Annotated in this window: 47 protein-coding genes (2 of these 47 running past the window's edge); 13 read left to right on the forward strand and 34 right to left on the reverse strand. The window is 53.4% G+C overall.

Translation table 11 applies throughout. The features are described 5' to 3' along the window. Window positions 1–410: the final stretch of a glycosyltransferase family 4 protein gene (locus Pla144_RS02555; RefSeq protein ID WP_146447745.1), read on the forward strand. Its footprint begins 1,918 nt before the window's first position; only the last 410 of its 2,328 coding nucleotides appear in the window; its start codon lies beyond the left edge, outside the window; it ends in the stop codon at window positions 408–410. Beyond that, entirely contained in the window at window positions 400–1,851 is a 1,452-nt protein-coding gene (locus tag Pla144_RS02560; RefSeq protein ID WP_146447746.1) for a glycoside hydrolase family 130 protein, read from the forward strand. Before Pla144_RS02555 ends, Pla144_RS02560 begins: the two co-directional genes overlap by 11 nt. 211 nt (window positions 1,852–2,062) lie before the next feature. On the opposite strand, the gene Pla144_RS02565 is transcribed toward Pla144_RS02560, so the two are convergent. The 8 genes from Pla144_RS02565 to Pla144_RS02600 form a co-directional block, all read right to left on the reverse strand. After that, window positions 2,063–3,211 (reverse strand): sodium ion-translocating decarboxylase subunit beta, encoded by a 1,149-nt coding sequence (locus tag Pla144_RS02565; RefSeq protein WP_197530337.1) that lies wholly within the window; start codon window positions 3,209–3,211, stop codon window positions 2,063–2,065. 44 nt (window positions 3,212–3,255) lie between these two features. Then, window positions 3,256–3,651, reverse strand: a complete 396-nt coding sequence (locus Pla144_RS02570) for an OadG family protein (protein ID WP_146447747.1) — start codon at window positions 3,649–3,651, stop codon at window positions 3,256–3,258. Between the two features lie 54 nt (window positions 3,652–3,705). Next, the gene (locus tag Pla144_RS02575) at window positions 3,706–4,101 is read right to left on the reverse strand and encodes a biotin/lipoyl-containing protein (RefSeq protein WP_146447748.1); all 396 of its coding nucleotides are present in this window, start codon (window positions 4,099–4,101) and stop codon (window positions 3,706–3,708) included. Between the two features lie 36 nt (window positions 4,102–4,137). Further along, a complete protein-coding gene (locus tag Pla144_RS02580) occupies window positions 4,138–5,691 on the reverse strand; it encodes an acyl-CoA carboxylase subunit beta (protein ID WP_146447749.1) in 1,554 nt (517 codons plus the stop codon). Between the two features lie 37 nt (window positions 5,692–5,728). Beyond that, window positions 5,729–5,935 carry a dodecin family protein gene (locus tag Pla144_RS02585; RefSeq protein ID WP_146447750.1) on the reverse strand — a complete coding sequence of 69 codons (207 nt, stop codon included), beginning with the start codon at window positions 5,933–5,935 and terminating at the stop codon, window positions 5,729–5,731. A gap of 98 nt (window positions 5,936–6,033) precedes the next feature. After that, complete coding sequence (locus Pla144_RS02590) at window positions 6,034–6,537, reverse strand: polyhydroxyalkanoate synthesis regulator DNA-binding domain-containing protein (RefSeq protein WP_146447751.1); 504 nt, start codon at window positions 6,535–6,537, stop codon at window positions 6,034–6,036. Between the two features lie 40 nt (window positions 6,538–6,577). Next, entirely contained in the window at window positions 6,578–7,393 is an 816-nt protein-coding gene (locus Pla144_RS02595) for an SDR family NAD(P)-dependent oxidoreductase (RefSeq protein WP_197530338.1), read from the reverse strand. A gap of 106 nt (window positions 7,394–7,499) precedes the next feature. After that, window positions 7,500–7,934, reverse strand: a complete 435-nt coding sequence (locus Pla144_RS02600) for a hypothetical protein (protein ID WP_146447753.1) — start codon at window positions 7,932–7,934, stop codon at window positions 7,500–7,502. A 317-nt stretch (window positions 7,935–8,251) separates the two neighbouring features. On the opposite strand from Pla144_RS02600, the gene Pla144_RS02605 reads away from it, so the two are divergent. Both Pla144_RS02605 and accC read left to right on the forward strand, forming a co-directional pair. Then, complete coding sequence (locus Pla144_RS02605) at window positions 8,252–9,784, forward strand: acyl-CoA carboxylase subunit beta (RefSeq protein ID WP_146447754.1); 1,533 nt, start codon at window positions 8,252–8,254, stop codon at window positions 9,782–9,784. 21 nt (window positions 9,785–9,805) lie between these two features. Then, the gene (gene accC / locus Pla144_RS02610; protein ID WP_146447755.1) at window positions 9,806–11,791 is read left to right on the forward strand and encodes an acetyl-CoA carboxylase biotin carboxylase subunit; all 1,986 of its coding nucleotides are present in this window, start codon (window positions 9,806–9,808) and stop codon (window positions 11,789–11,791) included. Window positions 11,792–13,039: 1,248 nt separating this feature from the next. On the opposite strand, the gene meaB is transcribed toward accC, so the two are convergent. From meaB to Pla144_RS02675, 13 genes are all read right to left on the reverse strand, one after another. Continuing rightward, on the reverse strand, window positions 13,040–14,044 hold the full coding sequence (gene meaB / locus Pla144_RS02615) for a methylmalonyl Co-A mutase-associated GTPase MeaB (protein ID WP_231936129.1): 1,005 nt from the start codon (window positions 14,042–14,044) through the stop codon (window positions 13,040–13,042). A 276-nt stretch (window positions 14,045–14,320) separates the two neighbouring features. Continuing rightward, window positions 14,321–16,507 (reverse strand): methylmalonyl-CoA mutase, encoded by a 2,187-nt coding sequence (scpA, locus tag Pla144_RS02620; protein ID WP_146447757.1) that lies wholly within the window; start codon window positions 16,505–16,507, stop codon window positions 14,321–14,323. Beyond that, window positions 16,507–18,615 carry a methylmalonyl-CoA mutase subunit beta gene (locus Pla144_RS02625; RefSeq protein WP_146447758.1) on the reverse strand — a complete coding sequence of 703 codons (2,109 nt, stop codon included), beginning with the start codon at window positions 18,613–18,615 and terminating at the stop codon, window positions 16,507–16,509. Before Pla144_RS02625 ends, scpA begins: the two co-directional genes overlap by 1 nt. A 69-nt stretch (window positions 18,616–18,684) precedes the next feature. Continuing rightward, window positions 18,685–20,184: a succinate CoA transferase gene (locus Pla144_RS02630; RefSeq protein ID WP_231936130.1), complete on the reverse strand. Its 1,500-nt coding sequence runs from the start codon at window positions 20,182–20,184 to the stop codon at window positions 18,685–18,687. 62 nt (window positions 20,185–20,246) lie between these two features. Then, a complete protein-coding gene (gene mce, locus Pla144_RS02635) occupies window positions 20,247–20,657 on the reverse strand; it encodes a methylmalonyl-CoA epimerase (RefSeq protein ID WP_146447759.1) in 411 nt (136 codons plus the stop codon). A gap of 38 nt (window positions 20,658–20,695) precedes the next feature. Beyond that, window positions 20,696–22,189 (reverse strand): AarF/UbiB family protein, encoded by a 1,494-nt coding sequence (locus Pla144_RS02640; RefSeq protein ID WP_146447760.1) that lies wholly within the window; start codon window positions 22,187–22,189, stop codon window positions 20,696–20,698. A 36-nt stretch (window positions 22,190–22,225) separates the two neighbouring features. Continuing rightward, window positions 22,226–23,329 (reverse strand): alpha/beta fold hydrolase, encoded by a 1,104-nt coding sequence (locus Pla144_RS02645; RefSeq protein ID WP_146447761.1) that lies wholly within the window; start codon window positions 23,327–23,329, stop codon window positions 22,226–22,228. A 30-nt stretch (window positions 23,330–23,359) separates the two neighbouring features. Then, a complete protein-coding gene (locus Pla144_RS02650; RefSeq protein ID WP_146447762.1) occupies window positions 23,360–23,695 on the reverse strand; it encodes a hypothetical protein in 336 nt (111 codons plus the stop codon). Window positions 23,696–23,795: 100 nt separating this feature from the next. Continuing rightward, the gene (locus Pla144_RS02655) at window positions 23,796–24,539 is read right to left on the reverse strand and encodes a 3-oxoacyl-ACP reductase family protein (protein WP_146447763.1); all 744 of its coding nucleotides are present in this window, start codon (window positions 24,537–24,539) and stop codon (window positions 23,796–23,798) included. A gap of 46 nt (window positions 24,540–24,585) precedes the next feature. Next, window positions 24,586–25,767 carry an acetyl-CoA C-acyltransferase family protein gene (locus tag Pla144_RS02660; protein WP_146447764.1) on the reverse strand — a complete coding sequence of 394 codons (1,182 nt, stop codon included), beginning with the start codon at window positions 25,765–25,767 and terminating at the stop codon, window positions 24,586–24,588. Between the two features lie 409 nt (window positions 25,768–26,176). Then, complete coding sequence (glpX, locus tag Pla144_RS02665; protein ID WP_146447765.1) at window positions 26,177–27,232, reverse strand: class II fructose-bisphosphatase; 1,056 nt, start codon at window positions 27,230–27,232, stop codon at window positions 26,177–26,179. A 682-nt stretch (window positions 27,233–27,914) separates the two neighbouring features. Next, window positions 27,915–33,302 carry a right-handed parallel beta-helix repeat-containing protein gene (locus Pla144_RS02670; RefSeq protein ID WP_146447766.1) on the reverse strand — a complete coding sequence of 1,796 codons (5,388 nt, stop codon included), beginning with the start codon at window positions 33,300–33,302 and terminating at the stop codon, window positions 27,915–27,917. Between the two features lie 482 nt (window positions 33,303–33,784). After that, entirely contained in the window at window positions 33,785–35,350 is a 1,566-nt protein-coding gene (locus Pla144_RS02675) for a glycoside hydrolase family 16 protein (RefSeq protein ID WP_197530339.1), read from the reverse strand. A gap of 614 nt (window positions 35,351–35,964) precedes the next feature. Between Pla144_RS02675 and Pla144_RS02680 the strand changes: the two genes are divergently transcribed. From Pla144_RS02680 to Pla144_RS02715, 8 genes are all read left to right on the forward strand, one after another. Beyond that, a complete protein-coding gene (locus Pla144_RS02680; protein ID WP_146447768.1) occupies window positions 35,965–37,080 on the forward strand; it encodes a c-type cytochrome in 1,116 nt (371 codons plus the stop codon). Window positions 37,081–37,321: 241 nt separating this feature from the next. Beyond that, window positions 37,322–37,948 (forward strand): hypothetical protein, encoded by a 627-nt coding sequence (locus Pla144_RS02685; protein WP_146447769.1) that lies wholly within the window; start codon window positions 37,322–37,324, stop codon window positions 37,946–37,948. 2 nt (window positions 37,949–37,950) lie between these two features. Continuing rightward, window positions 37,951–39,366, forward strand: a complete 1,416-nt coding sequence (locus tag Pla144_RS02690) for a cbb3-type cytochrome c oxidase subunit I (protein WP_197530340.1) — start codon at window positions 37,951–37,953, stop codon at window positions 39,364–39,366. A gap of 17 nt (window positions 39,367–39,383) precedes the next feature. Further along, entirely contained in the window at window positions 39,384–40,046 is a 663-nt protein-coding gene (locus Pla144_RS02695; protein WP_146447770.1) for a cbb3-type cytochrome c oxidase subunit II, read from the forward strand. 6 nt (window positions 40,047–40,052) lie between these two features. After that, the gene (locus Pla144_RS02700; RefSeq protein ID WP_146447771.1) at window positions 40,053–40,394 is read left to right on the forward strand and encodes a hypothetical protein; all 342 of its coding nucleotides are present in this window, start codon (window positions 40,053–40,055) and stop codon (window positions 40,392–40,394) included. 15 nt (window positions 40,395–40,409) lie between these two features. Beyond that, entirely contained in the window at window positions 40,410–40,616 is a 207-nt protein-coding gene (locus Pla144_RS02705) for a hypothetical protein (RefSeq protein WP_197530341.1), read from the forward strand. Continuing rightward, the gene (locus tag Pla144_RS02710) at window positions 40,613–42,817 is read left to right on the forward strand and encodes a heavy metal translocating P-type ATPase (RefSeq protein ID WP_146447772.1); all 2,205 of its coding nucleotides are present in this window, start codon (window positions 40,613–40,615) and stop codon (window positions 42,815–42,817) included. The genes Pla144_RS02705 and Pla144_RS02710 overlap by 4 nt, the downstream gene beginning before the upstream one ends. Further along, a complete protein-coding gene (locus Pla144_RS02715) occupies window positions 42,814–43,545 on the forward strand; it encodes a sulfite exporter TauE/SafE family protein (RefSeq protein ID WP_146447773.1) in 732 nt (243 codons plus the stop codon). The genes Pla144_RS02710 and Pla144_RS02715 overlap by 4 nt, the downstream gene beginning before the upstream one ends. Here the strand turns inward: Pla144_RS02715 and Pla144_RS02720 are convergent. From Pla144_RS02720 to Pla144_RS02775, 12 genes are all read right to left on the reverse strand, one after another. After that, complete coding sequence (locus tag Pla144_RS02720; protein WP_146447774.1) at window positions 43,520–43,933, reverse strand: DUF4405 domain-containing protein; 414 nt, start codon at window positions 43,931–43,933, stop codon at window positions 43,520–43,522. The genes Pla144_RS02715 and Pla144_RS02720 overlap by 26 nt on opposite strands. Before the next feature lie 135 nt (window positions 43,934–44,068). Then, window positions 44,069–45,721 carry an FAD-dependent oxidoreductase gene (locus tag Pla144_RS02725; protein WP_146447775.1) on the reverse strand — a complete coding sequence of 551 codons (1,653 nt, stop codon included), beginning with the start codon at window positions 45,719–45,721 and terminating at the stop codon, window positions 44,069–44,071. A gap of 60 nt (window positions 45,722–45,781) precedes the next feature. After that, a complete protein-coding gene (locus Pla144_RS02730; RefSeq protein WP_146447776.1) occupies window positions 45,782–46,489 on the reverse strand; it encodes an ABC transporter ATP-binding protein in 708 nt (235 codons plus the stop codon). Window positions 46,490–46,500: 11 nt separating this feature from the next. Then, window positions 46,501–47,712: an ABC transporter permease gene (locus Pla144_RS02735; RefSeq protein WP_146447777.1), complete on the reverse strand. Its 1,212-nt coding sequence runs from the start codon at window positions 47,710–47,712 to the stop codon at window positions 46,501–46,503. After that, window positions 47,709–48,881, reverse strand: a complete 1,173-nt coding sequence (locus tag Pla144_RS02740; RefSeq protein WP_231936132.1) for an efflux RND transporter periplasmic adaptor subunit — start codon at window positions 48,879–48,881, stop codon at window positions 47,709–47,711. The genes Pla144_RS02735 and Pla144_RS02740 overlap by 4 nt, the downstream gene beginning before the upstream one ends. 83 nt (window positions 48,882–48,964) lie before the next feature. Then, window positions 48,965–49,654 (reverse strand): DUF2202 domain-containing protein, encoded by a 690-nt coding sequence (locus Pla144_RS02745; RefSeq protein WP_146447778.1) that lies wholly within the window; start codon window positions 49,652–49,654, stop codon window positions 48,965–48,967. A 95-nt stretch (window positions 49,655–49,749) separates the two neighbouring features. After that, window positions 49,750–50,451 (reverse strand): peroxiredoxin, encoded by a 702-nt coding sequence (locus tag Pla144_RS02750; protein ID WP_146447779.1) that lies wholly within the window; start codon window positions 50,449–50,451, stop codon window positions 49,750–49,752. 42 nt (window positions 50,452–50,493) lie between these two features. Further along, complete coding sequence (locus Pla144_RS02755) at window positions 50,494–51,948, reverse strand: MBL fold metallo-hydrolase (protein ID WP_146447780.1); 1,455 nt, start codon at window positions 51,946–51,948, stop codon at window positions 50,494–50,496. Between the two features lie 13 nt (window positions 51,949–51,961). After that, on the reverse strand, window positions 51,962–52,774 hold the full coding sequence (locus Pla144_RS02760) for a sulfite exporter TauE/SafE family protein (protein ID WP_231936134.1): 813 nt from the start codon (window positions 52,772–52,774) through the stop codon (window positions 51,962–51,964). Beyond that, on the reverse strand, window positions 52,759–53,313 hold the full coding sequence (locus Pla144_RS02765) for a rhodanese-like domain-containing protein (protein WP_146448995.1): 555 nt from the start codon (window positions 53,311–53,313) through the stop codon (window positions 52,759–52,761). Before Pla144_RS02765 ends, Pla144_RS02760 begins: the two co-directional genes overlap by 16 nt. A gap of 83 nt (window positions 53,314–53,396) precedes the next feature. After that, on the reverse strand, window positions 53,397–53,726 hold the full coding sequence (locus tag Pla144_RS02770) for an ArsR/SmtB family transcription factor (protein ID WP_146447781.1): 330 nt from the start codon (window positions 53,724–53,726) through the stop codon (window positions 53,397–53,399). A gap of 139 nt (window positions 53,727–53,865) precedes the next feature. Next, window positions 53,866–55,482, reverse strand: coding sequence for a glycoside hydrolase family 30 protein (locus Pla144_RS02775; RefSeq protein ID WP_146447782.1), 1,617 nt, complete (start codon window positions 55,480–55,482; stop codon window positions 53,866–53,868). A 187-nt stretch (window positions 55,483–55,669) separates the two neighbouring features. Between Pla144_RS02775 and Pla144_RS02780 the strand changes: the two genes are divergently transcribed. Next, entirely contained in the window at window positions 55,670–57,466 is a 1,797-nt protein-coding gene (locus Pla144_RS02780; protein WP_146447783.1) for a coagulation factor 5/8 type domain-containing protein, read from the forward strand. A 59-nt stretch (window positions 57,467–57,525) separates the two neighbouring features. Here Pla144_RS02780 and Pla144_RS02785 read toward each other — a convergent pair whose 3' ends face one another. Next, window positions 57,526–57,671, reverse strand: the end of a protein-coding gene (locus Pla144_RS02785; RefSeq protein ID WP_146447784.1) for a hypothetical protein. Its footprint extends 652 nt past the window's final position; the window shows 146 of its 798 coding nt (coding positions 653–798); its start codon lies beyond the right edge, outside the window — the gene reads right to left on this strand; its stop codon occupies window positions 57,526–57,528.

The following is a 57,671-nucleotide window of genomic DNA, read 5'->3' on the forward strand; positions in this document are numbered from 1 at the left end:
TCCGCCCAATTGGCAGCAATGGATTCTCACCACGAGGCAAACCAGCGGCGGAGTTCGACCAGCAACCGATCGAAGCTCATGCGATGGTTTCGGCTGCGATCGAAGCTCGAAATGCGGACGACGACCACTTTTGGAGTGACCAAGCTCACCTCGCTTTCGACTGGTTCCTGGGTCGGAATGATCTAGGGCAACCTCTCTACGACACAGGAACTGGAGGCTGCCACGACGGTCTACAAGAGAATCGACTCAATGAAAACCAGGGTGCCGAGTCGACTTTAGCTTTCCTGCTTTCACTCTCTGAGATGGAACTCCTGGAAAGCTCGGTAGCAGTTTTCCAACCGTCGTTGTCGACGGTATTGAAATCGACTACAGAAAAAGTAACCCGATTGGGCTTAGTACATGCAACTTGAACGAACTGGGATTGTACTTGCACCGAACAGTCGGCGCGTAGTCCTCCGCAACTTTACCCCCCCCGGGGATCAGCGCAAGCTGAAAATTATTGCCCGCATCGCCATGCTCTCGGAAGCGGAAGTAGATCGGCTCCTAGAAAACGTTTTCGAAGAATTCAATGGCCGCCATCAAAAACCACGAGAGTTCTTCCTCAGGCGATATGAGGCGGTACGAAGCTACGTACTCACCGACACAACATTGAGTGAAAATCGTCGTATCTTGATTGGTGCCTACTTCACTCAAGAATACGCACTCGAATCGGCCGCACTATTTAATCCGTCGATCGTTTGGCATCCTGATCAGACTAATCTACCAGAGGGATCTAAACGATTTGCACTAAGTCTCCGAGCGACTGGTGAAGGCCACATTTCTTCCATTACTTTTCGCTCCGGCGTGGTGGACAATTCAAATGCGATCAGAATTGATGACGCAACTCGTTTTGTGACAACTCCTGATGCGGTTCCAGATTCTTTATACGAGAAAGCTCTTTTCCAACGGAAGCTAATCGAACTTGGACTGGCAAACAGCTTTGCCGAACATGTGCTCTCACGCCTTGAGGAGAATTTTACCCTAAAGCAATTGGAAGCCACGATCCAAATCACTATCCGCGAAAATCGTGATCAAAAAGAGTCGCTAACGTTATTCTTCAAATCAATCATCATGCTGGCGAAGTCCAACTATGAGCTCACTTACAGTCCAGAGCACGGCCTCTCGGAGCGATTGATATTCCCCTTTGGGCCCACGGAATCCAACGGAATCGAAGATGCCCGCTTTGTGGAGTTTCAAGAAGAAGACGGCTCAACGCACTACTACGCAACCTACAGCGCCTACGACGGCAAAATGGTACTCCCGCAGTTGCTGGAGACGGACGACTTCCTCCACTTCAAGATGCATACCCTCAATGGACCAGAAATTGCCGACAAGGGTCTCGCGCTCTTTCCCCGGAAGTTAAACGGACATTATGCCATGCTCTCTCGGCAGGATGGTGAAAACCTGTTCCTGATGTATTCGGACATGCTCCACTTCTGGTACTCCAAAGAGATCCTCTTGAAACCTACCTTTCCTTGGGAGTTTGTGCAGGTGGGAAATTGCGGCTCGCCCATCGAAACCGATGTTGGGTGGCTGGTGCTCAGCCATGGGGTAGGCCCCATGCGAAAATACTCGATTGGAGCTTTTTTGGTAGACCTCGACGACCCGTCTCGCTTAATCGGACGACTGAAACAACCCCTCGTGACACCGAATGAAAATGAACGTGAAGGGTATGTCCCCAACGTTGTCTATAGTTGCGGGGCCGTGGTACACAATGGCCAATTGATCGTTCCATATGCGATGTCCGACTATGCCACCACTTTTGGAACCGTCCCACTTGATGAATTGCTAGCAGCTATGGAACCAGTGTAAGGATATTTTTTGAATTGGGAATTTTCGCTTCGTCCAACTTTTCTTGCAAAAATTGGGCCGCCACTTGTGCTATTACTGATCTTGCCAACCCAGACCTTGGCGACGTTGTTCCAAGACATGCTTTCAAAACATTACCCTCAGCACTGACTCAATCCTCGATCAGCACGGCCTCTGGCCGTATAGTCCACTGCGGATGATGCGTAGTAATCAACTACATTGCCAGTTGCGACCACAACACACCTGCTGCGATGGCCGAGCCGATTACTCCAGCCACGTTCGGTGCCATGGCATGCATGAGCAGATGGTTTTGAGGGTCCTCGTTCAATCCGATTACATGCACGACCCGGGCGGAATCAGGTACGGCAGAAACTCCCGCAGCTCCCAGAAGTGGGTTGATCGGTTCGTGGAGAAACAGGTTCATGAACTTGGCAAATAGAATGCCACCCCCGGTTGCCACGGCGAAGGAGACTGCTCCGAGTACAAAGATTAATATCGAGGTGGGCTGCAGAAAATGATCAGCACTCGTACTGCAACCGACGCAGAAACCCAGCAGGATCGTCACAATGTCGATGAACACTGTGCGAGCCGTGTTGGCCAAGCGTTCGGTAACGGTGCATTCCTTGAGTAAGTTGCCAAAGAAGAGCATGCCAATCAGCACCAAGGCTCCGGGAGCCAGCAATGTGCAGATTAAGAAAGCAGCAATCGGAAAAATAATCCGCTCGCGCCGAGAGACATGGCGAGGACGCTTCATTTTGATGAGTCGTTCTTCCCGAGATGTCAGAAGGTACATGATCGGCGGTTGGATCACTGGTACGAGGGCCATGTAGGAGTAGGCCGCGATTGCGATCGCGCCCAAGAGCGAGGGGGCCAGTTTCGAGGATAGAAAAATCGCTGTGGGTCCGTCGGCACCGCCAATGATTCCTACGGCACCTGCTTCCTGAGGAGTGAACCCAAGGCAGAGTGCACCCAAGAACGTCAGAAATACCCCGACTTGAGCCGCAGCTCCCAGCAGCACAAGCTTGGGGTTGGAGAGCATAGTTGAGAAATCGGTCATCGCCCCGATCCCCAGAAATATGAGCGGTGGATAGACACCTTTCTCAACACCGAAGTAGAGATACCGCAGCACACTCCCCTCGTCGTAGACCCCCAGACTCATGCCCTCGACAACAGGAATATTACCTACCACGATTCCAAAACCAATGGGAATGAGCAATAGCGGCTCGTAGTGTTTGGCAATGGCCAGATACACAAACAAGAGGCCAATCACGATCATCGCAACGTTACCAACATGCATGCCTGGGAAAGCAGTCGTTTGGTAGAGCTGTGCTGCTTTGGAGCTCAAGTATTCAACAAACTCCATGGATGATGGCTCCGATCAATGCCAGAAACTCTCTGTTCTAAAACTTATTTTTGTGGAATGTGGGAAGTTTGGATTTGCCAGCGCCCTTGCTGTGGCCAAGCCATGTCGCGGCTCGTGAGCTCGCGAGTATGGATGATGCGATGGGGCTTTCCCAAGGCCTCGGAGACTGCCGCGGCAATGACGGCAATTACTTCATCAGATATCTCCCCTTCACGTGGTTTCGGTGGATTTAGGAGTTGTTCTGCTTGGGGTAAGTATTTGTCCAAAACTGCCATGATATGAGGTAGTCTTGAAATAAACATGCTGATAAAAATCAGCGCGAAGAAAACAATAAACATTCCCATCAGCGCCAGTGGGATGCCCGTATCATGCCAGAGCGGCTCAAGGCTGAAGTTGAGCGAGATGCCGAGTGTCAGGGGATGTAAAAACGAGCTTATCATGCGTATCTTCTGCGAACTGTCGGCTAAGAGTCGGTGAATCAGGGATTCAGAATGCTATTCCATAGCGAGCAATTCTTGCCCTTCCTGAACATTGTCGCCTTCTTGAACACTGATCGAGGCGACCGTTCCCGACGAAGAGGCGGTTATTTTGTTGTCCATCTTCATTGCTTCCAAGACGATCAATACCGTTCCGGCGGTTACTTCGTCTCCTTGCTTGACGAGAATCCCTTTGATCAGGCCAGCCATAGGGCTCACCACGGCTCCCGCCGAATGACTGGCGGCGGGTTGCGGGGCGGCAGATGCCGCGGCAGGTTCGTGAGAGGCCTGGGGGGATCTGGTTGCTGCTTGAGAATGCGGGCCAGGAAGAGGGTTGGCAGAAACTTCTTCCCCCAGCACCTCAACTGTTACATCGTAGGTCTTCTTGCCTACCGTGATTCTGAGTTTTTTCATGCTAGATTTTTTCGACTCGCGGTTCAATTGGGTGCTTTAGAGGGGTATCAAGCCATGTTTCTTTGGTGGCCGGATAGCGCGTTTTGTGATTGTATTACGTAAAGCCAGCGACACTAGAGAGCGGGTTTGCGAAGGTTCAATCACGTCGGTAATCATGCCGTGAGCTGCGGCCATATACGGAGATGCAAATTTCTCTTGATACTCATCGATGAGCTGCTTGCGCAGGGCCGGTTTGTCTTCAGCCGCTTCAAGCTCCTTGCGATACAAAACGTTGACGGCCCCTTCTGCACCCATCACTGCGATTTCAGCAGTTGGCCAAGCGAGCACAATATCGGCACGCAGATCTCGGCTACACATGGCAAGGTAAGATCCTCCATAAGCCTTACGGATGATAACCGTGATCTTGGGGACGGTTGCAGAGGCGTAAGCGAAGAGCATCTTTGCACCGTGACGGATAATGCCTCCTCGTTCTTGTCCCACGCCTGGCAAGAAACCAGGGATATCAACCAAGGTAAGCAGAGGGACATTGAATGCGTTGCAAAAGCGAATAAAGCGAGCGCCCTTGTCCGATGCATCTATATCCAGTGAGCCTGCTTTGACATTCGGCTGATTGGCAATCACGCCAACTACCATGCCATCGATGCGGCCAAATCCAACTATCAAATTACTGGCAAAATCCCGATGGACTTCCAGGAACTGACTCCCATCCACCAGTCGATCAATGATGGCCTGCATATCGAGCGGGGCTTTGGCGTCTTCGGGAACCAGATCGTTTAAAACCCCATCGGGTTCGAGTGAGATATCTGCTGTCGGTCGATGTGGAGGGTCCTGCATGTTGTTGGGAGGCAAATACGAAAGCAAATCTTTAGCGATTTGGATCGCATGCTCATCATTGTCGGCAACAAAATGCACATTCCCGCTGATGCTCGCGTTGGCTACCGCACCGCCGATCTCCTCCATCGTGGCATCGACCCCCGTAACCGCTTTGATTACTTGGGGACCGCAGATGAACATGTTGGCGTTCTCGCGCGTCATGATTAAGAAATCCATGAGGGCGGGGGAGTAGGCCGCCCCACCCGCGCAGTTGCCCGCAATAATTGCGATCTGGGGAACGGAACCTGAAAGCATCACGTTGCGATAAAAGACTTGCCCGTAACCAGAGAGCGATTCCACGGCCTCTTGGATCCGGGCTCCACCCGAATCGTTAATCGCGACGAAGGGCATGCCACATTCGAGGGCATAATCCATGACATCGCTAATCTTTTTGGCATGCCGTTGACCCAGAGCACCGCCACCGACGGTGAAATCTTGGCTGAACGAGGCAACGGGCTGACCGTCTACATGTCCAACGCCAGTGATTACCCCATCACAAGGAAGTTTCGTCTTCTCCATGCCAAAATCATGACATGCATGTTCGACGTGCATCCCCCATTCCTGGAATGTTTCACCATCAAATAGGCAGTCTAGACGCTCGCGCGCAGAGAGTTGCCCTCGGGCGTGCTGTTTATCGCGCCTGCCCTGCCCCCCACCTTGCAAGGCAGCTTCTCGGTGCTCGGTAAGGGAGTCCAATAATTCCTTACGGATACTCATAGGGTATTTTCACGCTTGATGTGGTCTGAATGCCGCATCATCCTTCATCAATGTACTTGAAAGACAAACTGAGCCTGGTGCGATACTGGATTTTTCCATCTTCGAGCTTGAGATCCATCTTGGTCACCTCAGCGATGCGTAAATCACGCAGCGTTCGACGTGCGATCTCGATTCCATTCTTCGCGGCATCATCCCAGGAGACCTCGCTGGTTCCGACAATTTCGATTACCTTGTAAAGACTCATAAAGACTGTACTCCATAGCTGATTGAGAGTTCATGAAAGCGACTGAACAGCAGTACTCTAGCACCTCACTGGAACCTCATTCAAGGGACGCACATCCTTCAGACATCCAAATTCTCTTTGGATTCCAATTGCTTGATACGATCTTCGAGTTCTTCAATGCGCTCAGCCAGTTGTGCTTTCTCATCCCGAGGCTTCTGGGGGGACCCGTTTGCAGGCTTAAACCCATCCATCCAGGCCTTAGCCCAATGCATTGGGTTCACCAAATCTTTCGCACTTGCACTATGACGCTGGAGATAGTCGAGGTAAGTCAACGAATGTTGGAAATAATCTCTCAGGAATTCGGTAACCATTTCGTTCGAGCGGACGATGCTGTGTAACATATCCACCGGAAATAAGGCGATATTTTCAGGCTGGCGGTCGAGAATAATCTGCGCGAGCACGCTACGTGTGAGAGATTCTCCAGATTGACTATCGCTTATTTCAATGGTATTACCCTCCCTAATGAGCTTTTCGATGTCTTGCAAAGAGACATACTTGCTGTCATTGCGAGAATAGAAACGTCGATTCGGATAGCGCTTGATTTGAATGACTTCGTCGGGCATTACGCACTTTTCTCATGAAAACTTAAATGGCAGTTAGTGACTAAGCCTGGGGATGCCAACCGGCATCTGCCCAGAGTTGCCCGCTGACTGCCGAATTGGAAATCATGAAGCAAATTGCATCGGCGATTTCGTCAGGACGTATCAGGCGACGCAATTGGGTATAGGGTAACACATATTTTGCGATGTATTCTTCACCCAGGCTTCGGAGCATAGGCGTATCGGTAAAGCCAGGATGGATTATCCCACAGCGGACGCCATAGTACATGGCCTCTTTGGTCAAGGTAGCAGCTGCACCTTCTAGGCCTGCCTTTGTCGCAGCATATGAGATCTGGCCCTTGTTCCCCTGGGAGGAGACCGAGCCGATGAACATGATGGTCCCTTGGACCTCTTCTTCAGGTTGCCACTGTTTGAGCCCTTTTTGCCAACGATTCTCGGCGAGTTTCGCTACCATTTCGATAGCCCAATAAATTGGGGCAATCAAATTGACTTCCGTGACTTCCCGGAAGGACTTGACGGAATAAGGCTCAGCCCGGCCCGTCTGCTTATCTAGCTTCACCGCCAGGGCATCACGGGTGATGCCTGCCGCCGGCACGCATATCGAAACGACTCCATGCCGCTCCATCACATCTTCATATACTTGCGTTCGAAAGGTGTCGTTGGTGGTGTCGCCTACTTTAACCTCAGCGACTTGTCTCCCCACTTCCGAGTTGATGGAATCAGCTAACTCATAGACTTGATCTCGTCTATCGACCAACACCACCGTGCGCGCTCCGCGCTTGGCCAACTCCAACGAGACCGCAGCTCCTATTCCACTGCCTGCTCCCGTTACTAACGCCACTCGATCGTTGATTTTCATGATAGCACTCGCCAGGAAAAAATTAGACTGAACACCACTCATGGGGGTCCTGTCTTCGGATCCCCATGAGTCACAAAAGCAACATCACTTGGGTTGCAAAGCCCACTCAAGTTCCGGCTTTGGCAAACAGGTCGGTCCACTTGGTAATCGCCTCTTGGAATTCGCGAATCTGCGATTCGGTCATCTCTTTCATGCAATCGAGAGTCTTGCGGCAAAGTTGCTCAGACCGCCGACGGAACTCCTCTGGCGTACTGGCATCCGTGATGCTCAGCGCTGCGTCCAGGGATTCAATCGCTGCCTGGTATTGTCGCTCGACCACATCACGATGCTTGCGCGCCAGAGTCGAAATCGTATCAACCCATTGCTTGCGAAATCCTTGCATCTGATTGAGCACTGCTGTTTGGGGCGTTGGAGCGCCAGGCCACATGCTGGCCCATTGGCTGTAGACTTCCTGCTGCATCTTGAGATTCGCCTCGGCAGCCTTGCGGATGTTCTGAAAGACCTCCTCAAATACGGGGCTTCCTGTCATAGTTTCTGTCATGACTTGGGTCTCCTTATGTTCAGGTGTGTTGGGGGAAGGTTTACGCCCTTCCTGGACACCTGGTGAATGTGCGTCTCTATCGTTATTGTTCGTCAACATGGAGAGGAAGTCAATAGAAAATAACGCAAATGCAGCAATTTATGTAAGTACTTGATGTAATGCACTTTAAGGCGAATTCTTGTTCGTGATATGAAAAAAGTGCCGCTAATACAGCAAGCGGTCTCGCATATGCAACATTAGTCGAATACAATACAAGGGTGGCAGGTCTGAATTCAGTCGCTAATAGACGGGATCGAATAAACGAAGGATAAAGTGCCATGCAAGAAATTGTCCGTAAATTAGCAGAAAAGCGAGCTGCCGCCGAATTGGGAGGGGGCCTACGCCGCATCGAGGCCCAGCACGCGAAGGGAAAACTGACTGCCCGCGAACGGATTGAGCTCTTGATGGACTCCGGGTCCTTTGAAGAGTGGGACATGTTCGTCGAACACCGTTGCTCAGATTTTGGCATGAAAGACCAGAGCATACCGGGGGATGGAGTAGTGACGGGTTACGGCACAATCAACGGCCGGATGGTATTCGTCTTTAGCCAAGACTTCACGGTATTTGGCGGCTCACTCTCCGAGGCACATGCTGAAAAGATCTGCAAGGTAATGGATCATGCCATGAAAGTGGGTGCCCCGGTGATCGGGATCAACGATTCCGGTGGTGCCAGAATTCAAGAAGGCGTTGCATCGCTAGGGGGCTACGCAGATGTTTTTCAACGCAACGTGTTGGCTTCAGGGGTCATCCCCCAGATTTCGCTCATCATGGGACCGTGTGCAGGGGGTGCCGTTTATTCACCGGCGATGACTGATTTTATTTTTATGGTCAAAGACAGTTCGTACATGTACGTCACAGGTCCTGAGGTCGTGAAGACGGTCACGCATGAAACAGTTACCCACGAAGAATTGGGTGGAGCAGTCACACACTCAACGAAATCGGGCGTTGCAGATCGAGCGTTTGAAGATGATATCGATGCCTTGCTGATGATCCGGCGATTGATCAATTATCTGCCGGCGAACAACCGAGTTGCTCCGCCCTATCGCCCCACGCCAGACAATGCGGATCGCACCGAACCTTCGCTCGATACGCTCGTACCTGATAGTCCCACGAAATCCTACGACATGAAGGAATTGATTCTCAAGATCGTCGATGATACAGACTTCTTTGAGATTCAGCCAGAATATGCCAAGAACATGGTCATTGGTTTTGCGCGGATGGAAGGCTACCCTGTCGGGATTGTTGCCAATCAACCGATGGTTTTGGCAGGGTGTTTGGATATAAAGTCGTCTATCAAAGCCGCTCGCTTCGTGAGGTTTTGCGACTGTTTTAGTATACCCATCATCACCCTGGTAGATGTCCCCGGCTTCATGCCCGGCACTTCCCAAGAGTTCGGTGGCATTATTAAGCACGGTGCAAAATTACTGTATGCATTCGCCGAGGCGACGGTCCCCAAGATTACGTTGATCACACGCAAAGCGTACGGAGGTGCCTACGACGTGATGGCATCGAAGCACTTGCGGGGAGACGTCAATCTAGCCTGGCCCAGCGCAGAAATAGCCGTGATGGGACCCAAGGGAGCCGTGGAGATCATCTTTCGTAAAGAACGAGGTGATGAAGCGCGGATAGAAGAACTGACCAACGAATATCGAGAACGCTTTGCCAACCCGTTCGTTGCCGGACGACGTGGATTTATCGACGACGTGATAATGCCCAGCCAGACACGCAAACGAATCTGCCGGTCACTTGCGCTACTGCGCAATAAGAAGTTGGAGAACCCGTGGCGGAAGCATGGAAACATCCCGCTGTAAGGCAAGTCAAAGGAATTTCGAATGTTCAAGAAGATATTGATTGCCAACCGAGGTGAGATTGCCTGTCGGGTGATTAAATCCGCTCGGAAAATGGGCATTGCCACCGTTGCCGTCTACTCGGAAGCAGACAAGGACGCGCTGCATGTTGCGCTTGCTGACGAGGCGGTCTGTATTGGTCCGGCACCTTCCTCACAAAGTTATCTGGTCATCGATCGAATCTTGGAGGCATGCAGAACAACAGGTGCGGACGCCGTTCACCCGGGCTACGGGTTCCTCTCTGAGAATGCCGAGTTTGCCAAGCAGCTTGATCTCGCCGGTATTGCTTTTATTGGGCCCGGAATTCATGCCATTACGTCGATGGGTGACAAGATTACCTCGAAGCGACTGGCCCAGGAGGCGGGGGTCAATACGGTTCCCGGTTCCACGGAAGTCATCCGCGACGGAGCCATGGCGGTAAAGATCGCGAAGGAAATTGGCTATCCAGTCATGCTCAAGGCGAGTGCCGGTGGTGGCGGCAAAGGGATGCGGGTTGCCTTCAATGATGAAGAGTGCCGGGAAGGCTTTGAGCGCGCTAGCAATGAATCCCGCTCCAGCTTTGGTGATGATCGCATCTTCATCGAGAAATTCATCGAACAACCTCGCCACATCGAGATCCAGGTCTTGGGGGACACCCACGGCAACATCGTTTTTCTGGGTGAACGTGAGTGCTCTTTGCAACGGCGGCACCAAAAGATTATCGAAGAAGCCCCCTCGCCGTTCATTGACAAGAAAACCCGCGCCCTCATGGGAGAGCAGGCCGTGGCATTGGCCCGTGCAGTACAATACCACTCGGCAGGGACCGTAGAATTCATTGTCGATGCGGAACGCAATTTCTATTTCCTGGAAATGAACACGCGACTCCAGGTCGAGCACCCCGTGACGGAGTTTGTGACCGGCCTGGACTTGGTCGAGTTGATGATCCGCATTGCGGCAGGTGAGTCGCTGCAGTTCTCTCAAACTGACGTAAAACTCTCAGGTTGGGCCATTGAGGCCCGCATTTATGCTGAAGATCCCTTCCGCAACTTCTTGCCCTCTGTCGGACGCTTGGTGCGCTATGCACCTCCCGCGGAATCGGATAATGTGCGTGTTGATACCGGAGTCTACGAGGGGGGAGAAGTCTCGATCCATTACGATCCGATGATCGCCAAGTTGATTACCTATGGTGCGGATCGTGAGGAAAGTATCCAGCGCATGCGCAGGGCACTCAATGAGTTCACGATCCGAGGGGTCGCACATAATATCAGTTTCCTGGGAGCCCTTGTAAATCATCCGAGATTTGCCAAGGGGCAGTTGAGCACCAACCTGATTGCCGAGGAATACCCGGACGGCTTCGACGCCACGAATGTAGTGCATGATGATCCCGCTCTGCTGATCACCGTATGCGGAGTGATCCATCGGCGCTATCGCGAGCGGGCTGCTCAAATTAGTGGCCAATTGCCTGGCTATGAACCCCAGGTGGATCAACGATGGGTGATCGTGTTTGGTAACGAACATCATCCAGTCACGGTTTGCCCGGCCGAGCGGGGATACGATGTGACTTATGCCGACCTGACGTACCATGTCGAAAGCAACTGGGAGTTTGGCCAGCCCTTGTTCCGTGGTAGCATCGATGGAGAAGAGGTCTGTGTTCAAGTGGAACGACGACATCTCCTCTATCGTCTCTTCCACTGGGGTACTCAAGTAGACATGCTGGCCCTTTCTGCCCGGGCCGCCGAGTTGCTCTCCCTGATGCCCGTCAAAGAACCGCCGGACCTGAGCAAGCTCCTGTTGTCGCCGATGCCTGGCATGCTCGCGAGTATGAGAGTGGAAGTCGGTGAAGAAGTGAAAGCAGGCCAAGACCTGGCAGTGGTCGAGGCAATGAAAATGGAAAACGTACTCCGCGCCGAACGCGACGGAAAGGTAGCAAACATCGTGGCAACGGTTGGTGAAACGTTGGCGGTCGATCAAGTAATTCTCGAGTTTGAGTAGAGTAGCTATTATTCGTCTCGTAACTGGGTGCTCTTCCTCCATAGGTTCAGATCATCTCTGATATCCGCGAACGCGAGTTACCGGACGGACGAAGGCAACCCTCCCCATGGTTGACTGTCATTTTTTTATCGGATCTTTTTTTTATTAAATAACCCCCCCACTTTTCGTCGGCGCGGATCGCTTCAACTCGTTGGCGAGCCCAGGCTTACGTAAAATGCGACACCGTCGGCGGACCGGAGTTTTTGAAACAAAACCCCTCGCTCGTCTCCTATGCCGCACGGCCTGGGTGTTCTCGCCTCTCTTCTCCTTCCATAACAGATAGCCCCGGCCTGCCTGATGACAGGGGGGAATAACAAAGCCACCGAGAACACGGAGTTCACAGAGGAAGGTTGAAGTTCGTAACCTGCTCTCAGTGTTCTCTGAGTGCTCGGTGGCTAAATCGATTTCAATAAGAATTAAAGAGAGGGGGAAATTAGACGCGGACAAACGCGGATTCAGCAGATTTTCGCTGATTCGTACCGAGACAATCAATCTGATCCGCGCAAATCCGCCCAATCAGCGTCTATCCGCGTTCTACTTCTTCCATAAACATCTGACACGTCACCCATCTTCCTGTTCCCTGTTTAGGTTGCGGCTAGGGGCAGCGCTGGGATCTCTGTGGCGAAATCTATTTTTGGAATTGCTCTCGATGGAAAATGGGGCGCCCCAAGCGCAGACATCGAACAAACTTCGCGCAGCACCGGTCGTCCTCTGGCCAACTGATGGAACTGTCGATTGGTCCGCTGCATCTGAACCGGTGCGAACTTCTCAGTTCATTGGCTGGAGTGAAAACCTGTGCTTTGCGATTGTCATTATAAGGAATCAGGGGGCAGAGTTTAGAGACTATTTTTGACCACCTGGGAAGTAGGCGCGAGGCGCTGGTTGCTAGGCGCTAGTCAGAGAAGAAGGGGCTGGGATGCGGGGGCTGGGGACTGGGGGGTTTCTTACCGTGGAATCGCAGAGGGTAGGATGGGTGGTTCTGCTGGCTAAGGGATTCTCAGCGCTTCGCAAATATGTCGACCCGCAGGTTCACCCATCTGCATTGGCTTACGCATCGAAACGTTACCCAAGGTGTTACATTCCACAGCCCTGGGTCGCGTAGCGCACCCTGGGAGATGATTGGTGGTGACGAGGGGGGAGGTGTGAGTGGCGGGGTGGAGAGGAATATCGCGCTCCGCTGCGAGTCGCAGTTAGCGTGCAGAGATGAGATTAAAGCTCGCAGCCCAAGTCGTAGGCATCGAGGATTCTCCGCGCGGCGGATTCTACGGAGATGGCTCCTGTGAGAACTTCTTGTTCTAGTTGAGGGCGGATCGCTTTGACAGCAGGGTGAGTGTAGATGGACTGGCGCAAGCGCTCTTCGACGATGGCCCAGAGCCAATGGCGGTTTTGGTTTTGGCGGCGAGTTGTCAACGTGCCGTTGGCCTGCATGCGATTGTAGTGTTGTTCTACTGCAGTCCAGACTTTGTCGACTCCTTCGTTTTCCAGTGCGCTGGCTGTGTAGACTTTGGATTCGTGCTGGGCGTGGCTACCGGTGATTGTTTCCAGGGCGTTGCGGTATTGGCGGGCGGCGACCTCGCACGCTGTGCGCAGTTCGCCGTCGGCTTTGTTGACTACGAGCAGGTCGACCACTTCGAGCAGGCCGCGCTTGATGCCTTGCAGTTCATCTCCGGCAGCGGGGGAGACGAGGGCTACCAGGCAGTCGGTCATGTGGGAGACGTAGGATTCCGATTGGCCCACGCCGACGGTTTCGATCAGGACGATGTCGTAGCCGGCGGCTTCGCAGACGAGCATGCTCTCGCGGGTGCAACGGGCGGCACCTCCCAGAGTTCCAGAAGAAGCGGTGGGACGGATGTAGGCGCTTGGCTCAGCTGCTAGGTTGGGCATGCGGGTCTTGTCGCCGAGGATGCTGCCACCGGTAATGCCACTCGAGGGATCGATGGCAAGCACAGCCACTCGATGACCTGCGCGGACCAGTTGCAGTCCTAACGCTTCGATAAAGGTGCTTTTGCCTGCGCCAGGTGTGCCGGTGATGCCGACGCGAATGGCTTTGCCGGTGAACGGCATGAGTTGAGTGAGTAGTTCCTCGGCTTCTAGCTGATGCTGGGGGTTACTCGATTCAACGAGCGTGAGTGCGCGAGCCAAGACGGCAGTATCACCAGAACGCACTCCAGTGAAGTACTCGTCGATCGAAAGTGTTTTCCGAGGCGAAGACAAATCGAGAGGTTTTCCTTCTGTGCTGAGCAAGAAATCCAAATTAGCTACAAAAAAAACAAAAAGTCCCGAGAATGAATTCTTGAGTTGCCGACGGGATCTCGTAGTTAGGCAAGCGGCAAGTGTGATAATAACTATAGAACGGCCACTCCTGGCCGTTGGATCGGACACAGGCAGGAGTGCCCATGCTACGTTAGGTACACTTTCACCTGCCGCTCGCCTTATTGTGCATTTTTGTGATTCTTGTGGCAGTCTTGATACACTCTGCCTTGAATCCATTCAGTCTTTCAAGTTTATTTCCAGTCGCTCTGCCAAAACCTTGACTAGCTCAGTGGCGGCTTTGCCGATGACGGTTCCTGGGCCGAAGACGGCAGTGGCCCCGGCATTGTAGAGGGCCTCGTAATCCTCGGGAGGAATCACCCCACCGGCCACAATCAGGATATCGTCGCGACCCAATTTTGCCAATTCATCGCGGAGTTCAGGAATCAGAGTCAGATGCCCCGCTGCCAGGGAACTCACGCCCACGATGTGTACGTCGTTCTCCACAGCCTGGCGAGCTGTCTCGGCGGGGGTGCGGAACAATGGGCCGATGTCGACGTCGAATCCCAGGTCGGCAAATGCCGAGGCGATCACTTTTTGACCACGATCGTGGCCGTCTTGTCCCATCTTGGCCACCAAAATGCGTGGTCGGCGACCTTCTTGTTTTTCAAAGCGTTCTAACAGTTGCTGAATTTCTTGCACGGTTTCATGGCCTCCGATTTCAGCGGCGTAGACTCCGCGGACAGCACGCGTGGGGGCTTCGTAGCGTCCGTAGAACTTTTCCAAAGCCTCGCTCATTTCACCGACAGTTGCCTTGGCACGAGCCGCGATGACGGCCAATTCTAACAAGTTGCCTGACTTATCGTGAGCGGCATTCGTGAGTGCCTCGAGAGACTGCTCGACTTCGGCTTGATCTCGCTCGCCGCGCAGTTTCTTGAGGTTGGCGATCTGCGACTGACGGACGGTTGTATTATCGACGTGCAGGACTTTTACGTCTTCTGGTTCTGTTGGGCGATATTTATTGACGCCGATGACGGTCTGTTGGCCGGAGTCGATATGTGCTTGAGTGCGGGCGGCGGCTTCTTCGATGCGCATCTTGGGGATACCAGCCTGGATGGCTTTGGTCATGCCGCCAAGTTCTTCGACCTCCAGAATATGTTGCCAAGCTCGGCAGGCCAGATCGTGGGTAAGTCGCTCAACATAATAGCTGCCTCCCCAGGGGTCCACGACATCGCAGGTATCGGTCTCTTGTTGCAAGAAGAGTTGCGTATTGCGGGCAATCCTGGCGGAGAAATCGGAAGGGAGTGCAAGTGCTTCGTCTAGCGCATTGGTATGCAACGATTGCGTATGTCCGTGGGCGGCGGCCATCGCTTCGAGGCAAGTACGCACGACATTGTTGTAGACATCCTGAGCCGTGAGGCTCCACCCGCTGGTTTGGCTGTGCGTTCTGAGCGACAGGCTCTTGGGATTCTGTGGCTCAAATTGCTTGATGAGCTTGGCCCAGATCATCCGCGCCGCGCGGAGCTTGGCGACCTCCATGAAGTAGTTCATGCCAATCGCCCAGAAGAAAGAGAGCCGCGGACAGAAGGCGTCGACTTTTAAGCCGGCTTGCATGCCGGTGCGGACGTAGTCGAGGCCGTCGGCCAAGGTGTAGGCCAACTCCAGATCGGCCGTGGCGCCCGCTTCCTGCATGTGGTAGCCACTGATGCTGATACTGTTGAATTTGGGCATTCGCTGACTGGTGAACTCAAAGATGTCCGCAATGATTCGCATGCTGGGTTCGGGCGGATAGATGTAGGTGTTACGGACCATGAACTCTTTGAGGATGTCGTTTTGAATAGTGCCCGCGAGTTGCTCGGGCTGCACGCCTTGTTCCTCAGCTGCGACGATGTAGAGTGCCATGATCGGCAGCACGGCACCGTTCATGGTCATCGACACGCTCATGCGGTCTAGGGGAATACCATCGAAAAGCATTCGCATGTCGTAGATGCTGTCGATGGCTACGCCTGCCATGCCGACGTCCCCGCTGACGCGCGGGTGATCGGAATCATAGCCTCGATGGGTAGCCAAATCGAAGGCGATGCTGAGGCCCATTTGACCTGCGGTCAGATTGCGTCGATAGAAGGCATTCGACTCTTTGGCAGTTGAGAAGCCGGCGTATTGCCGGACGGTCCAAGGTCGCAGGACATACATTGAGGCATAAGGTCCCCGCACATAGGGGGGGAAGCCGGGCATGGTTGCCAGGTGGTCTACGCCTTTGAGATCGTCGGATGTGTAGAGTGGGGAGACGGCGATTTGCTCGGGGGTTGTCCATGGGGGGAGAGTTCGCGCTCCGCTCCGCTGACGCTCCGCGTCGCGGCTAACGAGACTTGGCATCGTATCACTTCCGTTCACCAACGGAATATCGGCAAAGTTGGGGATGGCCATTATTCCAAGACTCCTTCCTCGCGGAGCAGGTCGCGCAGGGTTTCGAGGACATTACACTTGATGTAAATAAAGCGGTCGACTCCGGCACTGCGCCACTCTGTTTCATTGGTTCCGGGATTCCCTGCCAAGACGACCGATTTGGCCCCGGCCTGTTTGAGCTTGGCGGCAACTTCAGGAACCATTTCCTGATACAGTTTGTCGGACGAACAAATAACGGCAGTTGCTGCGCCCGATTCAGCCAGGGCCTTGGCGGCCGAGTCGGCGTTCGGATAGCCTTCGTTGGAGAAGACTTTAAAACCTCCGGCCTCGAAGAAATTCTTAGCATAACTGGCTCGCGCTGTGTGGTGGGCGACAGGTCCCATGTTAGCGAGGAAGACTGCCGGCCGTTGCCCGTGACGGGTTTCCCAGGCGTCAACGGCATCACGTAGTTCTTCGAAGGGCTGGGCAAAACTGCGGGCTTCGATGGCTTTGAATTCGATGGATGCCGTATGAAATCCTGTCATACGTGCCAGTTGGCCAATCGTAGCCCCATTTGCCGCGGCTTCGACTGCTGCCGCCATCCGTGACCCTCCCGTAGACATATCTTTTGCGAGATCGATCCCCTTACGAGTGTTCTTGGTGCGCTGAACGGCTGCCTGGCGGACTGCCGATAGATCGGGCAGCACGGTTTCGAGTGGGGATTCGGCAATGTCGGGGAATTCGCTGACGCCGGTGATTCCTTCTTTCCGCTTAGCGATGTCGGTAGCACGAGGGGCATGGGCAGTGGCGATCTGCTCGGCCACCCACCCCGAAAGCAGAGCAGATGCCATTCCTTCTCGTCGCTCGATCTCCTGAAAGATTTCCCATGCCTCTTTGGCAAGTTGGTCGGTGATTGAATCCAGGAACCAACTGCCGCCCCCCGGATCGATCACGCGATGCAAGTGGGCTTCTTCTTGAATAATGAGTAGGGTATTGCGGGCTACTCGTCGGCTGAACGCATTGGGAAGCCGAAGGAGGCTGTCAAAGGGGACCGAAGTAACGACGTTTGCGCCACCGATGCTGGCGGCGAACATGGCGACCGTGTTGCGGAGAATGTTGACGTATGGATCGCGGTGGGTCAATACGCGATTGCTGGTCCGCGCGTGAATCTTCATAGCCCCCGCTTCTGAGGATCCGCCGCTGGCTTCTACCACGCGTGACCACAGCCGTCGGGCTGCTCTTAGTTTGGCGATCGCCAGAAAATGATGTGTCCCTAATTCCACTCGGAAGAGAATCTGCTTGGCGGCATGGTCGATACTCATTCCCGCCGAAGTCATTGCGCGTAAATAAGTTACCCCGGTTGCCATTTGAATAGCGAGGTCCTGTGCAGCCGTGGCTCCAGCACAATGGTAGGGTGACGTGTTCACTCCGACGGCTATTACTTGAGGACAATTCTGAGCCGTCCAATGGGCCAGGTCACCCAATGATTTGAGAGATGTTTCCAGCGACAGCGGAAGATGTCCATCACGAGCCAGCGAGGCCAGCGGATCACTATTGAAAGCACCATGGACCTCAGCCAGATCAATGCTACGCTGTTGCCAGAGTGCTACCAAGAGTGAAGCTGCGGGCAAGAAGGCCGCTCCAGCTTCGAGGGATACCCCAACCTTGTCCAGCTGCACTTCTTTGAGCGCTGTCTCTAGGTCATCGCATGAATAGGCCATCACGCCATTGGCAGCGAGCAATTCGTCGAATTCTTTTTCATCTGGATCGAAACCATTACTGCCAGCTTGATCAAAGTGGAGTTGGATCGAGCTTACCCCACCGGCAAGATCGGCGAGAATCTGCTTGTTGGTTTCGGTCACATCGGGATGGGCGTACTCCTGGCGAAGATCGGCACCGCGGATTGCAACCTCAGGTGCCTGAGAACCGCGTACGAACGGTTTGTTGCCCGGCAAGCCATTGGGATCTTGGCCATTCGAGGCATCGGGCCGAGAGTAGACGGGCTGAATGTCGATGCCTTCATAGGTGTGCGTGACTAGCTTCTTCTCAAAGGGGGCACCCTTGAGGTCTTCCTCGACCAGGGAGCGCCACTGTTGGTAGGAGATAGCAGGAAAGTCATCCGCAATCGTGAATTCTGAGGGTAGTACCATTTCTTCCTCGGTCTCTTACTACGTTTGCTTGCTGAGGGAATTTGAATGAACGGAGCGACGCTCTTCTGTTCAGATTGCCGGTAAATCAGGGAGCATCACCCCGTCTCGCAACAGGTTCTGATGAAGCTCAAAACAAGTCGCTAAGTTGTGTCGAATATGTCCGGGACCTGCCTTTTCTATGTACTCGTGCAAATAGTCTCGGTAGTGGGGATGCGCACAATTGTCGATAATCAGTTTGGCGCGTTTGTCTGGGGACAATCCCCGCAAGTCGGCGATGCCCTGTTCCGTGACGACGACGTTCACGGAATGCTCAGTGTGGTCTATGTGGGAACACAATGGCACAATCGTGCTAATCGCACCATCCTTGGCTGTCGAAGGACACATAAAGATTGACAGGTAGGCATTGCGAGCAAAATCGCCACTGCCGCCAATCCCGTTTAATAACCGTTGGCCTAAAACATGTGATGAATTCACATCACCTTCGAGATCCATTTCCACAGCCGTATTGAGTGCGATGACCCCCATCTGCCGTACTAACGCAGGGTTATTAGAGATCTCTTGCGGACGAAGTACAAGTCGCGAAGCATAGAACTTGATCTCGCCGACCAAGTCGAGCATCTGGGGAGGGGTGAGCGTCAGGGCGCAGGTACTTGCTCCCTGAATCAACTCGCGCTTCATAAGTTCAAAGCCCGATGATTGAAACACTTCGGTGTACATCGTGAACTTGGGAATATCGGGATGCTCCCCCAAGCTAGCAAGTACTGCATTCGCCACGTTCCCAACCCCAACCTGGAGAGGCAGCATCTCTTTAGGGATCCGTTTGGCAGCGATTTCCTCCAAGAGAAAGTTGACGACGTGTCGGGCGATGGTACCACTGTAGTAGTTTGGTGAGGAATATCGAATCTCTTCGTCCGGCTTGCATGTTTCAACGACTCCAATAATCTTCTCCGGATCAACACGAGCATAGGTCTTGCCAATGCGTTGCAACGGGAAATCAAGGTCCAAAGCCGGACGATGGGGAGGAGTCTTAGGAATCACGATGTCCGCCATCTCGCTGATTTCGGGGGGGACATATTGATTCAGTTCGATGATGACTTTTTCAGCGGCTCGCAAGAAGGAGGGCGAGGCACCGATCGACGAAGTAAGATAGACTCGGCCATCTGAGCTAATGTGGTGTGCTTCTACGACCGCAACATCGATTTTCCCGAAGAAACCGTACATTACCGACTGAGGGACAAGTGAAAGATGCATATCGACGAAGGACACGCGCCCATCATTGATCCGCTCTCGGAGTGGTCGAGAGGATTGGTAGGGTGCGCGCCAACTGATGGCGTCGGCCTCGGCTAGGGCATCGTCTATGCTGGGTCCCGTCGAAGCGCCGGTAAGGACACGAATCTGAAAGGGCTTTCCTTCCTCGTGCAGCGCACGGGCTCTCTTCGCCAGAGCCAGAGGAACTACCTTTGCTGCCCCAGCAGGGGTAAACCCGCTGAAAGCTACCAGTGCACCGTCCTCAATTAATTCGGCTGCCTCTTCTGCCGTCATTCTGGGGAAAGATTCTTTCTCATCCATCAATCAAGTTGCTTTCTGAAATTTCGGTGAGCCTGTCCGCGATTCAGTCTTTGAATCCATCACTATTGGGGAGGTTGGCATAATTCGGTTAATACACTATGAGTACTCTTAGGGTGGACGAAAGCAATCTGCATCTGATGTGCACCCTGTCTGGGTGTCTCGTCGATCATCCTTAGCCCCTCTTGTTTTAGTTCAGCGATCCGATCTTGAATATTTTCCACGGTGAAAGCCAGATGATGCAAGCCTTCGCCACGGTTTTCCAGAAATTTCGCCACTGCACTAGCAGGATCGGTAGGTTCCAACAATTCTAGACGAATGTCATTGATTCTGAAGAAGGCCACCCGTACCTTCTGGCTGGCAACATCTTCATACCCTTCGAACTTTGCGCCGAGCGTCGTTTCATAGAAAGGGCGTTGCTCTTCAATACTTTTTACGGCGATACCTATATGATTGAGTGCTTTGACGGGAGTCATCTTCATGGTTCCTAATTAAGCAAGTTTCTGGAGAATATTTAGCGAGAGTTTGCACACACAGCATATCGTTCGATACTGTCTTGCCACATGGCTTGCCAGTAGCGTCCAGCAATTAAGGGCGAACTCAGGACCGTTTCTGCGATATCCAAGTTCGACAGCCTCGTGGCAAATGACCGAGAATTTGGCGACGACAGCCACCGGCCAGGCCATTCCATCACAGTGATGCGGAGAAACTCACACATTACAATCTGGTCGAGATCAAAACCGTTGGCACCGATTTCGCTAAGCACCCCTAACAATGTCAAAAGTGACTTGCGAAACATGAGCAAATCGGACGACAGACTAAGGCGGGCGGTTTTTACGGCCTCGTCCAAGAGTCCTGTCAGCCACGAGAGTCCCGGCATGTGCCCCTCTCGCATTCGACGGAGCCAAATAGCGACGCATTCTTTCAACAGAGCCTGATCACACTGCCCTCGAATGTCGAGCGATAATAAGGTGGTCGCAATTTTTTCTGGTCGCAGGCAGATTGCAGCGAGCATGACCTGCACCAAAGCTTCTCGTTCTCGCGCTCCCAGAAAACCAGCGAGACTCCAATCGAGAATGCCTAAACGGCCATCGTTTGTGCTGAATAGATTTCCTGCATGGGGGTCACAATGAAACAAGGCCTGTTCGTCTTTGCACAAGATTGGCTGAACAATCATGGCCCTGGCAACGAGCTCTGCTAGATTTTGCTTCTCAGTAGTCAAAGTGAAATTATGATCCGTCACCTTCTCACCGAAGAGACGCTCCATCGCCGTGACGCGTGGCGTGCAGTGTTCGAAGAGTTCCGGGATCGCGATATCGATTTGGTCTGCGAAGAACCTGGCTGCTCTCGCCAAGTGGAGCTGTTCTTCGTCGAGCCTAAGTTCGCAGCGGAGTTTGTCTCGTACCTGGTTGAATGTGTCTTGATAATCGAGGGGGGGTATCCCTAGGTCGTGAAGTCGGCTATCGAGGTGAGAGCCGACCTCCGTAAGGATATCCAATTCCAGCTGGAGACGCTGCACTATGCCCGGTTTCAGGATCTTGAAGACTCCTTCTGGTTGTTGAGGTTTGTTCTTTTCACGGAAAGGAATAATGACAGCAACACTCGCCTCTGCGATCGCCGGGGGAAGAAGCTCAATTGATTTCGACTCGAGCGGACCTAGCTCCTGCATGAGAATCGATTCGATCGAATGCAATGGCACCGTCGAAGGCATAGATTCGAGTTTAGCGAGTTCGCTGCGCAGTTCTTGCGCGATGCGCTGGTCACGAGCCAAGATTTGGCCAAGTTTCTGTAAGACAGGACAACTATGGGCCAATCGACCTAGACGCTCTGAGAGAGTTGCATCTACGGGGAGGGCAAGCTGTTCTTCCACTAACCGATCTTGAACGCTTTGCGGCAAACGGCTGAGAAATACGGCCAGACTTTCCTTGATGGGTAGCGCAAAATGGGAGTACTCTGCTGGCAGCAAGAGGGCCAGTGATTCTTCATCAATGAGTGTTTCCCAGTTCACGGTTATCAATCCAGTGCGGCTGATTTAATTGCCGCCTCAATCAGAACGCGCTCCGAGCCAAGCGTCCATTTGTGGCCAAGTCGATTTTTCCGCCCCACGTCCGGCCATGATGCCAATATGCCCACCACGAACGCGGAATAGTTCTTTGTCTTGACTCCCTACCAAATCCATGACCCCTTCTGACTGGCAAGGAGGGGTGATGTGGTCGGACTCGGCAATAACGTTAAAGAGGTTCGCTCGAAGTCGGCCGAGATCTACCCGCTCGCCTCGTAGTTCGAGCGTTCCTTCGATCAAACGATTCTCTTTGTAGAACTCAGTGATCAGCTGCCGATAGCCAGCCCCTGCCATAGGGATAATATCGCGCACCCAGGTATTCATGGCATGCCATGCCTCGACGCGGCTGGTGTCTTCGATATTTTCCCAGAGATTTATGTAGTTGCTTACGTAATTCTCGACCGGTTTGAGCATCTTGGCACCCGCATCGATCATTTCGCCCGGCACGTTGCCAAAGGCTTCCACGACCCGATCGGGATCAAACGAGGGATGATTCACCCACTTGGTAAATCCTCCCGCCTCTTTGTCAGAGAAATCGAGTGGTGCAGTCAACAGGATCAGATTCTTAAGCCCATCATCGGGCCGCAGGCTGGCGTACATGGTGCTAATCAGTGCTCCAAGGCACCAGCCCAACATGCTGAACTCGTTCGAGCGGGTATAGGACTTCAACTTGCGAACAACACGTGGCAGGTACTCAAGCACATAGTCGTCGTATTTCAAGTCGCGATCTTCCGGTCCTGGAATTCCCCAATCCAGCAAATAGACGTCATAGCCCTTATTGACCATGTACTCCACAAAACTGTGTCCGGGGCGCAGGTCTAATACATAGGGTCGATTCATGATGGCAAAGACCAAGAGCAGTGGGATGCGATGCCTCTGATCTTCATGAACCTGAGGCGTGTAGCGATAAAGCTTGGCCTTGTTCAAGGTCCAGATAACCTGTTTGGGAGTTTGCGCTATTTTTGCATCTCTGGTAAGCAATTCATTGAAAACTTCCAGGTTCTTGGCGGATTGATGCCATTGGCGGCAAACATCCTCGAACGGTGAGGTGAGCGTCTTGGAGTTAGAATTCATGGTTTCGGTCATGGGTATTCAATCGCCTCATTCGTTGCGTGCCTAGTGTTGCGACTCCAGGCACTGGTCCAGCTTGGCATCCATATCATCCAACCGCATTTCAATGTTGGTCAGACGTTCGGCCAAACGAACAAAGTCATCCGTGGTGGGGAGCTTCAAGGCCTGCATCGACTTGCTTAGCGTTTCTTCGAGTAACTTGCGAAAGGGTGTCGAAGTGGCCAACATGGCGTTGAGCGATTCCGCTTGAGCAGCGGCAAACGAGTCGCTATTAACGAATTCGGTCATCGCCTTGGCCCAGTTTTCCATGTTCGAATCGCGCATGTTCTTCATCATCCCGAAGGGATCAAAAACATTGGGTGTTTCAGGTTTCTCGCTCATTGTATTTCTTCGCTCCCTGGTCTCTATATCACACTCTCGGAAGGAGAATTCAGAGCTGTTTACCTCTGAGTCCCTCCCGCCGGACTCGTACTCAATCGTACTACATGAAAGCACCGCCATTGACATTTATTTGTTGGCCAGTGATGTAGTCTCCATCGGCAGCCAGGAACAGAACCGCTTTGGCAATTTCTTCAGGCTTGCCAAAACGACCGATTGGAATCCGGCCCTTGATCTGTTCTTGGATTTTTTCTGGTACCTCGGCGAACATATCGGTGTCGGTAAATCCAGGAGAAACTGTATTGACGGTGATCCCGCTTCTGGCAAGTTCCAGGGCAGCCGTCTTGGTGAGGGCAATAATGCCTCCTTTGCTCGCGCTGTAATTTGCCTGACCGAAGGCAGCCACCTGTCCGTTCATCGAGCTGATGTTGATGATTCGCCCTGACTTCTGCTCGGACATAATGGGAATCGCAGCCGACATGCAATAGAAGTAGCCATTGAGATTGGTCTGAATGACTTCTTCCCACTGTTGGTCGGTCATTTTCTTCAGAGAGCTGTCCCTGGTGATTCCCGCATTGTTTACCAGAATATCTAGGCTGCCGAACTCGTCTGCTACTTTCTTGACCATTGCACGGGCTTCGGCGGATACGCCGACATTGGCTTTCACGAGCAAGGCGGTTCCTGGCAAAGCTGCAATCTCATCGGCTACGGCTTGAGCCTTTGCTTCGCTGTTTTGGTAAACAATGGCTACCTTGGCCCCTGCGCGGGCTAACTCGATAGCGATGCTGCGGCCAATCCCGCGTGAGGCACCAGTGACGAGTGCCGTTTTCCCCTTCAACTGAGACATGAGTATTTCCTTTTTAATGTTTTAATGTTTATGAGGTGTTTGATTTCTATTCACGGTCGAACAGGGCAGCAATTCCTTGACCACCGCCTATGCACATGGTCACGAGGGCTTTGTGTCCGCCGGTCCGTTTCAATTCATACAGGGCTTTGAGGACAAGGATGCATCCCGTGGCACCGATGGGGTGTCCTAGTGAGATACCACTTCCATTGGGATTTGTACGGTCCTCAGGCAGCTTCAATTCTCGAGTGACGGCCAGCGCCTGTGCGGCAAACGCTTCGTTGACTTCGAACACGTCGATCTCATCCAGGGAGACCCCAGTCTTTTCGAGAAGCGACCGCACGGCAGGCACAGGGCCAATGCCCATGTATTTAGGGTCAACGCCTGCATAGCTGTAGGCCACAAGGCGACCCAGTGGCCTCAAACCGCGTTGCTGAGCCATGTCTCGTTCCATCAACACGACCGCAGCTGCGGCGTCGTTAATGCTCGATGCATTCCCTGCTGTGACCGAACCTTCCTTGTCGAAGATTGGCTTGAGACCTGCCAGTTTCTCAGCCGTTGTGTCAGGCCGCACGGTTTCATCTTTGTCAAAGAGTACCGTGTCGCGTTTCACTCGGATCTCAACAGGGAGAATTTGCTCTTTGAAGAATCCTTTTTCGATCGCATGGGCAGCCCGCTTGTGACTTTCGGCAGCCAGTTTGTCCTGGTCTTCGCGTGAGACGTTCCATTTCTTCGCAACATTCTCTGCGGTGACCCCCATGTGGCAATCGTCGAACGGATCGGAGAGCGCTCCCACCATCACATCCACCAGCGTTGTGTCGTTCATGCGGGCACCCCATCGCATCGCTTGCGAGAGATAGGGGCTGCGACTCATATTTTCAGCACCACCAGCCACGGCAACGTCGGCATCCCCGAGCATGATTGCTTGTGCTGCTGTGATGATTGCCTGCAGGCCACTGCCGCAGAGACGATTCAATGTGAGTGCAGGGGTCTCAACGGGGAGTCCCCCGTTGATCGCTGCCACGCGTGCCAGATAGTGATCGTGGACATCAGTATGGATAATGTTGCCAAAAACAACATGGCCAACTGATTTCGGTTCGACGGCAGCTCGTGCTACTGCTTCTCTCACGCACTTCGCGGCCAGTTCGCTTGGAGGGATATCCTTCAGGCTACCGCCATATCCGCCGATCGGTGTTCTCGCACCACTTACTACGACTACTTCCCTTGTCATCTCATTCTCCCGTTAAAAACATGAATTAGGTGATTTGTTTCGTGCAATGTCCAGTTGCATTGTTTGTGCCGGAAACGGAGATTGATGATAGATGGGCCCGTAAGGACACTATTGAGTAGGTTTCGGTAGTCCAGATGCTAGAGCCGCAATCAGAGAAGGCAGAGATTATTTAGGCATCATAACCATCGCTTAAGGACACAGTCATCAGCCGAAGTGCGAAAAATATTTCGCAGACGCAGCATGGAAGCGGCTGGTTTGGAGGGGGGAAGTGTATCCAATTGCCATAGATGTGGGCGAATCCGCACATCTGGGAGAAATGAGCAAAGAACAATTTCCAATGACCAATGACTTTTTGACGGGTTGGCCCTTAGACCCCTTTGGTCATTGCTCCTGGTGTATTGAAAATGTCCTACAAAGACATTTCCTCACCTGTCGAGTGCAACCGAACGGTTTTGAGCTTGAGATCGTGGTATGCCTCGATATGTCGAACGGTTCGGTTGCGGGCACGCATTAAGATCGAGTGGGTAACACAATGGTTGTCCTTGTAATGAATTCCAGTCAGCATCGGGGAATCGCTGATCCCTGTGGCTGCAAAGATGAGGTTATCTCCAGGCGCCATGATATCGACCGTCCACACCTTGTTTAGATCGCCCTCCGAACAGTTTTCTTCAGCTATGAGTCTGCTGCGCTCCTGCTCGTTTTTGGGCCACATGCGGCAGAATTGTTGTCCCCCCAGGCATTTAATAGCCGCCGCTGCGATCACTGCTTCTGGACTGCCTCCGATGCCGACATAGGCATCGACACCCGAATCCGGCAGGCTTGGAGCGATTGCGGCAGCCACGTCCCCATCAGAGATGAGCCTTACCCGGCAGCCAATTTCACGTAGATTGTTTATGATTTCGTCATGCCGAGGTCGATCCAAGACCACGACGACCAAGTCACGGACTCGCTTGTGAAGCTGTCCTGCAACGATGCTCAGATTGGTTTCCAACGGGGCATCCAATTGGACTCGAACGTCGCTCTCATTGACTGCCTGCCCGACGGCGAATTTCTCCATATAGTGCGACGGTATCGAGGGAAATAACTCGCGCGGGTCATCTTCGGGGGACTTGCAAGTGGCGACAGCCAGCACCGAGATCGCGCCTGGCAATCCCTTGGCAGTAAGTGTCGTACCATCAACGGGATCCAAAGCGATGGCTGCCGGAACCGAACCTTCTTGCCAAGTCCCCAGCTTTTCATCCGTGAAAATCCCCGGCGCATCGTCTTTGCGTCCTTCTCCAATCCGTACCAGGCCTTGGCAATCAATCAAAGAGAACATCCCTCGGATCGCGTCGGAGGCGGCATAATCGGCTTGGTTCTTATCACCCTTGCCGAAATACTTCCATGCGGCTAGTGCGGCATTCTCGGTGCAACGAACCAAGTCCAAGTCAAATATGCGCTCTGGATCGTGTCGACGTTTTTTCATGATTCATTCTCCGCAATTTTTAAGGTGTGATATGACCCAGCGCGGCACTTAGCGCAAATAAATTGCATCTTTTGGCCACCGATGCACCCAGCGCGGCCTAAGGCCGCAACCAAAAATATGGAACAGGAGGAAACGAAGCTAACAGAGAAAAGGGGGAACATATTGAGTGGAACACTAATCTTCGCTGATCATCACTAATCTGATTAACGCAGATTAGTGTTCCACTCTACTTTTTTAAAAACCTCCGTTCTCTCGGTTACCTCCTGTTCCACGATTTTTGGTTACGGCTAGGTGCCTCGGTGGCTTGAATAATATGCGCAGCCTGCAAAAACTCGAATCGTTGGTAGCAAAGGTTGTGCATATTCCGTGCCTGAACTCAAGGATAGCCCGATATCTACGCGATAGCTTTTCGTGAACGCTAATTCAAACTGTGCACATTTTCGGCAGGAATATTTGTAACCAGGGATTGAGAGCTTTTCTGGCTGCGGAGTTATTCGCCAAGGAGAGTTTGATAGACATCTGATATCTTGCGGCGGGTGGTATAGCCGCTTTACTTGGCGAAGTGCCGCTTCTAACAGAGGATGTGCACTCAGCCGCGAGTTAGAAAGTTTGCGAGTGTGGATTCCACAACGGTCGATTCTCGGAAGTCTCGAAAAACGGTTGAGTTTCTGATTGGCGATAGTTATCCAAAGACCTGCTCCAGCAGTTCTTCGGTAAGCCATGCTTCGGGCAGTTTTTCGGCATCGTTCGAGTCAATGAATCCAAAGTCAACTGCCTCCGTGTCCCCTCCCCGCGGGAGAAAAGTGTCATCCGCAAACATGGAATCGTAGCTAATTTCCTGTTCCCATGAGGACTCGGTGAGGGGAACCGATTCGGCCTCGCCACCATCCTCGAACAGATTCAGCGCCATGGCGGCATCGATGGCAGCCCGGTAGCTCGTTAAGGGGTCTTCCGTAGTACTCACAAGTAGTGATACCGATTCGACAGGTTCGCCAACAGCTAACGTCGCGAGCATTGGCGGGACAGTTGCGTATTGCAGCTGCCATACGTCGAGGTCGTCGCCATCGACGTCCAGGTCGTTGTCGGCATCGCCATCGGTTTTGACGGCATTGGGCATGACGATGCCGAAGCCGCGCTGCCAGGTGAGGAAGTCTCGCCCATCAACGTCGCCGTCGCCATCAAAATCGGCGGAATCGGGAACAGCTACAGCTACTTGGACTTCGTACGCGCCAATGTCAACACGAAGCCCACCGCCTGAGTCGACAACGCGTAGGAATCCAACGCCTCGCTGGTCGTACTCCATGGCGTCAAACATGACAGTCGGGTCGCCCATGTCGATGGCCGGGCTGCCTGCGAGCAGGGCATGAGTCAGCGTCGATCCGCCGTTGTCGGCCAGCGGGCCGAGAATCGAGGCCAGCGCCGTGGGATTCGTGCCATTGCTCGTGGCGGTGATGTCAGTCGCGCCGACCGTGATCCCACTCAGGGCCTGGGCTGTGGTCTGGCTGCTATCGCCGATTAGGTTGTAGCCGTTGAGGATGAACGTGTAGCTAAAGTTTCTGATCTCATTCGCAATGCTGTCCGTGTTGCCAGTGATCAGGCTGCCGGTGATGGTTCCCGCACCGTCGTAGTTGAAGATTCCGCCGCCGGAATTGCCCGTGATGGTGCTGCTGGTGACGGTCGCCGAGCCGAAGAAGTTCGAGATGCCGCCGCCGGAGCTAGCCGAATTGCCCGAGATGGTGCTCCTGGTGATGGTCGCCATTCCATCGTTGAAGATTCCGCCGCCTCCGCCCGAGGCGATATTGCCCGCAACGGTGCTGCGCACGAGAGTCAGATTACCAGCGTTCCACAGTCCCCCACCCGCGTCGAAACTAACCTGAGTGGCTGTATTGCCGCTGATGACCATGTCGGTAAGCGTGGTCGTCGCACCGGCGTCGTTACGTAGGCCCGCACCACGACCGGTCCTGCCGCCGGAGAACGTGAGGCCGCTGATGTTGGCAGTCGTTGCACCACTGACGCGCATCACGCCAGAATTGCCCCCCGCATCGATCGTAAGTAGGTCGGCGCCCGGACCCGTCACGGTGAGGTCGTCGCTGATAGTAAGCATGCCCAGAGTGAGTGGGATCGTATCGCTGGCCAGCGCGGCATCGAACGTGATCGTATCGGCGCCCGGAAACGCGTTCGCCAGCTCGATCGCTTCGCGGAGGCTCAAGTCGCCTGGGGAGTAGTCGCCGTCGCTTTCGTCGACGTTGGTGTCGACCAGTAATAGCGCCGGTATCGACTGCAGTTCGAACGCGCCGACATCAACACGAAAGCCCGCTACTCGCGAAAAACCGCTGCCGCGCTGATCGAAGTTGGGCGGCGCCGTGAAAGCCGGATTGCCGGCCTCGAAGGCCGGACTGCGGGCCACGAGGGCGTGGGTCTGGGTCGGCCCGCCGTTGTCGGCTAGCGTGGTGTCGAGAATCGAGGCCAGGGCTGTCGGTACCGTCCCATCACTGGTGGCAACGATGTCGGAAGCGCCGACCGAGACGCCACTCAGGGCCTGGGCTGTGGTCTGGCTGATGTCACCGATGACGTTATAGCCGTTGAGGTTGACCGGGCCGCCGAAGTTGCGAATCTCGTTGCCAACGCCGGCTGTATTGCCACTGATCAGGCTACCGGTGAGGGTGGCCGTGCCGCTGCTGTTGACGATACCGCCTCCGTCAAAGCTAGCCGAATTCCCGGAAAGGGTGCTGCTAGTGATGATGGCCGTGCCGCCAGAGTTCAAGATGCCGCCACCGCGAGAGTTGGCCGAATTCCCTGAGAGGGTGCTACTGGTGATGGTCGCCGTGCCGCCTAAATTTAAGATGCCGCCGCCGCGGGAGCTAGCCGAATTACTCGAGAGGGTGCTAGTGGTGACGGTCGCCGTGCCGTAGTTAGAGATGGCGCCGCCGTTGCTGGCCGAGTTGCCCGAGAGGGTGCTGCTTGTGATGGTCGCCATGCCGAAGTTCAAGATGCCGCCACCGAAGCTCGCTGAATTACCCAAGAGGTTGCCGTTGGTGACGGCGACCGTGCCGAAGTTCCATATGCCACCACCAGAACTTGCCGAATTCCGGCTGATCACGGATTCGCTGAGCGTGAGATTCTCACGATTAGAGATCGCGCCGCCATCTCCCGCAATATCGCCGCCGGTGAGCGTCAGGCCACGGAACTGCACGTCGATCTGGCTCGCCGTGCCGTCGTCGATGTTAAAGATCCGGTAGCCGTCGCCCGTATTGAAGATGTTGTCGGTGCCATTGCCGGCATCGATCGTGAGGCCGCTGGCCAGCGCGGTGGCGTCGATGGTGACCGCGCCGGTGATGGTCATTTCCCCCAAGAGGTCGTCGAGCAAGATCGTGCCGCCGGAGAGCGCGGCAGCGAAACTGATCGTATCGGCGCCCGGAAACACGTTGGTCAGCTCGATCGCTTCGCGCAGACTCAAGTCGCCGACGGAGTAGTCGCCGTCGCTTTCGTCGACGTCGGTGTCAACCAAGAGCGCCGGCAGCGGTTGCAGTTCGAACGCGCCGATGTCAACACGCAGACCATACACGCGCGGAAAGCCACTGCCGCGTTGATCGAAGGTGGGCGGTGTCGTGAAAGCCGGATCGCCCGCATCGAATGCCGGGCTGGCGATCGAGATAGCGTGCGTCTGGGTCGGGCCGCCGTTGTCGGAGAGCGCGGTGTCGAGAATCGAGGCGCGGGCCGTCGGTACGGTGCCGTCGCTGGTAGCCGTGATGTCGGTCGCGCCGACCGAGACACCACTTAGGGCTTGGGCCGTGGTCTGACTGCTGTCGCCGATGAGATTGTAGCCGTTGAGGTTGACCGTACCTTGGTATTCGCTGATCTCATTACCAGCGCTGGCCGTATTGCCGCTGATCAGGCTGCTGGTGACTGTGAGGGTGCCGCTGCTGTTAACGATGCCGCCGCCGTCGATGCTGGCCGAATTACCTGTGAGGGTGCTGCTGCTGATGGTGACAGTACCAAAGTTCCGGATGCCGCCGCCGCGAACGCTGGCCGAATTGCCTGAGAGAGTGCTGGTGGTGACAGTGGCCGTGCCGCCGGTGCTGTTGACGATACCGCCGCCGTCGTTGCCGGCCATATTATCCGAGAGGGTGCTGCTGATGATGGTGGCCGCGGCAAAGTTGTAGATGCCGCCGCCGCTGTTGGCCGAATTACCGGAGAGGGTGCTGCTGGTGATGGTGGCCATGCCACCGACGGAGTTCAAGATGCCGCCGCCACGAACGCCTGCCGAATTACCCGAGAGGGTACTGCCGGTGACGGTAGCCGTGTCGTAGTTAGAGATGCCACCGCCGAAGCTGGCCGAATTACCTGAGAGTGTGCTGCCGGTGACGGTCGACGTACCGTAGTTCAGGATGCCGCCTCCGTTGCTGGCCGAATTGCCCGAGAGGGTGCTGCTGGTGAGGGTGAGATTCTCACGACTAAAGATCGCGCCGCCAAATCCCGTAACATCGCCGCCGGTGAGCGTCAGGCCACGGATCTGCACGTCGATCTGGCTCGCCGTGCCGTCTTCGATGTTAAAGATCCGGTAGCCGTCGCCCGTATTGAAGATGTTGTCGGTGCCATTGCCGGCATCGATCGTGAGGCCGCTGGCCAGCGCGGTGGCGTCGATGGTGACCGCGCCGGTGATGGTCATTTCCCCCAAGAGGTCGTCGAGCAAGATCGTGCCGCCGGAGAGCGCGGCAGCGAAGTTGATCGTATCGGCGCCGGGAAACGCGTTCGCCAGCTCGATCGCTTCGCGCAGACTCAAGTCGCCTAGGAAGTAGTCGCCATCGCTTTCATCGACGAGGGTATCCACCACTAAAGACAAGGTTTGCACTTCGTAGGCACCGATGTCGATGGTGCCTCCACCAACCCTTGCAAACGGTGCGCCACGTTGATCGAAGGTGGGCGGCGTCGTGAATGCCGGATCGCCCGCATTGATGGCCGGGCTGCCGACCACGAGCGCGTGGGTCCATGTCGGCCCACCGTTGTCAGCCAGCGGGCCGAGAATCGAGGCAAGGGCAGTTGGTACAGTCCCGTCGCTAGTGGCCAGGACATCCGTCACGCCGACCGAGACGCGGTTCAGCGCCTCAGCCGTGGTCTGGCTGCTGTCGCCGATGAGGTTGTAGCCGGTGAGGGTGAACGTGCCGGAGAGTTCATTCCCATAATCCGCCGAATTGCCACTGATCAGGCTGCTGGTGACGGTCATAGAGCCGTCGCTGTTCGATATGCCGCCGCCGACTTCTGCCGAATTACCCGAGATGGTGCTACTGGTGACGGTCACAGAGCCGTAGCGGTTCCACATGCCGCCGCCATTCCCAAGAGCCGTATTACCCGAGATGGTGCTGCTGGTGATGGTCGCCGTCCCGCCGGCGTTCGTTATGCCGCCGCCGCTTTGGAAAGACTTATTCCCAGAGATGGTGCTGCTGGTGACGGTCACAGAGCCGTCAAGGTTGTATATGCCGCCGTGTATGACTGCCACATTATCCGAGACGGTGCTGTTGGTGACGGTGGCCGTTCCGTAGTTCGAGATCCCTCCGCCCCTGGTGGCCATATTCCCCGAGAGGGTGCTACTGGAAAGAGTGAGATTCTCACGATTAGAGATCGCGCCACCGTCTCTTCCCTCAATACTGCTGGTGTTAACCTTGCCACCGGTGAGCGTCAGGCCGCTGAGCTGCACGTCAATCTGGCTCGGCGTGCCGTCATCGATTTCGAAAATCCGCGAGACGTTGTTCGCGTTGATTGTGAGCTGGTCGGCCCCCGGGCCGGTGATCGTGACCGCCTGGGTGATGGTGGGAAGCCGTGAAGCCATTTCGATCGTGCCGGTCACCGAAAAGTCGATGGTGTCGGCAATCGCATCGGCGTTGGCCAGTGTGATCGCTGCGCGCAAACTCCCCGACCCCGCGTCGTTCAGATTACTCACCGTGAATACGGCCAGCAGTCGGCGGTCTTCTAGATGCTCCACACGAAGCTGGCGGTTGTGGCGTGCCGCGGTTTGAGAAGAACGACGGCGGGATTGGCTTTTGAGCCAATGGGAGCGGGTCATACGTGACATGAGGCTCAAACTCTGAGTGGAAATCTCTCGAGGGTTACACCAGACCCCGTGGCGAGGAAAAGCTGAACTCGATTGCCGATGCTGGCCATTTATTAAAAGGAGATGCTAGTTTAGTTGAGCAGGTCGAAAATAGCAATTATTTTGCGTATTTCAGCCACTCCTGAATGAATTGATGCGGGTATTAAGTGAACGCGAGCGAGATTGCTTCCGCCCATCTATGGTCGGAAATCGCACCTTGCTTCGCAGCGGCGGTGAATCAAATAGATGCTTGAGCGTTTGTGAAAACAGCTCCCCAGAAAGAGTCTGCGATAAATCGCTAAACTAAAAATTGTAAAATCCGGTTGGCAAAGATTCATTTATAGATGCCTTCCGTTGTGCACACCTCCGCCGATAGTTCGGTGCTCCCAGAGGCGTCGGTTTGTCCAAATTCACGCAATTGGCCAATTGCCGTTCGTGCCAATCGTCAATGTGCCCGACGTACGTTATCTATGACGACTGCCCAAGGCTAGACAAATTATAGCAAGGGCAAGCATATAACTAGCAGGCTCGGGCACCGCAGACAACGTTGCTGACGTGCTATAGTTTGCTTGCCAATCTGCCAGAGAGCCGACGCTATTATCACGCTGCCAAGCGAGAAAATCTGCTCCATCCACATCGTTGTCGAGATCGAAGTCACCGTCGATGAATGTCTCGAGGAAGAGTCCGGTGGAATCGATCCAGATCGCGCCATTGTCGGTGCCGGGTTGTCGGAAGACAAACGAGAGGCGGGCCTCGACAGCATCTTGCGGAGCGATTGCTTCGAGGGTGTGATCGAGCCAGATGTCCTCCGCGGAAGACCCGTCGTGGATGAGTTGCGAAACCTCGCCCAGAAAACCACTCGACCCAGCCGCAGCTCCGAAGATGCTGTAGAATTCGATCTTCATCGTCACGTCGTTGCTCTTGCCAAAGAGTGAGTCCCACGATGGGCTACGTGTGCTTGCCAGGGCGCGCAGCGAATCGCCCTCGGAGATGGCTACACCCTGTGAAGCACCCGAGAGGTTATTTGGACCGTTGAACTGCCCGAAGATCTTCAGGGCACGCGTCCCGTTATTGACCAGTTGGTCGTTCGCCAAGACGTTGGGGATGGTGTTTCCAAAAACGCTCCACCCATTCAGCGATCCGCCAGAGTCGTCGAACCCCGGGTTGCTAAGCAAGTTGTTGCCTGGCTCGGGGGGAGCATCCTCCCGCTGCCAATAGCGAACATAATCTACTAGCATCGTCTGTGGAAATACCGTGGAACCGTTGGGATCGCCACCAAAATTCCCGCCGACTGCCACGTTCACAATGATATTCTTTGCCGTCTCAAAGATTGGACGATCTGGGGCCTCAGTAATCGTTTGATAAAGATTGCCATCGACGTAATAACGAATGATTGTTTCATCCCATTCGGCAGTGTACGTGTGAAAGCTATTGTGGAAATTGACCGGCTGGCCGCCTTCGATAGCGGTGTACTCGTCAGAGAAGTATTGATGTTGGCTGCAGCATGGTCCTGGATTGGTTTGCCAATGGTAAGCGCTGGAGACCAAGTTTGGCTGGCTACCTCGATTTTCCATAATATCGATCTCGCCTCCTTGCGGCCAAGGGATATGATTGGCATTCAACCAAAAAGCGGGCCACATTCCCTGCGTAGTTGGTAAGTCGATACGCGCTTCGAAACGCCCGGGACCAAACAGAGATTGGGAAGTAATAAGCCCTGATTGAAAATCTTTGCCGTCACGTGGCAGATTGATAGCCGTGAGTTGCAAATTGCCGCCAGAAACGGTGACTTGATTGGGATGGTAGTACTGTTTCTCGTTGTTCGGGCTGTCGCGTCGATCGAGCGCTACCCAATTTTCTGTGTTGAGTGAGGTGCCGCTGAACTCATCGTTCCAAACTAAGTCCCAGCCAGGAAGATCAGGAATCTGGCCTGAAACCAGATTCGCGCAACACGCCACACCCAGAAGTGCCTGCAGAAAACTGATCAAGTTGAGACGACCACCAATGTGGCAATTCGAATAAGGTGTGGACATGACCCCTCTGTTGCACCAAGATTTCCCACTCGGAAGTGCCTGAAACAATTCAATGCACTGACTCTTTACCATTGTAACCGCATGTTCCGCCCCGACCAATTTTACCGGAGTTTTTCACGAATTCTCGACTACGGATCAGTTTCTCGGATTTTACCATTGGATTCCTAGCTGTTTCAGAACCCGATTTGATGCGAAGCATTTCGCGCGGCGCGCATTTCAACCGCCATTGGAAGCAAACGCAAGTTTGGCAAGCAGCGTGACATTCGTTTCGGCCTGATACTGGGAGAATTGCTGGGACTGCGCACTTATAAAAGCAATTCGGCGAGAATGATTCCACTTTTTATGGTCGTCATCGCACACCTAGATGGTCGATATCGCACACCTAGTCAATCGCGAGATTGCTGTCTAAGTGACATCGGGGTACATGAACTAGGAAAATTAATCTTGTGCGACGCACGATGCTTGACATCTCGTTAGCGGCACTTAAAGTTAGCTCTCATCGGCATGTGCTTTGCTTCCCGAATCGGCTTTCCCATCGGCCGGATTAGCCGACGATCCGGAACCTGATCATTTCAGTTTTTCGCCAAACCTCCTTTGTAGTTGGAGATCGACACTTGCGTTCGCTTCGAGTCTGGTCCAATCTGTTGGCGATTCTTGCATTGCTCGTAGGTGGCGTGGGGTGCCGCCGCGAGGCTCCCCCTAGCTTTTCTCCAGGTGCTGAGGTTCAGGAATTGACTGCCGGCTTAGAAGACGCGGAAGAAATTGAGATTTATGAGGGTTTGCAGTCTCAAATTGCTGAGGTCCTTCGCAAAAAGAGTGGTACACCGGACAAACCGATTGCGCTTGGTGACGAGGAAACTAGCGATCAACTCAAACTGGGGTACGCAGTTTACACACACTATTGCACACAATGTCATGGAGTGAATGGGGATGGAAATGGCCCGGCAGCCACCTATCTCAATCCCAAGCCGCGCAATTATACCCACGGAGTATTCAAATTCACCTCGACTCCCTACGGCAAGAAGCCTCGCCGTGCGGATCTTATTCGTACGGTTCGCCGGGGGGTGACTGGCACGTCGATGCCGTCCTTTGACCGCCTCAGTGATCAAGAGGTGGACGCGGTAGTCGATTACGTATTGGCATTAACTCAACGTGGTGAACTCGAACGCGAATTGGCCATGATCGCCTACGAGGATGAAGAACTCCCCAACGAAGAAGGGATAGAAGAAATTGTTTCTGAGTTACTCGTGCCTTGGCAAGATTCGTCGGACCAGATCGTGATGCCCATCACACCGATGCCGCCGATGACCGACGAATCGGTGCTGGCCGGGCACAAGCTGTTCTTGGACAACGCCTGTAACAAGTGTCATGGGAAGTTCGGTCGAGGCGGATCGATGGAAAAAGTAGAGGTTGGCACCGATACCTGGGGCAACAAGGCCGCGGCAGCCGACCTGTCTTCTGGCATGTTTCGTGGGGGAGATCGGCCCATCGATATTTATCGGCGGATTTACTCAGGCATCAACGGTACGCCGATGCCTGCGTTCGAAAAGCTGTTCCAAGACAATCCTGATGCGATTTGGCAGCTTGTCCACTTTATTAAATCGACGGGAGATCGCCGTCGCCAGGGAAAACCTCCTCTGAGCGAGGCGGATATGCCCACGGAAGAACCAGCGACAGAGCAACCTGCAGAGCCGACGAAAGAAACTGAGCCCACCGCAAAGGCGGCGTAGTGGCGATTGCCAAGAAATGCTCACAACCGAGAAGAAATTTCAGTTAGCCACGGATGAACATACCAAAAAATCCCAGCGAGGCACCTGGCTGCAACTAAAAATCATGGAATAGGAGTTAACGGAGCCAACAGTGAGAACTGAGGAGAGGAAAAGAAGAATACTTTTTTCATTTCCTCCGTTCTCTCCGAAATCTCCTGTTCAATTATTTGCTCAAGCTGCAAACACTTGAATCATAATTAGCATGGAACCATCCCCTAAAGAAACCGAACTGCTTGAGCTTAAGCAGCGTGTGAGTGAACTGGAGTCTCAGATCGCAACCGAGACGACTTATGCACCGTTTCGACCCACAAGCTACTACACGGCATATTATGCGACGACTGGTTTTATGCTGGGTATCTTCGGGGCGATGGCTAGTTTGCTATTCAACGTGATAGGTTCTGTGCTAACTGGCAGGCACCCCTTGGAAATCATCCGTAGCTATCTGACATTTCCCTTGGGAGATCGCGTTTTCGACCTGCCTCCAGATCAGGACGGTTTGATGTTGGCCATCGGATGTTGTCTGTATTTGGCAACGGGTATGGTGTTGGGAATCCCCGTCTATCTGGCACTCACCTGGTGGGGTGCCAAGAAGTCTCTGGGGGCTAAACTACTGATCGCCAGCGCGGTGTCGCTCGCAATTTGGATCATTAATTTCTACGGAATACTTGCTTGGCTGCAGCCGGAGGTAGTCGACATGTCACCTGAGAATCTGATTGTCAATCGCGTCCCCTGGTGGGTGGCCGCGTCGACACACCTTGTCTTCGGCTGGACGATGGTGTTGGTATATCCACTGGGTGACTACGTTCCCTATCAACGGGTGACGGAATAATAATGACTGAAATGACAACAAGGACTGACGAAAGCTCTGCAGATGCCATTGGCCCCGGTCTGGTGGAAGAACGACTGGTGCTGTGGTATTTTCTGGCAGCGCTGCTTTATTTATTTATCTCGCTCACCGGGGGCCTAATGATGGCGCTGCAGTTGGTGCAGTGGAATCCAATATCCGGGAACGAATATTTTTCTCCGGGTCGCTGGCGGATGGTGCATACCAATGCGATTGCTTATGGATTCATCGCGAACTGTTTTCTCGGAGCGCTGCACTGGGCAATCCCTCGGTTGACACTCAAGCCAGTGCTGAGCAGGCCACTCTCCTACTTTATTTTTGTTGCCTGGCAAATCGTGGTTCTCTCGACTGCGATTGGAATAATCATGGGGCAGGCCCAAGGGGTTGAATGGGGTGAGACGCCAGTTTGGATCGATCCGCTGGCGTTGGTAGGACTGGCACTGGTGGCAGTAAACTTTATGGCTCCCATTGTGCGGACTAAGGGTCCCCTTTATGTGTCGTTATGGTATTTCATGGCAGCATTTGTGTGGACGTTTCTCACCTATGCGATGGGCAATTTCATGCCGCAGTATTTTGTTCCTGGTACCAGTGCCGGGGCCATTGCCGGGCTATTCATTCATGATTTGGTTGGGTTGTTCGTGACGCCGCTGGCATGGGGATTGATGTATTATTTCGTGCCTATCCTGCTAAAGAAACCGATTTGGAGTCACGGCTTGTCACTTGTGGGATTCTGGGGGCTGGCGTTCTTCTATCCGCTCAATGGAATCCACCATTTTCTCTACACCCCTATTCCCGACTTCTTGGAGTATGGAGCGATTGTTTCCACAATTGCCGTTGAGTTTGTTGTGACTACCGTGATCATCAATTTCTTTGGCACAATCTGGGGAAGTGGTCGGGCTATTATCACCAACTTGCCGATTCGGTGGTTCTACACGGGAATGGTGCTCTATTTTGTCACTTGTGCCCAGTGCGCAATGCAGGTTACCCACACATTCCAGAAACTGATTCATTTCAGCGATTGGGTAGTTGGTCACGCTCACTTAGTCATGTTTGGTGTCTTTAGTATGTGGTTCTTTGGGATGATGACCTATCTGTTCCCTCGATTGCTAAAGCAATCTTGGTATAGCCGTAACTTGTGCGAGTGGCATTTCTGGCTATCACTGGGCGGGATTTTTGTGATGTTTATCGACTTGACCCTGGCAGGTGTGTTCCAAGGGTTTTATTGGGGTTCGTTGCAACCCTGGGAGGCATCGGTCGAGGGATCGTTTCCCTTCTGGGTCGTACGTCTGTTTGCTGGACTGGCCATCATCGCCGGACAAGTGGTGTTTGTGATCAACCTCTGGCAGACATGGCGACTTTCAAGGCGACCCGTCGAAAGCTACTCGGTCGCGGCCACAGCCTAATCCAACGGTGATACGAAATGTTTGAAAGTAAATCTGGAATACTGCTAATCGGGGGGCTCGGGTTCTTCCTGTTCGCTTTTTTGTCGAACGGGCTCGTGCCGATTTTGCTCTACCGGCATCTTCCCGAGCAGACGGTCGCCGAGTTGGCCGAGAATCAGAACTTAATCTATCAGTTTGAAGACTTGAGTGTGCGCTACCCTGAGCAATTCGAGAAATACTACGGCGAGCCGAATCAAGAGAATCTCGCCGTTGCGTTGGAGTTGGGCCGCGAGATTTATACCGCCGAAGGGTGCTGGCATTGCCACAGCCAATTTGTACGCCCAGTTTCCAACGAGAGTGTTCGCTGGGGCAAGGTTGCATCTTCCGACGAATATCAGAATGTGTTGCAGCGACCGGTGCTGTGGGGAACCCGGCGCGTGGGACCTGATTTGAGTCGTGAAGGAGGGCGGAGGGGCAACGATTGGCAGGCGCTGCACTTCTTCGACCCCCCCTTGTTGTCGCCCAGTTCTCCGATGCCGCGATACACGTGGTTCTTCGATGAGAACGATCCTGCTAAGCCAAACAAGCGGGGGCTGGCCATCATCACCTACGTGCAATGGCTCGGTTCCTGGCTGGAGCAATATCCCCTCTACGAACGATTTGTGCCTCTCAAAGAACAGATGCAGAATCCACTGGAGTAAGATAAGATGGACGAGACCAACCCTTCGCGAATGCAGAACTATATCGTCGGAATCATGTCCATCGTGATTCTCGGTTTCTGTATGTTTGGCTTCGGTAGTAAGTTCATTGAACTTGTCTATATGGTCCTGGATTACGACTCCAGTGCTTCGACCGAGGGGGTGTTCGCCGTGGCTCCCTTGTCGAACTACTTGCTCGCTAGTGCCGGTTTCTTATGCATGTTGGGTTGGGCCGCCTCCCAAGGGATGTTCCGCGATATCGAACGCCCCAAACAGACCATGCTCGATATCGAAGAGGAATTGGATGCAGCCTCGGGCGACGCTCATTATAGTGATTCCATTCTCCAATAACTGAGGTGCTCTCGTATGAGCGACTATTTGGATACCAGTGCAGAAAGTACACCGGTTAAAGACACCAGCGCACAGGTCGAGAGTCGCTGGCATGGGTATGTGGGGAATCGAATCCCCTGGTACGTGCGGCTGATTTGGTTGGGTTTTTGGGTGTTTGCCGTCTATTATACAATCACCTATCTGTTTCCTGCCTTGCAGGTCGAAATCGTTTCCCCGCCGTGAACACCTCCGCTTCCCCACGGTACTGTGCTTTTTGTGGCTTGCCTCTGCCAGCAAGTTTTGAGGTTGGTCCCAGCGTGGACGTACCAGAAGCGAGCTACTGCTGCTCGGGATGTCGGTCCGTAGCAGGAGTTCTTGAATCGGAACAAGAAGAAGGGGATGCCGCAAACGGACTGCTGCGGTTGGGATTGGCGATCTTCTTCACGATGAATGTGATGGTCTTCACGATGGCGCTGTGGAGCCAGGACATCTACCCCGCCGACAGCTTCACTAATCCCCTAGCTGAGACTCTACGAAGTCTTTTTCGCTGGGCCTCGCTCGTGTTCGCTCTGCCGGTGCTTTATTTGTTGGGTGGTCCCATCGCCCGAGGAGTGTGGCAAGCGATTCGGAGTCGGCGACTCACGACCGACCTAATGATTCTTGCCGGAGTAGTTGCCGCCTATTGTTATTCCTTAGTGTCGGTGCTGCGTGACGAGGGACATATCTATTTCGAGGTGGGGGCAATGGTCATGGTGTTTGTCTCTATAGGTCGCTGGCTGGAGGCCAAAGGAAAACACCGCACGGGGGCCTCGCTCGATGCGCTGGCCAATTTACTTCCTGCCACGGTGCGCAGGGTCGACGACCATGGGCATATCAGCGAAGTCCCCCGTGAGAAAGTCCGTACGGGAGAGATTTTACGAGTGCTTCCAGGTGAACGATTCCCCGTCGACGGGATCATCACGCAAGGTCGTGCAACAGTCGATGAACAAATTGTGACGGGCGAGAGTGTGCAGGTGGAGAAATCGGCTTGCATGAATGTTTATAGCGGCACGCTCAATCTCGATGGCGATTTAAGAATCGAAGTTATCGCCGCTGACGGGAAAGAGACCATTTCGCGCATCGTCGACATGGTCCGCGCAGCTCGCAGCGTCAAAGGGAGGCACGAAAAGATCGCCGATCGGATCGCGGCGGTGTTCATTCCGCTGGTATGCGTGATTGCCATGGTTGCCGGTTGGCGACAAGGGCAGATTGCCGGGCTCGACCAGGGAATCCTTACAGCATTGTCGGTGGTGCTTATCGCCTGCCCCTGTGCCTTGGGAATGGCCACTCCGATGGCAGTATGGACCGCTTTGGGCCGTGCAGCTCAGGGAGGTCTATTTTTTCGCAGTGGCGTCGTAATGGAGCGACTGGCCGGAGTGCGAATCGCCTGTTTTGATAAGACAGGAACTCTGACAACTGGGAAGCCTTTGGCAAGTGAACTTCATGCCGCCCTGTCGGCAGATCGAGAACAGGTGCTCGAAATTGCAACCTTGTTGGCGAAGGGCTCGATCCATTCCCTTTCCCAGGCCATCGTCGATTATTCTCACGGGCAGTCGATCAGCGAGTCAGACAGTTCCAATACTGAGATTGAAACATGGCCCGGACAGGGCCTGTCATGCGATCTGCCTGAGTTTGGTCGAGTTGTTCTTGGCAGCCGACGATTCGTTGAAGAACTGGGGCTTAGTCTTCCACCCGAATTGGATCAAGATTCAAGTGCCCAACAAGTGTTTGTTGGTTGGGACGACTGCGTGCAAGGTGTGTTTGGTTTTTGCGAACAACTCCGTCCCGAAGCAGCACTTGCTATCTACGAATGCAAAGGACTGGGACTCGAATTGCACTTGTTCTCAGGGGACGAAGGAGATCGAGTGGTTCCGCTCGGAGAGCAGGTGGGAGTTTCTACGAAAGGAAATATGCTGCCCGAGGACAAAGCGATCTCGCTCTCCACTCTGAAGAAACGGGGGCTCGTGGCCATGGTGGGAGACGGTTTGAACGATGCGCCCGCATTGGCCACCGCTGATGTGGGTGTGGCCTTGGGTTGCGGGGCAGATGTCTCCCGGGATGCAGCTGGAGTCTGCTTGCTCACGGATGACTTGCGACGGTTCCCGTGGGCGGTGGGACTCGCTCGGCAAACCGTGCGGATCGTCAAGCAGAACCTTTTCTGGGCGTTTGCCTACAACTCTATCGGCATCGGCTTGGCTGCCACGGGGCGATTGAATCCGATCTGGGCAGCCCTGGCCATGGCGACGAGTAGCATTTTGGTTGTCTCCAACTCGCTGCGACTCGCACACTATTCTGAACCGCAATCGGTTGATACGGCGATGAGCGAACGCAATTCTGTGGCGGTAACACAACGGCCGAGAGAATCCGTCAATCCGCAGCCAGAACTTGCGGAGGCGTTGTTATGATCGAACTTCCCCTTATTCTCTTGGGTGGACTGCTTGGCTCGGCACACTGCTTGGGAATGTGCGGACCGCTGGCCATCTCGCTAAGCGCTGGGGCCCCTCCGGGAGCGAACCACATCAATCGGCAATTGATCTTTGGCGTCGGACGCATCTTTACCTACACTTTTTGTGGTGCGATAGCAGGGTTTAGCGGGGCGTGGCTTACGAAGCGATCCAGCGGGTTCGTGCAATCACAGGCGACGCTTGCCATCTTCGCAGGCACGCTTTTAGTGCTGATGGGACTCGTCACTGCCGGGGTGCTTCCGCGACCCTTTTACCGCTTGCTGGGAGGATTGCCCTGTGGCGCATCATCCTGGCTCAAGACCTATCTGTCGGCACCCGGTTGGTCAGGTCCGCTTTTGGCTGGGTTATTTACCGGGTTCATTCCATGCGGACTCGTTTACGCGTTTTTACTTAAGGCCGGCAGCACTGCGAATATGGGGCAGGGGATGCTCACCATGTTGGCGTTCGGGATCGGCACGATTCCATTGATGGTGCTGGTCGGTTACGGTGGTCAGTTCCTATCGCTGGTGGGGCGGGCACATCTTTTTCGCATCGCGGCTTGGTGCATTGTCGTAACGGGCGTGATTTCAATCGCCCGTGGCGCTGTGCAGTTCAGCGCACCAAACGAAACTGCTACCGCAATTTGTCCCTTGTGCGAGCCAATTAAGGCAGAGGCTCCCGGATCATAAGTGAAGCCGCCGCGATCACGAGTCCGAGGAGATTGAAGATCGCAATCAGTAGCCCTACGCCCCAGAGGGTTCGACTTCCATTGTCCTGCTTAGGCGCAGCAGCTCCTGAATGACTCTTGCGAGTCCAATTTCCGATAACTCCGCACACCCATGTCCAGTGGAGCATCACATGCAGTAGTACGCTGCCTGCTAGGAGGCAGAGGGTGAAGAACTGCACATCGGCCCAGGCAAGATAGTCGAGTCCCCACAGGCTCCAGTCAGCAGAATCCGTAGCCGGCGGGAACACATAGCGCACGATCACCGAGACGCAACATAGGACAAGAAACACGCACAGCAAAAAGGTATCAAGCCAGAAATTGATGGTTGTTTTGGAGAGTTTCTTTGTCATGTATTCGCAATTATCTCGTTTATACCAATCCACTTGGAGCAAGCTATTTGCTTTTGGAACTGGGACTTGTCTGCACTTGAACAGTTTGCACTTTAGCTATGAGATTCCATGATTACTGACGGCTGTCAAGTGAGTTCAAGCATCACGACTTTTGCTTGCTGCCGCGTGAGCCAAATAGGAGGTAAATCCACCGCTAAGGTTGGCGACCTGATAGCCCTTTTGTGCCAGAACGCGGGTTGCCAGATAACCGCGCTGGCCAACTTGGCAATAAGTTACGACGGAGCAATCGCGAGGGATCTCGCTCAAGCGACCGCGAAGTTCATCAACGGGAATGTTGACGGCACCAGGAATGTGGCCAGTGGAATATTCCTTAGGCGAGCGGACATCGAGCAGAAAACGGTTGCTTCCATCGGTCAGGTCGCTGGCATGGAGGATCGGTTGGTCTCCTTTGATAACGCCAGCCGCGACAAAGCCGGCCATGTTTACGGGATCTTTGGCTGAGCCGTATTGGGGGGCGTAGGCCAGTTCCATCTCCTCCAGATCGTAAACGGTCATTCCCGCCTGGATCGCCACGGCAAATACGTCGATCCGCTTGTCGACGCCATGGCGACCGACAACTTGGGCTCCGAGAATCTTGCCATCCTGTAGAGCGAACAAGAGCTTTATCGACATCTGCTCGGCTCCTGGAAAGTAGCTGGCGTGGTGGCTGGGATGGACGTAGATCTTCTCGAACGCGATCCCTCCTGCCCGAAGTGACTTTTCGCTCAGTCCCGTCATCGCAACGGTCATGTCGAATACTCCGACGATGGCAGTCCCTTGAGTGCCACGAAATCGAGTGGAGCGGCCAAATATGTGATCGGCTGCGAGGCGTCCCTGGCGATTTGCGGGGCCTCCCAAAGGAATCTGTACTGGCGCGCCATCAACAAAGTGCTGCACTTCGATCACATCTCCCACAGCATAGATATCGGGGTCGCTGGTTTGCATCTGGTCATTTACCTTGATGCCACCACGCTGGCCGACTTCTAACCCAGCCTCAACGGCCAGCTTATTTTCCGGCCTCACCCCGACACTGAGAACCACAAGATCGGCGAGCAATTGCTTACCCGAGCGGAGTTGTATCAACAGTCGATTTTCAACAGGTACAATACTTTCGGCAGCATCGGCCAGTTCTAGCTTCACTCCTTTACTACGCAAATGTTCGGTGACGGAACTGACCATCTCGGCGTCCCAGGGAGGGAGTACTTGGTCGGCTAACTCGACCACCGTGGTCTCAATCCCCCGATGAACCAGATTCTCGGTCATTTCCAGGCCGATAAACCCGGCTCCAATCACGACGGCTTGTTCTGCCTGGGATGCAGCTTGTGATAGGCGATCGGCATCCCCCAGATCACGAAGCGTGTAGACTTGCGGGAGATCGACACCGGGAATCGGTGGTCGCAAGGGGGATGCACCAGGCGATAAAATCAGTTTGTCATACGACTCACTGCGTTCGTTGCCCTTTTGCAGATCACGAAGGAAGACCGTTTTCGCCTGGCTGTCAATGCGCAGGGCCTCTGTGTGAGTGCGCACATCGAGTCGGTAGCGGTCGATGAGTCGTTGTTGCGGCGTGACCAGGAGTTTGTCGCGAGTTTCAATGACGCCTCCTACGTAGTAGGGAAGTCCACAGTTGGCAAAGGAAGGAGCTTCGCCCCGTTCTATGAGAACGATATCTGCATCTTCATCCAGCCGCCGGGCGCGGGCAGCGGCAGACGCCCCTCCTGCTACTGCTCCGACTATCACTATCTTCATGGTATATTCTCCAGTGTAATCTATGAACTATCAATTGTATTCTTCAGGGAGTTGACAATATTAACTGGCCACAACTTCGCTCTGCTTTCGAATCACACCGTCCTCCATTTCATAGAGTGTGTCAAACACATCGAGTGCTCGATGGTCATGTGTGACAACTACGACCCCGGCACTCTGCTCATGGGCGATCTGGGCAAATAGCTCCATCACCTGTCTGCCTCGTTGGCTATCCAGCGCTGCAGTCGGCTCGTCGGCCAGAATAACACTTGGATGGTTTGCCAGCGCTCGGGCAACGGCAACGCGTTGTTGCTGCCCACCCGACAGCATCGAAGGCAAATTTTCTGCTCGGTCACCTACACCGAGATAGTCCAGAAGTTCCATCGCTCGAATTCGCGCAGCTCGGTGACTGCTTCCGTTGATTTCCAGGGCAATTTCGACGTTTTCTAGCGCGGAGAGAAATGGGATCAAATTGGCTTTCTGAAATACGAATCCGAGATGTTTGCGGCGAAATGCTCGTAGATTGGTGTATGCACGGGAACCTTCCAATACCAACTGTCCGCCAATGAAGACACGACCGGATGTCGGCGGATTAATTAAGCCGATCGCCGTGAGAAACGTTGATTTACCTGAGCCACTGGGGCCGAGCAGTGCTACTACCTCGCCCCGCGATACATTCATGGTCGCTTCCTGCATGGCAACGACTTCGGTGTTGCCGCTCCCATATACTTTGGTCAGTATTTCGGTTTGTATTGCAAATCCGTTTTTCATTGATTCACCTTTTACGAGAGGGCCTCGTTAGGCGACACGTTCATGGCCTTCCAGATTCCCAAGAAACTCGAGGCCACAGAAATGACCAGGACGATCATTCCCAGTTGGAACAGGTCTGTCTCAGCCAGTATCACACGTCGCGGAAACATGGGAAACACCCGTTGGCCAACGGCAAAGGCAATCCCGAATCCCAGCAGCCCAAGAAGGAGACCTTGTTGCATAATGAGGCCAAGGATGACTGTGTTTGGTGCACCTATGAGCTTCAATAGAGCTATGGAGTGGATCTTATCGAGTGTCATTGTGTAGAGAATCAAGGCCATGATGATAGCTGCAATCAATGTCAGGAGAACACGAAAGAGGCCTATTTGCCGGCGGATTTTCTCGACCGAACCTTTCAACAACAGGTCGCGCTGGCCTTCCTTGGTATAAACGGACACATCGCCCCAGCCAGCGATGATGTCTGCCACGCATCGACTGTCAACTCCTGTGGCGACGCTTACTAACACAGCACTGATTTGAGGTCGGGCGATGGCCGGCAATTCCTGAGCCGGGCGAACTGCTTGTTCGAGCAGGCTAGGTTGTTTCGTAACGAATTCGCTGTGCTCTCCGCGTGCTTCGCGAGCCGCACGCTCCAACCGAATCGCTTCACCAGCCGTGTCGAACTGTATGGATTGAGCATCCGCCACCGTAAAGAATCCAATTCCGTCTCCCCCCGAGCTAATCATGCTCTTGGTAAGTCCTACCACTGTATAGGTATCCTTACCGAGACTTATCAGTTCACCGAGTTGAAAGCCCAAAGTTTGGTCTGCAATCATTTCAAAATGGTTTTGACCAAGTGGTCGCCCGGCTGTCAAAGGAATCCATTCTCCTTTGTCGATAGGCCAACTAAGACCTAGAACGGCCACACGGAGTGGCTTGCCGCCGCGTTCTCGCTGAATCGTGTGATAGACAAACTCTCTGGCACGACGAACACCAGGAACAGCCAAAGCCCGATGCACTAGATTCGGCGTCACTCGAGAGAGTTCGGCGAAGGGCCCTCTGGTATCTCGCTGAATTATCCAAAAATCGGCACCGATCCGGTCTGGGAGAAGGGTCGCGTCCTCTATGATTCCTCGGTAGATCCCGCCCATGCCCATCACGATCATCAGCAAGAGACCAATACCCAATGCCGTCAAAGCGAATCGGCCGAGATTGTGTCGGATGTCTTTTACGGCAAGATTCATGGGATGCTAATTCTCCGGCCGTCACGCAACCGAAAACTTTCATCCTGGGGAATCACGATCGTTTGGCCAACAGCTAATCCTTTGGTAACCTCCACTTGTGCAGGGCTGCGGAGTCCAAGTTCAACAGCTTGCCATCGGGCATAGCCATTGTCATTCCCGAACACTCCCGGCTGCATGTCTCGTAGTTCAATGAACCTGGAGGGCAAAAGCGTCGCGGACTCTTTGCTGGCAGATTCGATGAACACCTCTGCCCGCTGCCCCACAGCCCAGTTGCTCGGCAGCTCCAGCACGCGCACGTCGACGACAAACTCACGAGTCTCGCGGTCTGCCTCTCGACCCAATCGAGCCACACTTCCCACATAGGATCGATTCGGGTCAGAACGAAACATGACGCGAGCAGGCTGGTTGGGTTTCACTTTTTCCATTTCCGTTTCGTCGACCCACGCGTTGATCCAGAGTTCGTTCATTGAAATCAGGGAAAGAATCGCACTGCCTGGCACGACAACGTCACCTGACTCGCGATAGCGACGGACGGTCAACCCGGCGAATGGAGCCGTGATTCGTGTATCCGCCAGCCGCGCTCGGTGATATTCGAGAGTCTTTTCGGCCGCGACCAGCTCTTTTTGTCCCTCGGTGATGGCGGCCTCAGCACGAGACAATCCCGCTTCGGCCACCCCCAATGACTCCACCGCAGCGTCAACCTCCTCTTGGCTAACAGCTCGACTTGACAAGAGCTCTTGCCGACGTTGATTCAGTTTTCTGGCTTGAATGACGACGGAATTGGCTCGACTTTTATCCGCTTCCAGCCGCGTTATCGCTGCCTGAAAGGCATCCAGGTTTGCCTTGGCAATCGCGACTTGCTGCATCAGTTCAGCATCATCCAGGCGAACGAGCAAGTCTCCGGTCTGGACCTCATCTCCCTGGTCGAATAACACTTCTTCGATCCTTCCGGAAATCTTGGGGCTAATCGTTGCTGATACACGGGCCTCCAGAGTCCCGGTTCCCATCACCTCCGAAAGAATTGGTCCCACAACGACTTTGTGTTCAATGACAGCAATTGGTGAGAACCTAAACCAATAAAACAAGGCAATCCCGAGACCTAGAAGCATGACGATTCTCAAGAGTCGCCATGTCCATCGCCTAAATGGTTCCCAGTGACTAATCATCATCTCGTCTTTCCGCGAACAGCAAACTGATATTCATGGCATTCTTTCTAGGGATGAGCCTTGTACCTGCAGCATGATGCTGATCATTAGAATCTCCGACGTCCGCGACCAGGCCGCCCTCTTTCACGCTCTCCGCCTACAATGTCGTCAAACTCATTCTGGCTCAAGTGCTGAGGTACGTACTCAACATTTCGAAACGAAGCTTGTCGAGAGAAAGCTCGCAAATGATTTCTCGACCCAAGTTGCAGAAACTGATAGACCTGTTTGACATCCTTTTTTTCTGTGCGGTCAATGCGTTTCGATAAATCGGCGATGTCCATTTCTTCGATTAGTAAACCCACTACGATTGCATCTTCCAGAGACTTCTCTCCACGGTCCACTAATTCGTTGTAAAGCCCTTGAATTTCCGAATGGGTGAACTTGCCGCATTCTTTGCCAAGGGAATGTTCATCGACGCCATAGTTCTTAAGCAAGCTGGATAAGGCTGCGATGTGTACCTTTTCTGCGCGGGAAATATTGTCATACATTCTCAGATTCGACTTGCTGCCTAATTTCACATAGACGTCATGGGCTAGCCTCTCCTCTTCGACCATCCAAAGTAAGTCTTCCAGTTCTTGCTCGGAGAGTTGTCCTTGAATCTTGGATTGGACTGGCTCATTAGATTGTTCCTCTGTGACTGATACACTTTCTTTGTCTTCGTCGGGTTGTGCCCAGCACAGATTTCCCCAGGACAGCATGAGCAGAATAGCCAGCACGGAAAATTGTTTTGAAGTCATTTTTGTCACGCCCCTATTTATATATGAGTGTAAGTAGCTGAACGATGCGTCTGTTTACGATCATGTGGACCGCACTCCCTGGGAGCTGCGGATCTTTACTTGACGGATTCCAAATGGCGAGTTCCACTTGAGGAACTAGACTTCCCGTTCGGGTATGGCTTTGTGCAGAAATACCAATCGACACAATCGTATTGCTTACTCTGCATACGCTCTGTTGCTGCTTCTGCTGTCGCAGGTGGCGGCACAATGACATCGTCACCCAGTTCCCAACCTTCAGGAGTCGCGACTTTATGTTCGTCACTGGTTTGCATTGCTTTAAGCAATCTCAGAAACTCATCGATACTACGACCGTTGCTCATCGGGTAATACACCATTGCCCTCAAAACGCCCTCAGGGTCGATGAGAAACGTTGTTCGGACAGCGGACGTATCGCTTGCCCCCGGTTGAATCATGCCGTAGGAATGTGCCACCTGCATCGAGAGGTCCTCGATGATCGGAAAGGGGATTTCAACACCAAACTTCTCTTTGATGCTGTTGGTCCAGGCGAGATGTGAGAACACGCTGTCAATGGAGAGTCCCAGTAACTCGCAATTCAGCGCTCGAAATTCATTGTGGGCCTTCGCGAAGGCCATGAACTCCGTTGTACAGACAGGCGTAAAGTCGGACGGATGTGAAAAAAGAATGAGCCAGCTACCTTTGTAGTCCGAGAGCTTTTTGGGGCCGTGAGTTGTCTTCGCCTCGAAATCTGGGGCTGCCTCATTCAGCCGTGGCATCGATGTTTGAACTTGAATAGACATTGTCATGCTCCTTTTCGTAAAGTGTTTGATTATAGTTTGACTTCATGAACACGTTGTTGCAGTTGCACTCGAGCCACACGCCGAGTTGCCCTTCCCGTTCGACTTCTGGATGGAGAAACCGGCCGCATTCCACGCCGACATTCCTCCAAGTACATTGGCGACATCTTTGTAGCCCTCTCTTTTCAAGAACGAAGCGGCAATAGAAGCACGATAGCCCGAGCCACAGATGACAACGACGGGTTTGTCGTGTGGAACTAGCGAGAAGTTGTCCTGCAGTTTGCCACCATGGATGTGAATGGCTCCTTCAATGTGACCCCCATTCCATTCTTTTTCAGTTCTGACGTCGAGCACAGTAACTTCATCGACTCGCTTGTTGAGGCTATGAACAGAGAGTGTCGACGACTTTTCCAGCGGAAATCCACTGACCTCCCAAGCATCCATCCCCCCCTCCAAATACCCCTGGATGTCATCAAATCCCACCCGCAAGAGGTGAGTGGTGACTTCAGGCATTTGTTCAGGGCGATCGAGCACAATCAATGTCGGACGGTCGTAGGGCAGAACCCATCCGGCCCAAGTCGGCAGCGTTGGGCCGAAGGGAATGTTGATGGCGTCAGGGATATGTGCGGCAGCAAAGGATTCTTTGGAACGAACATCCACAATCAGGCAATTTTCACACATCCGCTCGTGAACTTCCTTAGCGCTCCAGCGGCGTTGTCCTGGAAGTTCAGGGCCAATAACAGCCGGTCCTTCCTTATTCACTCGTTTCATTCGCGCAAAGTACGGGGGCGAAAGCGGCATCTGGTCCATCAGATCGGCAATCCACTCCTCCTCAGGTTTCTCAATCAGAGCACCGTTGAAACGCCTCTCATAACCAAGCGTCGAAGAACTACGTGAACCTATCGCCTTACCGCACAAAGAACCGGCTCCGTGACCGGGAAAGATCTCCGTAAAACCTGGAATAGTTGGTAACGTCTGAAAGACACTCGCATACAGTTGGTGCGCAAGCTCTTTGCGAGCTTCTTCGCCCAATAGGTCGGGGCGACCGACATCGCCGACAAACACGAAATCACCTGTAAACACCAACCAGGGAGTATCGGAACTTCGGGTTTCGTCAAACAGTGCCCATGAAACGTGTTCTAGTGTATGACCGGGAGAGTGAATGGCTTTTAAACGAACACTACCCAGTGAAATCTCATCGCCATCCGCGACGATATGGTCGGCATAGGGCGGTGTCCACTCCTTGCCACCCATTCCCGATGCATGAATTGTGACACCTTCGCCTAGCCGTGCTTTCAATTCACACGAACCGCTGACAAAGTCGGCATGCACATGAGTTTCGAGAACATGGCGGATGTGCAGACCTTCGCGACGAGCGATTTCGAGAAAATCGTCGACATCGCGAGTCGGGTCGATGACGGCGGCTTCCTTCGTTTTCTCATCGCCGACTATGTAAGAGTATATGGCTAATCCTGGCACGAATCGTTGGTGAAAGAACATATCTACCTCCTGGTTACAAATAGGTCTTGCTGACGATGAACACGGCGACTGCTACGATTCCAGTCGCAAATATTTTCTGCAGTGTTGCTGCGGGAAGCTGTTTGGCGAGGTGTCCGCCCAGAGCCATCCCAATGACACCCCCCAGGGCAAACAATCCTGTGATTTCCAGTGATATGCCACGACCTGCTGCAAAATGCGAAGCGACACCCGAAATGCTCACCATCACAATCACAAGAAGTGACGTAGCAACTGCTTTGTGAATTGGCATGCCGCTAAAAAAGACCAGTGCTGGCACAATGACGAACCCCCCGCCCACGCCAAACATGCCCGACAAAAAACCCGTTAACAGGCCAACAATGAGGAGCACAATCGCACACCGAGACGTAAGCTTGAGTTTTCCATCGTCGGTCCGCTCGCAAGATGGACGGCGGCCCTGATTGTCGCAAACCGGTCCCAGCATTTCCGCCTGACCCGACTTGTTCCACATTCTACTGGCTACAACCAGCATGAGCAGAGAGAACAATGCAAGCAGAATCGCTTCTGGAATTCTGCCAGCTATCCAGGTCCCAGCGGGAGCACCCACCATACCTGCAACAGCAAACAGCACTCCTGTTCCCACTTCAACTTGTCCTGCTCGAATTCGAGGGATAACTCCCGCAAGTGCGGTCGCTCCCACTGCTGCCAGCGAAACTCCGAAGGCTTCTCTGGGAGCCATCGACAGCCCATAAACCAATAGCGGTACAGCCAACAGCGAGCCACCGCCACCGGTCAGCCCTAGGGCGAATCCGACACAAACTCCGAAGAGGATGCTCAAGGGGTACAGCATGATGGACCTTCACTCTTTACTTGATTCCAAGGCATTTTTGCTAGTATCATGCCCATTCCGCAGGTGTCAGTGATGCCCGCAAAGGTCAGGCCTGCGCCGACGAATGCTGAGAGTCCAATAAAGTAAGGATTGACGAAGTAACCCAGGATTGCACCTACAAGCACCAATAAGCCTGCGGCAATGCGAACTTGTCGTTCGAGCGAAATGCTTTTTTTCCCGCGGTTTACGGGTAGCCCTGATGCTTCCCAAGCGATCGTGCCCCCTTCAACATTGACGACATTCGGATACCCTGCCGCGATGAACTTCTCACATGCTTTTGACGCTCGCGATCCACTTCGACATACAAGATAAAGAGGATCTCCTGCTCCTCCATTTCTCTCATCCATAACCTTGCAGGGGTCGAGCGAATCAAGTGGGGCGTTCTGTGCCAGTTGTGCATGAACCTCACGGAATTCGACCGGTGTTCTAACATCAAGCAAGTCGATGTCAGTTCCCTGTTGATGCAATTGGTAAAGTTCTTTGGGTGCAATACTTGTAATGGTCTTGGTACTCATCTTTGTTAGTCTCCTTAAATTATCGTAATATCGTGATGTTGCGATATAAATTTGCGAAAAAAATATTCCTACTTTCTTCGCTCCAGAAATCGGCTCTCGATGCAGGCCATCAAGTTTTCCAAATGGGGCTCAGCAACCTGGTAATAAACTTTCCGACCTTCTCGTTCGCTGTGAAAAAAACCGCAGCGCTGCATCAGGCGCAGGTGCTCAGAGGCAACATTATCAGGCACATCACAGTCTTCGGCGAGTTCACCTACTGTATAACGGCCATGCAACAGGAGTTGCACCATGCGGATCCGCACAGGGTGGGCCAGAGTTTTGAGGCATTCCGCTGCTTGGCCCAACGCCTTCATGTCCGCTGGTTTTAATGGTCTTGTTTTCTTAGTGCTTATCGCCATGGTTTTGTCCTCATAATATTACTATATCGTAATATCTCGATATGTCAATACACTAGTTTTGCGGCAATTCACGATTATTTTGGTTACGCTGGCCTGCATGTAGGGTTCAGAGGGGTAGGTCCACGCCAGATCGCTCGCTTTACTGCTGCACTAGGATTGTCTGAATCGCCTCGGACGGGATGACTAAATTAGCACGTTTGCTGCCGAAGACGAGTTCGAAATTCACCGCCACTTTGGATTGATTGAGGGCGACCACGGCAATGCTCCCGTCGGGATTGGCACATGCAGTCACCATGAGGTCTCTTGCTTCGGAATCAACTCCCAGTCGGATTGCTCCGGGGCGTATGAATTTGCTGAAGTGGGCCATTATGTAGTAGAGCGGGGTGTAATAAACCTCTTTGGTTTCGGGTTTCACCAGAACCGGTGCGATACACCAGTTCTTTGCGTGGTTGGGACCACCCTTGTCGTCCAACACGAGATTCCAATCCACCCACCCGCTGAGCCAACTATTCAGACTCCCGATCATGTCGCGGGCATATCGATAGACGGGGACGTATTTAGGGTGCAGATGTTTATCTTGCTCAGGTGCCCAATCGTATCCCCAGTCGGTGGCTTCTTTGCTCCAATACCAATCGTCATCCCGCCAGTGAGGAACTTCCGCGTCGATGCAACCTTCTGTTTCGATCAGTGGCTTTTCCGGAAAGGCTTCATGCACACTGTTGAGTACTTCTGGATACCACTCGGTCGTGCTGCTGTACCAATGGACGGCGGTCCCCCAGACATACTTGGCCACTTCAGGATTACTGAGGATTTCGTTTACCCATTCTTCGAGGTGATCTCGATTTTGATCGTAGATCAAAATCTTGCTATCTATGCCGTCTTCTTGGAATCGAGGGCCGAGATGGTTTTTGATGAAGTCGGCCATTTGAGAGGGTGTGAAGATCATGCTCTCCCATTGGGCACCGTTTCCTAAGGGTTCGTTCTCGACTGTGACCGACCAGATGGGAACGCCCTGCTTTTTATATTCTTGAATGTATTTGGAAAAGTAGAGTGCCCACGTCGCATGGTATTCTGGTTTCAGTGATCCACCGTTCCAGGTATCATTGTCCTTCATCCAGGGAGGGGCGGTCCAAGGAGACGCGATGATCTTGAATTTAGCTTCTGGTACAGCCAAAGCGTCTTTAATAAGTGGAACCAGATCATCGAGATCTTCTTCGATACTAAAGTCTTCGAGCTCGACATCTCCCGATGTGTTGGCATAAGCATAGTTGCCTAGGGAGAAGTCGCAACTATTGATGTGTGTTCGAGTGAGCGAATAGTTGGAGCCAGACGGACTGAAATAGGCATTGATGACCTCTTTCCTTTTTTCCTTGCCGAGTTGATTGAGTACATACGCAGTAGACTCCGTGAATGCGCCACCGAATCCAATGATCTCTTGAAATCGCTGTTTCTTTTGGATGTTGACCGTGGGGATTTCACCAGCCTTGGTGCCAGTCACACTCTCTTGCGAAAGCTCCTTCAACTTTGCTCCTGCCCGTGATGTCTCAAACACTTTCACCTGCAGGGAATCCTCTGCCAGGCATCGCACGGGACTGGTCGTGAAGAAAAGTGTGAAGCAAAACAAGAAGATAGTGACCCAAGCTGCAGAATTGGTGATCTTAAGCTGGCTATCAACACGGGTTGATTTGATTGCCTTGCTCAGAAGTGCTGCCTGGCTGGCAAATAAGTGTATCTCCACATTGAGTGAAATTGGCATTTAATGAGCTCTGCTGCGTGATATGAATGACAAGTCGGAAAGCTTCAGGATTGTAGCTGTCGGCATGTCCTAATTCAATCAATGTGCTTCAATAATCTTGCTAGGGATTCAAGCAGTGAAAAAAGTTTTCATTTGTCAATCGCTGACTCAAGAGTATTCCTTAGGAGTACAATGCGATATACCTCCAATGAGTAAATCTATCGAAGTTATGTCAGGAGACAAATTATTGAGAGTTGCCAAGCAGATAGAGTACCGATCTTTATTTTATCTTTTGATAGGATTCTTTTTAATCATTGCTTTCACAGGAGCGGACGCCGAGGAGTCGTCTCTGAAGGCTGGTGCGGGCTCTAGTGGCATGCAACCTGATTTTGGGCCGAATGTGTTTGTCTTTGAACCGGGTCAGCTAGATGCTCAACATCAGATCGACACGATTTTCAAGCAACAGGAACGAGCTCAATTCGGCACAGGTCGATATGCGCTGCTATTCAAACCGGGAAGCTACGAACTTGAGGTGCCTGTCGGTTTTTACACCCATGTTGCCGGCTTAGGGGAATTGCCCGATGATGTGCAAATAGCTGGCCATGTGTGGACGGATGCAGCGTGGATGAATCGCAATGCGACATGCAATTTCTGGCGTGCCGTCGAAAACCTTTCAGTCGTGCCGCCCGATGGAGTGAACGTGTGGGCGATCTCGCAGGCGGCACCGATGCGGCGTACACATATCCAAGGCGATCTGCACCTCTCTTCGGGAGGCTGGTCGAGCGGTGGATACCTGGCGGACTGCAAGGTGGATGGGTCCGTAGTTCCAGGGACTCAACAGCAATGGCTTTCGCGAAACAGCGAGTGGAAACAATGGATCGGTGGGGCCTGGAACATGGTCTTTGTTGGGTGCAAGAATGCGCCGGAAGGAGAGTGGCCAGATGAGCCATTCACCGTTGTAGTTGAGACTCAGGTCGTACGTGAGAAGCCTTATCTTATTGTGGATAGCGATGGGCGTTGGTTTGTAGTGTTGCCGCCGCTGCGAAAGAGAGCCGCCGGGATCACCTGGGGTGACGGGGAAACACCCGGGGAAAAGCTGCCCCTTGAGGACTTCTACCTCGCGAAGCCTGACGAGGAAACCGCCGAGAGCATCAACGCGGCGCTGCGCGCGGGGAAGCATCTGCTACTCACCCCCGGCATTTATTCCTTAGAGGACACGATCGTTGTTTCGCGGCCTGGCACCATCGTGCTCGGACTCGGGCTGCCGAGTCTGGTCTCGTCAACTGGAAAGACTACGATTCGCGTCGATGCTGCCGAAGGAGTCGATGTCAGTGGGATCCTTTTCGACGCAGGATCAACTGAAGTGGATACGCTCTTCCAAGTTGGCCTACCTGATCAGAGCCTGGGAAACTCGAAATCCCCAATCTGTCTGCATGATGTTTTTTGTCGCGTGGGAGGCAACGGAGAAGGCAAATCGAAGTGCATGGTTACCATCTACAGCGATCACGTTGTCGGTGAGAATCTGTGGTTATGGCGTGCCGACCACGGAAAGAGCGTGGGTTGGGATGATAATACCTGTGAGACGGGTTTGCGTGTCGAAGGGGACGAAGTAACTATCTTTGGTTTATTCGTCGAGCATACACAAAAGCACCAGACAGTTTGGAATGGCAACGGAGGCCGTGTGTATTTCTATCAGAGCGAGATGCCCTATGATCCCCCATCGCAGGAGGCGTGGCGCAGTGGGACAGGCGATGGCTATGCATCTTATAAGGTCGGCGAAGACGTGACCACCCACGAGGCTTGGGGACTAGGTGTCTATCATGTGTTCAAAGACGCGCCCGTAGTTGCCGAAAATGCTATTGAGACTCCTGATGTTCCAGGGATCATCTTCCACCATGCCCTGACCTACCGCCTCTCCGGTGGTCAGCAGGGAAGTGGCATCCTCAATGTGATCAACGGGCAAGGTGGCGAGGTCGTCACCCGTCAGAAGGCCACCGTGAAATAGGCCGCAAGGACTGCTAAGATTAAGAAACTAGCAGACATTCTATTCTCGGTACGTTGGGATCAGTGCAATCTCTTTGAGCGTCGAATTCCAACTAACAGTGCGGCTGCCATAGTTGCCAGGGCGAACGAGCCTGGCTCTGGAACGGTGGCCAAGTATTGTTCCAAGTAGAGTGAAGCGTGGTGCAGCTTTTCCATAGGATTATCAC

It is taken from the genome of Bythopirellula polymerisocia (assembly GCF_007860015.1).
GTDB classification, from domain to species: Bacteria; Planctomycetota; Planctomycetia; order Pirellulales; family Lacipirellulaceae; genus Bythopirellula; species Bythopirellula polymerisocia.

Excerpts from the sequence above, each read along its gene's own strand:
- Pla144_RS02560 (WP_146447746.1), top strand. The coding sequence starts at position 400 with ATGCAACTTGAACGAACTGGGATTGTACTTGCACCGAACAGTCGGCGC.
- Pla144_RS02565 (WP_197530337.1), bottom strand. The coding sequence starts at position 3,211 with ATGGAGTTTGTTGAATACTTGAGCTCCAAAGCAGCACAGCTCTACCAA.
- Pla144_RS02570 (WP_146447747.1), bottom strand. The coding sequence starts at position 3,651 with ATGATAAGCTCGTTTTTACATCCCCTGACACTCGGCATCTCGCTCAAC.
- Pla144_RS02575 (WP_146447748.1), bottom strand. The coding sequence starts at position 4,101 with ATGAAAAAACTCAGAATCACGGTAGGCAAGAAGACCTACGATGTAACA.
- Pla144_RS02580 (WP_146447749.1), bottom strand. The coding sequence starts at position 5,691 with ATGAGTATCCGTAAGGAATTATTGGACTCCCTTACCGAGCACCGAGAA.
- Pla144_RS02585 (WP_146447750.1), bottom strand. The coding sequence starts at position 5,935 with ATGAGTCTTTACAAGGTAATCGAAATTGTCGGAACCAGCGAGGTCTCC.
- Pla144_RS02590 (WP_146447751.1), bottom strand. The coding sequence starts at position 6,537 with ATGCCCGACGAAGTCATTCAAATCAAGCGCTATCCGAATCGACGTTTC.
- Pla144_RS02595 (WP_197530338.1), bottom strand. The coding sequence starts at position 7,393 with ATGAAAATCAACGATCGAGTGGCGTTAGTAACGGGAGCAGGCAGTGGA.
- Pla144_RS02600 (WP_146447753.1), bottom strand. The coding sequence starts at position 7,934 with ATGACAGAAACTATGACAGGAAGCCCCGTATTTGAGGAGGTCTTTCAG.
- Pla144_RS02605 (WP_146447754.1), top strand. The coding sequence starts at position 8,252 with ATGCAAGAAATTGTCCGTAAATTAGCAGAAAAGCGAGCTGCCGCCGAA.
- accC (WP_146447755.1), top strand. The coding sequence starts at position 9,806 with ATGTTCAAGAAGATATTGATTGCCAACCGAGGTGAGATTGCCTGTCGG.
- scpA (WP_146447757.1), bottom strand. The coding sequence starts at position 16,507 with ATGGCCATCCCCAACTTTGCCGATATTCCGTTGGTGAACGGAAGTGAT.
- Pla144_RS02625 (WP_146447758.1), bottom strand. The coding sequence starts at position 18,615 with ATGGTACTACCCTCAGAATTCACGATTGCGGATGACTTTCCTGCTATC.
- Pla144_RS02630 (WP_231936130.1), bottom strand. The coding sequence starts at position 20,184 with ATGGATGAGAAAGAATCTTTCCCCAGAATGACGGCAGAAGAGGCAGCC.
- mce (WP_146447759.1), bottom strand. The coding sequence starts at position 20,657 with ATGACTCCCGTCAAAGCACTCAATCATATAGGTATCGCCGTAAAAAGT.
- Pla144_RS02645 (WP_146447761.1), bottom strand. The coding sequence starts at position 23,329 with ATGACCGAAACCATGAATTCTAACTCCAAGACGCTCACCTCACCGTTC.
- Pla144_RS02650 (WP_146447762.1), bottom strand. The coding sequence starts at position 23,695 with ATGAGCGAGAAACCTGAAACACCCAATGTTTTTGATCCCTTCGGGATG.
- Pla144_RS02655 (WP_146447763.1), bottom strand. The coding sequence starts at position 24,539 with ATGTCTCAGTTGAAGGGGAAAACGGCACTCGTCACTGGTGCCTCACGC.
- Pla144_RS02660 (WP_146447764.1), bottom strand. The coding sequence starts at position 25,767 with ATGACAAGGGAAGTAGTCGTAGTAAGTGGTGCGAGAACACCGATCGGC.
- glpX (WP_146447765.1), bottom strand. The coding sequence starts at position 27,232 with ATGAAAAAACGTCGACACGATCCAGAGCGCATATTTGACTTGGACTTG.
- Pla144_RS02670 (WP_146447766.1), bottom strand. The coding sequence starts at position 33,302 with ATGTCACGTATGACCCGCTCCCATTGGCTCAAAAGCCAATCCCGCCGT.
- Pla144_RS02675 (WP_197530339.1), bottom strand. The coding sequence starts at position 35,350 with ATGTCCACACCTTATTCGAATTGCCACATTGGTGGTCGTCTCAACTTG.
- Pla144_RS02685 (WP_146447769.1), top strand. The coding sequence starts at position 37,322 with ATGGAACCATCCCCTAAAGAAACCGAACTGCTTGAGCTTAAGCAGCGT.
- Pla144_RS02690 (WP_197530340.1), top strand. The coding sequence starts at position 37,951 with ATGACTGAAATGACAACAAGGACTGACGAAAGCTCTGCAGATGCCATT.
- Pla144_RS02695 (WP_146447770.1), top strand. The coding sequence starts at position 39,384 with ATGTTTGAAAGTAAATCTGGAATACTGCTAATCGGGGGGCTCGGGTTC.
- Pla144_RS02700 (WP_146447771.1), top strand. The coding sequence starts at position 40,053 with ATGGACGAGACCAACCCTTCGCGAATGCAGAACTATATCGTCGGAATC.
- Pla144_RS02705 (WP_197530341.1), top strand. The coding sequence starts at position 40,410 with ATGAGCGACTATTTGGATACCAGTGCAGAAAGTACACCGGTTAAAGAC.
- Pla144_RS02715 (WP_146447773.1), top strand. The coding sequence starts at position 42,814 with ATGATCGAACTTCCCCTTATTCTCTTGGGTGGACTGCTTGGCTCGGCA.
- Pla144_RS02720 (WP_146447774.1), bottom strand. The coding sequence starts at position 43,933 with ATGACAAAGAAACTCTCCAAAACAACCATCAATTTCTGGCTTGATACC.
- Pla144_RS02725 (WP_146447775.1), bottom strand. The coding sequence starts at position 45,721 with ATGAAGATAGTGATAGTCGGAGCAGTAGCAGGAGGGGCGTCTGCCGCT.
- Pla144_RS02730 (WP_146447776.1), bottom strand. The coding sequence starts at position 46,489 with ATGAAAAACGGATTTGCAATACAAACCGAAATACTGACCAAAGTATAT.
- Pla144_RS02735 (WP_146447777.1), bottom strand. The coding sequence starts at position 47,712 with ATGAATCTTGCCGTAAAAGACATCCGACACAATCTCGGCCGATTCGCT.
- Pla144_RS02740 (WP_231936132.1), bottom strand. The coding sequence starts at position 48,881 with ATGATGATTAGTCACTGGGAACCATTTAGGCGATGGACATGGCGACTC.
- Pla144_RS02745 (WP_146447778.1), bottom strand. The coding sequence starts at position 49,654 with ATGACTTCAAAACAATTTTCCGTGCTGGCTATTCTGCTCATGCTGTCC.
- Pla144_RS02750 (WP_146447779.1), bottom strand. The coding sequence starts at position 50,451 with ATGTCTATTCAAGTTCAAACATCGATGCCACGGCTGAATGAGGCAGCC.
- Pla144_RS02755 (WP_146447780.1), bottom strand. The coding sequence starts at position 51,948 with ATGTTCTTTCACCAACGATTCGTGCCAGGATTAGCCATATACTCTTAC.
- Pla144_RS02760 (WP_231936134.1), bottom strand. The coding sequence starts at position 52,774 with ATGCTGTACCCCTTGAGCATCCTCTTCGGAGTTTGTGTCGGATTCGCC.
- Pla144_RS02770 (WP_146447781.1), bottom strand. The coding sequence starts at position 53,726 with ATGGCGATAAGCACTAAGAAAACAAGACCATTAAAACCAGCGGACATG.
- Pla144_RS02775 (WP_146447782.1), bottom strand. The coding sequence starts at position 55,482 with ATGCCAATTTCACTCAATGTGGAGATACACTTATTTGCCAGCCAGGCA.
- Pla144_RS02780 (WP_146447783.1), top strand. The coding sequence starts at position 55,670 with ATGAGTAAATCTATCGAAGTTATGTCAGGAGACAAATTATTGAGAGTT.